Raw genomic sequence first — 56,560 nt, forward strand, 5'->3', positions numbered from 1 at the left:
ATTTCGTTCACGTACCGAAGTTCGCTACTAAAAACTTTATTGATTACGTTTTGCTTGTTCAGTTTTCAAGGTTCATGTTGTTGCGTTTATCGCGTCATCTCTTGGCGACTTATACATAATAACATCGATTATTCATGAAAGTCAACACTAAATCATAAGTTTTTTTAAAGAGTAAATTTTTTTGCTTAAAATCAATAGAGATGAGGGTGTTAGTATGCTTCGTAAAACGTTGATATCATTGTGTTTAATCGTAATATTATTTGTCTTCATAAAGCCTTTAAATTCTACTATGATTTCCGTATTTAATATTGCAAATGCTCCAGCTGTTGTAACTAAAGGACATTATGGCACATCACTTATTGTCGAGATTTCTTTTTCTGATGAATCACTTTTAGAATGGCTAAAGACTGTAAAAGAACCGTACCCGCTTCTTCTTTTAGATGCAGCTTGGATTGAACGTTCACCTGAACATATGAAAGTCATCCAAGAAAGAAAACTACCAACAGGATTGTTAGGCCCTGAAGATTCTGTAGACGAGCCTATTGATTTTGCTTTAGTACAAAAAGATCTAACGATTTACGAAAAGCATTTGAAAACAACGCCACTGTGGTTTGCCACACGCAATCATCAATATTCACAGGCTTTACAAAAAACTTTGTTTCAGCAACAGGTAAATATCCTTTCGCCATCGCTAATTTGGCAAGGTGATAAAACACCCAATTTACAAAAAGGAGATTTTTTGTTTATCTCTTTACACCAGAACAGTAACATTTCGTTTAACGAATTTAATGCCTTAATACAACAAAATAAATTTATGTCGATAGAAGAAAATATATTCGGTTATTCTGTTCAGTCAAAAAAATCGCCATAAAAAAAGTTGTCTCAAGAGATCTTGAGGCAACTTCTTTCTTATTGCTTATGCATTTTTTGCTTGTTCACGCCGAGCTTTGCGACGTGCTTCTAATTTTTGACGATCCTCATCGGATTTTGCATTGTATTTCGGTAATACTAATAATTGATATGCATTCACAGCTAATAGTGGGAATAGCAACAATGCGACATACTCATTAATATTTTCATCACGACCCATTAAGGCGATAGTCCATTCTAATGTTGTGATGACAATCATAAAGAACAAAGCAGAAACTAATACATGTTTCTTTCCTGTCATCTTTACTTTTGTGATAGCTGTTGCTATCGATCCAAAAATTAATACCACTAATAGACCCAGATAAAATAACCAACTTTGTCCATCTTTTACACCCGGTATAAAACGGAAAAACACAATATCAAAAATGGTTACGGCAATTAGCAATAGCTGTACCCAATTCCATAATGTAAGTGTTCTGAATATATTAACCCCGACTTGATGTAATGTTAAATAAGCGAAAAAACCCGCTTGAGCAATAACACTCATTGTGAATCCTAAAAATACCATCCATAAAAGTCCGGCAAAAAATTCACCCCACTGACCATTTGTTACATAAGGCTGGAAAAAATCCCAACGAATAAATAAACTAAAAACTCCGTTGACTACACCACCAACAATCACTGCAAAGAAGAAAAACTTTACCCAATTTCGTATCGTCACAACAAAAAATCCCCCAATATCTCATTATATCTGTACTCATTTTAACAATGCATTGTTAAAAAAGCTATTTCTCGTCCTATCCAATACATAAAGTCATCATAAATGTGAACAATAAATGAAAGAGTCTATCTATAGAAAGGACTGATGTTGATGCGAAAATTTACCTTATTATTAATTCTAATGCTTTTCCTTACTGCCTGTGCACAAGATAAAACCTCTACCATGTCCTATGATGAAATAAAAAAAATTATGATTGACTCTCTTCAAACAGAGGATGGTAAAAAAGCACTACGGCAGCTTTTAGAGGAGCCGAGTTTCCGTGAATTATTAATTTTGGAACATGAGGAAGTAAAGAAGGCAACAGAGGAAACTTTACTTTCAAAAGAAGCAGAGGATTTTTGGAAAAAAACTTTTGAAGATCCAAAGTTTAAAGAGACTGTTGCTAAGAGTATGCAAAAGCAACAGCAGGATATTATGAAGGAACTAATGAAAGACCCCACTTTCCAAAAAGATATGGAAGCATTCTTTGGTCAGCCCGATATGCAAAAGCAATTGGAGACGATATTAAAATCCGCTAATCTTCGCAAACAAATGGAAGAAGTAGTTAAGGAAACAATTGAAAGCCCACTTATGCAATCAAAATGGCAGGAGCTCATTAAAAAGAGCGGTGAAGGAAGTTCATCCGAAGGTGGTGGAGAGAAAAAGGAAACTAGTGGCGAAAGTGGCGGAAGTTCTGAAAATGACCAAAAAAGTAAGCAATAATCCTCTACAATATATAAAAATGGATTTCCTCAAATTGGAGGAAATCCATTTTTGTTTAGTTATTTAATTTACTTATTACTCTTGCTGCTATGTCCAAATAGATCTGTCCTGTTGTGTGCTTCTCTGCATATACTGAAGGTGCAAAGTCCTCATCTGTCCAATCTGGCTGGCCTAGTGGGATTTGTCCGAGTATCTCTGTACGTAACTCTTCTGCTAATTTTGGTCCTCCGCCTTGTCCGAATACAAATTCGCGATCGCCTGATTTCGACTCGAACCATGCCATATTTTCTATAACACCTAAAATTTCATGATCCGTTTGTAAAGCCATTGCCCCCGCACGAGCAGCTACGAAAGCAGCTGTCGGATGTGGTGTCGTCACCACAATTTCTTTTGATGAAGGTAACATTTGGTGAATATCTAACGCGACATCACCCGTGCCTGGCGGTAGATCTAATAGTAAGAAATCTAGCTCTCCCCACTCTACATCACGGAAGAATTGATCTAATACTTTCCCTAACATTGGGCCACGCCATACAATCGGTGCGTTATTTTCAACAAAGAAGCCCATTGAAATTACTTTTACACCTAAACGATCAACAGGGAAAATTCGATTGTCGACTACTTTCGGCATGTCGGTTACACCCATCATATCTGGTACACTGAAGCCATAAATATCGGCATCAATTAAACCAACTTTTTTACCTAGGCGTGCCAAAGCTACAGCTAAGTTAACAGATACTGTAGATTTCCCTACACCACCCTTACCAGAGGCAATGGAAATAACCTGCACTGTGCTAAGTGGTGATAAAATATCTTGAGCTTCTGCCTCGGTTGCTACTCCACGGAAGCTTTGTAGTTTCTCTGCTGATAATTCTTCGAATCGAATACCAACTGTGTTAGCACCCGCTTCTTTTAAAACATCAACAATTTTCATTTGCAGTTGCATCTGCTCAGGTGTATTTGTTTTAGCAATAGCAATTTTTACACTGACATGATTTTTTTCTTCTTTAATTGCCACATTTGTAATTCCATCTGTTTCTGCTAATGATTTATGTAAAAATGGATCTTGTAGTTGTCCTAATATATCTCGCACTTGTTGTTCTGTTATCACGACGAACACTCCCCTTATATTATCTCAATGTTAGTATATCATAATGCTTTGATTTACGTGGTAGCAGGTGCTTCATTCAATTTTTGCTAATAAATAATCTTCTATACCTTCTACGATGGCATCTGCCATCTTGTCTTGATATTTCTTATCTACTAATAATGCACGTTCCTCGTCGTTACTGATAAATCCAGTTTCAACTAATGCTGCCGGAACCTGCACTTTCTTCAATAAATAGATTTGTTTTATAGACAGTGCTTCACGATCTGTGTTCTGTAAGTTCGTACGAATTGATTGTTGAATGCTCTTTGCTAGCAATTCTCCGTCAGCATGTCCGTCTTTATGATAAAACACCTGTGCTCCACGCCATTTTGTTTCCGGAATTGCATTGGCGTGAATTGTAATAAAGACATTGGGTTGTTCTTTTTCAACAATATCCTTGCGTAAAAAGATATCCTGCTTTTTTCGCTCTCTTAACGTGCTGTATTTTTCTGATGATGCGTGCTCATCAATGACATCTCCATTTTTCGTCCGTGTCATCACGACTGTTGCGCCCTTTTTCTTTAATTGCTTCTCTACTTGCTGCGCAATAGCAAGTGTAATTTCCTTTTCAATTACCTCGCCCTTTGAAGCACCTCCATCCTCACCACCATGCCCAGCATCAATGACAATTTTCATGCCACCAAGTGGGTCTGGTAAGAAGAAGTTACGGTCCGAAGCATTCGTCTCATAAGCCACAACCACTATACTCATTAGCATAATTACTCCTAGTGCAAGCCAGCGCTTCACCCATATCCACCACCCTTTTACATATAGTGTACGAAGATAATGTGGGAACTATGCTAGAAACTAAAAAAAACTCCCAAGCATATGCTTGAGAGTTTGAGACGAATAATCCGCAGATTAACGTTTTGAGAACTGAGGTGCACGACGAGCGCCGCGTAGACCTGGTTTTTTACGTTCTTTCATGCGTGAATCACGAGTAAGTAATCCAGCAGATTTTAGTGCAGCACGGAAATCTGGGTCTACTTGAAGTAGAGCACGAGCGATACCGTGACGTACAGCACCAGCTTGACCAGTGTATCCACCACCGTTAACGTTTACGTGGATATCATAGCTTCCTGTAGTTTCAGTAGCTACTAATGGTTGTTTAATTACTTCACGTAATGCAGCGAATGGTACATACTCTTCGATTTCACGTTTGTTGATAACAATTTTACCTGTACCTGGTACTAAACGTACGCGAGCTACAGAGCTTTTACGGCGACCAGTGCCGATGTATTGAACTTGTGCCAAAGTAATATCCTCCTCTTAATTTATATTATCCACGAAGCTCGTATGCTTCTGGTTTTTGTGCAGCATGTGGGTGCTCTGTTCCTGTGTAAACGTTTAGTTTACCGAACATTTTGCGACCTAAAGAGTTTTTAGGAAGCATCCCTTTAATTGCTAATTCAATCATTTTTGTTGGGTACTTTTCTAACATTTCACCCGCAGTACGAGTTTTTAAACCACCCGCAAATTGAGTATGATGACGGTAAAGTTTACCCTCTAATTTGTTACCAGTTAAATGGATTTTGTCAGCGTTGATGATGATTACGTGATCACCTGTGTCAACGTTTGGTGTGAATGTTGGTTTATGTTTACCACGTAAGATTGCAGCTACTTCAGAAGCTAAACGTCCAAGAGTTTGGCCTTCTGCATCAACTACTAACCATTTACGGTCTACTTCGTGACCTTTAGCCATGAATGTTGTACGCATGTATATATCCTCCTAATCAATTCGATTACCGTTATTTTTCATTAGACTACACTATAAGTTTCGGGGCTTATTTGTGGTGGTAATGAAAATACCATCTGTTATCATATAATGAATGACTTTTAAAGTCAAGTAAATTCATTAAACACCTGGTGATGTTGTACAGGGCAAATCATCCGAGTTACTTCGACGTAAATGCACCACATTTTGTCTTATCATTCATCGCTATACATCTAAATACTAGCCATTTAGATGCTCAGCTAATAAAATACTTTTTCAAGGTATAAACCTTGTGGTGGTGCAGTTTTACCAGCTTTATCGCGATTCATTGATGCGACGACCTTTTTCACATTACCGATGTCGCGACGGCTGGTCCCTACTTCCCATAAAGTACCTGCGATGATGCGCACCATATTGTACAGGAAGCCACTACCTTCAATGATCATATGTAGCTCTTTGCCATACCATTCAAATTGAAGTGTAGTTACTGTTCGCACCTTATCTTGCACACTTGTATTGGCCGCACAGAAGCATGAAAAATCATGCGTGCCAATTATCGCCTTAGCTGCTTCCTGCATGGCTGCTACATCTGGCTTCTGGCCATTTGTCTCTACGGTGTAATGTCTGCGGAATGGGCTTTGTATAGACTCACATGACCAGATATATCGATAGCGTTTTCCGGTCACACTGTAACGTGCATGAAAATCAGCAGGCACTTCTTCCATTGCTACTACCCGAATATCCCTCGGTAACTGAACATTGAGTGCTTTCATATATTTTTCTACTGGGATAGTGAGCGGCGTATCAAAATGCAGTGTTTGCCCAGTTGCATGCACTCTTGCATCCGTGCGTCCACTTGCAATTACCTTCACCTGTTCCCCTTTATGCATGATGGCTAGTACACCTTCAAGCTCTGCCTGTACCGTACGCTCTCCAGGCTGCACTTGGTAGCCCGAGAATTGCGTTCCATCATAACTAATTATTGCTTTTAATCGTCGCATAAAGTTACTCCTTTTAGCTTCTATAGAAGAATAGTAAAACAGCCATTGCTACTAGTAATACCAGAGCAAATGTATCGCCCATATCCCACTTCAGCTTGCGATAGCGGGTGCGACCTTCGCCTCCACGATAGCCACGTACTTCCATTGCAGTCGCCAAATCCTCCGCACGTTTAAACGCACTTACAAAGAGTGGCACCAGTAATGGCACAACGGCCTTAATACGATCTTTTATAGGTCCAGACGATAAATCCGAGCCACGGGCCATTTGCGCCTTCATAATTTTATCGGTCTCATCCATTAACGTTGGAATAAAGCGTAAGGAGATCGACATCATAAGGGCTAGCTCATGTACAGGTACTTTCACTTTTTTTAATGGATTTAGTAGCACTTCAATGCCGTCCGTAATTGAAATCGGTGACGTTGTTAACGTTAAAATCGATGTCATAAATACTAAAACAAGGAAACGTACTGATATATATACCCCTTGTCGAACCCCTTCTTCATAAACATTGATAAACTTCCAATGAAATAACAAATCGCCTTCCCTCGTCATAAAGATATGAAGTAAGAACGTAAAAGCCATTAAAAAAAGTACGGGCTTTAAGCCGTTTATTAAAAAATACAAGCGAATACGTGACACTAAAACAATAAGTAAAGTAAACGCAAGTAACATTGCATACGTTATCGTATTATTTGCTAAAAATACAATAATGATAAATGCGAATACGAATATAAGCTTTGATCGTGGATCTAGCTTATGTACAGGGGAATTTCCTGGCAGGAAGCGCCCGAAAATCATTTTTTCCATCATGACTCCGCACGCTCCTTTTCTAGCACGCGAGCAATTTCATGCGCAAGCTCTTCTTCTGTTAAACATACCTTTGATAGTGATGAATCCATTAACTTTTCAATTTTATGTTGGAAGCGCACAATACGGGGTGGTTCTAGACGGAACTCTTTCAATGTTTGCACATCTTTAAAAATTTCACGAGGTGTGCCACTCAACACATTTTTCCCCTCATGCATAATGACAATATCGTCTGCATAACGGGCTGCATCTTCCATACTGTGCGTAACTAATATTGTCGTTAAGCTCCGTTCCTGATGCAATGCATAGAACATATCCATAATCTCTTTTTGCCCACGTGGATCTAGTCCAGCCGTTGGTTCGTCTAAAACAATGACATCCGGTTCCATTGCCAGTACACCAGCAATTGCTACACGACGCATTTGTCCACCTGATAAATCAAAAGGTGACTTTTCAAGGACGTTTTCCGGCAGACCAACTAAACGTACAAGCTCTCTTGCACGAATTTCAGCCTCTTTCTCCGAAACACCGAAATTCATTGGGCCAAACATAATATCCTTTAACACAGTTTCTTCAAAAAGCTGATGCTCCGGAAATTGAAAAACAATGCCAACCTTTTGTCGCACAGCTTTTAAAGCTTTCGCTTTTTTTCCAGCTACAACAACCCGGTCCCCAATATGTACTTCACCGGAAGTTGGCTTTAAAAGCGCATTAAAATGCTGAAGAATTGTTGATTTACCAGAACCAGTATGTCCGATAATCGCTTGATACGTATGTGATGGAATGTCAAAATTCACATCAAACAAAGCCCGTTTTTCAAAAGGTGTACCTTGTGCATAGGCATAGCTTACTTGTTGAAGTTTGATGTCCATAAGTCATTCACCAACTCTTCTTCTGTCATATGTTGTCCCATTAAAGGAACACCTTCCTTTTGCAATAACTTTGATAACTTCATGGCAAACGGTAAGTCGAGTCCTAACTCAACTAGCTTGTCCCCAAGCGTAAAAATTTCCACGGGTGTCCCCTCTGCAAATTTCTTACCATCATTCATAAAAAGGACCCGGTCTGCAAGCATAGCTTCTTCTAAATCATGTGTAATTGATAACACCGTTAAACCTGTTTCAGCGCGCAGTGTTTGAACGGTTTGTAATACCTCAACACGTCCTTGAGGATCTAACATGGATGTAGCTTCGTCTAAGATAAGTAATTTTGGTTTTAAAGCTAATGCTCCCGCAATAGCCACACGTTGTTTTTGCCCACCCGATAAATGATGTGGTTCATGATCTAAAAAACTACCCATCTTTACTTGCTCAAGGGCTGCATGCACACGTTTTACCATCTCTTCAAACGGCACACCGTTATTTTCAAGCGCAAAGGCAACGTCATCCTGTACCGTAGCACCTACAAACTGATTATCAGGATTTTGAAACACCATACCCATTTGAGAACGGCTTTCCCATAAATTTTCTTCACTTAGTATTTGACGTAATATACGAACATCCCCTTGTTGCGGGAATAATAAGCCATTCATTAATTTTGCAATTGTTGATTTACCAGAGCCATTATGACCGACAATGGCAATCCATTCCCCTTCCTGCACAGCAAAGCTCACATTTTCTACAGCATTGCGACTTTCTGTATCATCCGGTGTATATGAAAACGTTACATTATTTAACGATAAGATTTCAGACATCTCTAGTACTCCTCTCTACATGCTCAGCTCTACTAACTAACTTACACTGTTTTATGTATTAATTCCACCACAATCACTATGTCCATATCAAATTCGGCAAGCGTATTCGCCTCCAAATTTTATATTGCACTTGCACAATCAACACCCATCAAAATCTGTGACATCCGCTGGAGGCCTTTTCTTCGTACAGTCGGCATCTATACACCTACTGAAAAAAGATGAATGAAGATAAAAAAAAGCACCATCAATTGGCGCTGTCTGATACTTCCCTAAAATAATAAAAAAGCGCGCACCTCATTCATAGAAATGCGCTAGTCGTTACATTTACAAGAAACACGGGTGCTCAAGCCCTTGATCTTTTTGAATGAGGTGCGGAGAGCTAAACGAGACGCCACACAAAAGTGCCCGCTCATCATAACGCTCAGCTTAATTATTTGTCGTATAAATCTTATAAAGAAAGAGGGTGGTGGTCCACCCTCTTCACCACTTGTTTTCTCTTATGATTAAACTAATTCAATCACAACAACAGGTGCACCGTCACCACGACGAGGACCTACTTTAAGAATACGAGTGTAACCACCTTGACGTTCTGCATAACGTGGTGCAACATCATCAAATAGCTTTTGTAGCGCAAATGAAGTTGTTTCGTTGCCTTCTTCGTCAGTAGTTGTTACTAGTTCACGACGGATGAATGCAGCAGCTTGACGGCGTGCATGTAAATCTCCGCGTTTACCTAAAGTAATCATTTTTTCAACAGCTTTACGTACTTCTTTAGCGCGAGCTTCAGTAGTTTCGATACGCTCGTTGATGATTAAATCAGTAGCTAAGTCACGTAACATCGCTTTACGTTGAGAACTTGTACGACCAAGTTTTCTGTAACCCATGGATGTTTCCCTCCTTTATAGAAAATATCTGATCTTGTTAGTTTGTTTAAATCGCTTAGTCTTCTTTGCGTAACCCTAAACCAAGCTCTTCTAACTTCGCTTTTACTTCTTCTAGTGACTTACGTCCAAGGTTACGGACTTTCATCATATCGTCTTCTGACTTATTCGCTAGTTCTAGTACTGTATTAATACCAGCGCGTTTTAAGCAGTTATAAGAACGAACAGAAAGATCAAGTTCTTCGATAGTCATCTCTAAAACTTTTTCTTTTTGATCTTCTTCTTTTTCGACCATGATTTCAGCAGTTTGTGCCTCATCTGTCATGCCAACGAAGATGTTTAGATGCTCGGTTAAAATTTTTGCTCCGAGCGAAATCGCCTCTTTCGGACCGATGCTACCATCTGTCCACACATCAAGAGAAAGTTTATCGTAGTCAGAAGACTGACCTACACGAGTATTTTCCACTTGGAAATTGACGCGTGATACTGGAGTGTAAATAGAGTCGATCGGGATCACGCCGATAGGAAGATCCTCACGTTTGTTTTGATCAGCAGGAGTGTAACCACGGCCGCGTTGAGCGTACATACGCATACGTAAATGACCGTTTTTAGCGATTGTTGCAATATATAGATCTGGGTTTAAAATTTCTACGTCACTGTCATGTGTAATGTCAGCAGCCGTAACTGTACCATCGCCCTTTACATCAATCTCAATAACTTTTTCTTCGTCAGAGTAGATTTTAAGAGCAAGTTTTTTTACGTTCAAAATAATTGAAGCCACATCTTCTACTACGCCTTCCACAGTTGAGAACTCGTGAAGAACGCCATCAATTTGAATTGAAGTGACAGCAGCCCCTGGTAATGAAGACAGAAGGATACGACGTAAAGAATTACCCAAAGTGTTTCCATATCCGCGTTCAAGCGGTTCTACAACAAACTTTCCATATTTGGAATCTTCGCTGATCTCCACCGTTTCAATCTTTGGTTTTTCAATTTCGATCATTTCATTTACCCTCCCTCAAAACATCGAATGTATAGGTTCTTTCCATCATAGATTCGATCGTCATTGACGTATCGTTATTTATCTGCACAAGACAGTCTGTACAAAAAATGATGTTCTCATACAATATGAGACGCACCCATTACACGCGACGACGTTTTGGCGGACGGCAACCATTGTGAGGAACTGGAGTAACGTCTTTAATAGCAGTTACTTCTAAACCAGCAGCTTGAAGTGCACGGATTGCAGCTTCACGACCAGCACCAGGACCTTTAACAGTTACTTCCAACGTTTTCAGACCATGTTCAAGGGATGTTTTAGCAGCAGTTTCTGCAGCCATTTGAGCAGCGAATGGTGTAGATTTACGTGAACCACGGAAACCAAGAGCACCAGCACTTGACCAAGATACAGCGTTACCTTGCATATCTGTAATCGTTACAATTGTATTGTTAAATGTAGAACGAATGTGTGCAATACCAGATTCGATATTCTTTTTCACACGACGTTTACGAGTTTGTTGTTTACGAGCCATGTTAAGAAGGAACCTCCTTTACCGATTATTTTTTCTTGTTCGCAACTGTTTTACGAGGACCTTTACGCGTACGCGCATTGTTCTTCGTATTTTGACCACGAACAGGTAAACCACGACGGTGACGGATACCACGGTTACAACCGATTTCCATCAAGCGTTTGATATTTAATGAAGTTTCGCGACGTAAGTCACCTTCAAGTTTGTAAGAGTCTAATTGTTCACGGATTTTGTTTAACTCATCTTCAGTTAAGTCGCGTACGCGTGTATCTTGAGAGATACCAGCATCAGCTAATACTTTCTGAGCTGAAGTTTTACCAATACCGTAAATGTAAGTTAATGAAATTACCACGCGTTTGTCGCGAGGAATGTCAACACCAGAAATACGTGCCATGTACGTTGTGCACCTCCTTTATAATCAACCTTGTTTTTGTTTGTGTTTAGGATTTTCACAGATTACCATTACTTTACCGCGTCGGCGAATTACTTTACATTTTTCGCAGATCGGTTTCACAGATGGTCTCACTTTCATCTAACCTAACCTCCTTAGTAGTCCGGAGCGCAAAAGATTATTTAAAACGGTATGTGATACGACCGCGAGTTAAATCATAAGGAGATAACTCAATAGTAACCTTATCTCCAGGTAGAATGCGGATAAAGTGCATACGAATCTTACCAGATACGTGTGCTAAAATCACATGTCCATTTTCTAATTCTACCTTAAACATCGCGTTTGGCAAAGTCTCAACAACTGTCCCTTCGACTTCAATTACATCATCTTTCGCCATCTACTCTGTCTCCTCTCTATATGCAAATTAAAGTTCTCATCGTTACATCAAACGGATATATCTGCTGCAACTATAGAAGCAACCTCGTTTCAACATATGTTTGGATTGTATGAGAGATGTTTGAAAGACGCTCGTCTGGTTTCGCTTCACACAATCCACGGAATAGACAGAACCAGTAAGGGCACTGAATCTTCCATGTTTACACGAATACCGGAATGTCTTGGATGAGATATTCATACCCGTTACACAGATGCTTCCACGAAACCCATTATACTCTCTCAAAAGTAATGTTGCACTTTTTACAAGAAATATATACCGGGCACAATATGCTTTTGCAACTCTCAAAAAAATTATGTTTCGTTGTTGCTTCCGCATGCCTCCCGCGGAAGCAGTACTCTGCGCCCGGAGCCGGGTATCAGCTGCGGCTGCTCTGTAATAGAGCATCAAGATCAGCAAACACTTTATTAATATCTTGCTGTCCATCTATATTTGTTAACACACCTTTTGCTTCATAGAAGTCAAGTAAAGGTTGTGCTTGATTCATATTTACTTCCAGACGGTTTGTAACCGTTTCAGGATTATCATCCGCACGTGTATAAAGCTCGCCACCATCTTTATCACATTTTCCTTCCTCAGCTGGAGGATTGAAAATTAGGTGATAAGAAGTTCCGCAAGTTTTACAAATACGACGACCTGTTAAACGAGCAATTAGCTCATCTTTTTCAACTTGAATGTTTAACGTATGCTCGATCGCTTTGCCAAGATCAGCAAGAATGCCATCTAAAGCTTCAGCTTGAGGAACAGTACGCGGGAAACCGTCTAATAAGAATCCCTCTTCACAATCAGGTTTTGCAAGTCGCTCACGAACAATACCAATCGTCACTTCATCAGGTACTAAAGCACCTTGATCCATAAACGATTTGGCCTGTAAGCCTAGTTCTGTACCGTCTTTAATAGCAGCACGGAACATATCGCCTGTAGAAATATGAGGAATCGCGTACTTCTCAACAATTTTATCTGCCTGTGTACCTTTACCAGCACCTGGCAGACCCATTAAAATGATATTCATACGGAAATATTCCTCCCACAAAGTTTGCTGATTTCAGGAAACGATCAAGCGTTCCCTAAAAACCAACATTATTTCATAAAGCCTTTGTAGTGACGTTTAACAAGTTGTGACTCTAGCTGTTTCATCGTTTCTAGCGCTACGCCGACTACGATAATTATACTAGTACCACCGATTTGCACTGAAGCAGGTAGATTCATTAAGTTAATGAATATAATCGGCATTACAGCAATAACAGTTAAGAAAATCGCTCCGACAAATGTCAGTCGATATAACACGCTTGTTAAATACGTTTGAGTGTTTTCACCCGGACGAATACCTGGAATGTAAGCACCCTGTTTTTTCAAGTTGTCTGCCACATTTTCTGGGTTCACTTGTACGAACGCATAGAAATATGTGAACGCGACGATCAGCGCAATGTAAATAAGCATCCCAACAGGTTTTTCATAATTGAACGTGTTTTCAATGAATGTCGTTACATTATTCTGACCAAAGAACGTAGCTAACGTTCGAGGTGTCACAAGGAACGCTACTGAGAAGATTACCGGAATAACCCCTGCAGCATTTACTTTTAACGGTAAGTGCGTTTGTTGTCCACCTGTTTGTTGATTACGTCCAGTAACTCGTTTAGCATATTGAATTGGAATTTTACGTAGTGCTTGTTGCACATAGATAACACCAACTACAATAGCAAGTAAGATTAAAGCAAGTAATGCAAGGACAATGATGTTAATAAACAGTTCATCACCTGCATCCTCGATTTGTTGTGCGTAAATTTGGTTTGCTGCTGTAGGTAATGCTGCAACGATACCTGCGAAGATAACTACGGAAATACCATTACCAACACCATGAGCAGTAATTTGTTCAGCAAGCCATACAAGGAATGCTGTACCCGCTGTTAATACAATTGAAATTGTAACATATGTTAAAATTCCTTCTTCTTTAATCAAAGACCCACCATACATTTTATTGAAACCAAATGACATCGCGAATGATTGGATAAAAGCTAGAATAATAGTAAAGTAACGAGTAAATTGTGCAAGTTTACGTCTTCCGACTTCACCTTGCTTTGCCCACTCAGCAAATTTCGGTACTACGTCCATTTGCAATAACTGAACAATGATTGAGGCTGTGATGTATGGCATAATCCCCATCGCAAAGATAGAGAAGTTACTCAGTGCACCACCGCCAAAAGTATTGAGGAAACCAACGAGGTTAAACTCATCAGTTGCCTTTAATACATTAGCGTCAACGTTCGGTACTGGAACAAATGTCCCAATACGAAAAACGATTAACATTAAAAGTGTGAAAATGATTTTATTTCTTATATCTCGAACACGCATAAAGTTAGAGATTGTCTGAAACATTAAATCACCTCAGTAGTTCCGCCGGCATTTTCAATTGCTTCTTTAGCCGAAGCTGAGAATTTATGAGCTTTTACTGTAAGCTTTTTGTTAAGAGTTCCGTTTCCAAGAACTTTAATTCCAGCTTTTTCATTGCTCACTAAACCTGTTTCAAGTAATAATGCAGTTGTTACTTCTGCACCATCTTCGAAACGGTTTAATGTGTCAAGATTAACGATCGCGTACTCTTTACGGTTAATGTTAGTAAAGCCGCGTTTCGGTAAACGACGGAATAAAGGGTTTTGACCACCTTCGAATCCTGGGCGTACACCGCCGCCAGAACGAGAGTTTTGACCTTTATGACCTCTACCTGCAGTTTTACCGTTACCAGAACCGATACCGCGACCTACGCGGTTACGTACTTTACGGGAACCTTCTGCTGGTTTTAACTCATGAAGTTTCATATTGGATGGCACCTCCTTGTTCGTTAATTAAAAATTAGTTTTCTTTTACAGTAACTAAGTGAGCTACTACATCAAGCATACCGCGAGTTGCTGCATTATCAGCTTTCTCTACAGTTTGGTTTAATTTACGTAAACCTAAAGCTTCAATAGTTTTGCGTTGTGCTGGTTTAGAACCAATCACAGATTTTGTAAGGGTAATTTCTAATTTGTTAGCCATTATTATTCCCCCCTTATCCTAATATTTCTTCCACTGATTTACCACGTAATTTTGCTACGTCCTCTACGCGTTTTAATTCAGTTAAACCTTGAACAGTTGCACGAACCATATTGATTGGTGTATTTGATCCAAGTGATTTTGAAAGAATATCAGTAATACCAGCTAGTTCTAGTACAGCACGTACTGGACCACCAGCGATAACCCCTGTACCAGGAGCAGCAGGTTTGATTAGGATTTCTCCCGCACCGAAGCGACCAAGCACTAAGTGTGGAGTTGTTCCACCAACACGTGGCACTTCTACTAAGTTTTTCTTCGCATCTTCAACAGCTTTACGGATAGCATCTGGAACCTCTTGAGCTTTACCAGTACCAAAACCTACATGACCGTTTCTATCGCCAACAACAACTAGTGCTGTGAAGCGGAAGCGACGTCCACCTTTAACAACTTTTGCAACACGGTTAATAGTAACTACGCGTTCTTCAAGTTCTCCAAGTTTGTTTGCGTCAATTCGACTCATGAAATGTGTCCCTCCTTCTTATTAAAATTCTAAACCGTTCTCACGTGCAGCTTCAGCTAAAGCTTTCACACGTCCATGATATAAGTAACCACCACGGTCAAAAACTATAGCAGTAATATTTTTTTCCGCAGCGCGTTTCGCGATTGTTTCACCGATTTTTGATGCAGCTTCTACGTTGCTACCAACACCTTCAAAACCATTCTCTTGAGAAGATGCGCTAACAATAGTTACGCCTGCTACGTCATCGATAAGTTGAGCGTAGATGTTCTTGTTAGAACGGAATACGTTTAAGCGTGGACGCTCAGCAGTACCCGAAATTTTAGAACGAACTCGCGCATGACGTTTTTTACGAACTTGATTTTTATCCTGTTTCGTAATCACAAGGGTCACTCCTTTCTAATGCTTACGCAGCATTATTTACCTGTTTTACCTTCTTTACGACGAACGTATTCGCCTTCGTAACGGATACCTTTACCTTTGTAAGGCTCTGGTGGACGAACGTCACGGATGTTAGATGCAAGAGCGCCAACGCGTTCTTTGCTAATACCTTTAACGATGATTTTAGTATTAGTAGGAACTTCTACTTCTAAACCATCTTCAGGTGTGAACTCAACTGGGTGAGAGTAACCTACGTTAAGAACAAGTTTTTTTCCTTGTAATTGCGCACGGTAACCTACACCGATTAGTTCTAATGATTTTTCGAAACCTGCAGAAACACCAGTAACCATGTTCGCTAAAAGCGCACGAGTTGTACCGTGGTTTGTGCGGTGTTCTTTTGAGTCAGAAGGACGAGATACAGAGATCGCATTACCTTCTTGCTCAATTTTCATATCTTGGTGGAAAGAACGAACAAGTTCGCCTTTAGGACCTTTAACAGTAACAGTGTTGTCAGCTGCAACAGTAACAGTTACGTTAGCTGGTACCTCGATAATTTTTTTACCTACACGAGACATTTAGTTGCACCTCCATTCATTTATAGCTAATTACCAAACGTATGCTAGAACTTCGCCGCCAACTTGTTTAGCGCGAGCTTCTTTATCTGTTAATAAACCTTGTGAAGTTGACACTAAAGCGATACCAAGACCGTTCAGTACTTTAGGAACTTCATTTGTTTTAGCATATACACGTAGACCTGGTTTAGAAATACGTTTTAAGCCAGTGATAACGCGTTCGTTATCTTTACCGTATTTTAAGAAGATACGGATAATTCCTTGCTTGTTGTCTTCCACGTATTCTACGTCACGTACGAAACCTTCACGCTTTAAAATTTCAGCGATTTCTTTTTTCACGTTGGAAGCCGGTACTTCTAACTTCTCGTGACGAACCATGTTCGCATTACGAATGCGAGTCAGCATGTCTGCAATCGGATCAGTCATTGTCATTACATTTACCTCCTTCCCAAATTAGGGGATTACCAGCTGGCTTTTTTCACGCCAGGAATTTGTCCCTTATATGCAAGTTCTCGGAAACAAATACGGCAAAGTTTGAATTTGCGATATACAGAGTGTGGACGGCCACAGCGTTCACAACGTGTATACTCTTGCACTTTAAACTTTTGCTTACGTTGTTGTTTAACGATCATAGATTTTTTAGCCACGTTTTCGCCCTCCTTGTTTAATTACTTTTGGAACGGCATACCGAATTGTGTCAATAACTCGCGAGCTTCTTCGTCAGAGTTCGCTGTCGTTACGATCACGATGTCCATACCGCGTACTTTTGAAACTTTATCGTAATCGATTTCTGGGAAAATTAGTTGCTCTTTAACACCTAAAGTGTAGTTACCGCGACCATCGAATGCTTTTTTAGAAACACCACGGAAGTCACGTACACGAGGAAGTGAAATTGCGATTAATTTGTCCAAGAATTCATACATACGCTCACCGCGTAATGTAACTTTAGCACCGATTGGCATACCTTCACGTAAACGGAAACCTGCGATCGATTTTTTCGCTTTAGTTACTACTGGTTTTTGACCAGTGATAATTGTTAATTCTTCTACAGCTGCATCTAATGCTTTTGAGTTTTGAACAGCGTCACCAACACCCATGTTGATAACGATTTTGTCAACTTTCGGCAATTGCATAACTGATTTATATCCAAACTTGCTCATAAGAGCAGGTGAAACTTCATTTAAATATTTTTCTTTTAGGCGGCTCATGTGTGTACCTCCCTTCTTTTATTTACTAATTAGTCAAGTACTGCACCTGATTTTTTTGCAACACGAACTTTTTTACCGTTTTCGATTTTATAACCTACACGAGTCGGCTCGCCAGATTTAGGATCGATTAGCATTACGTTCGAAACGTGAATTGCAGCCTCTTGGCTTACAATCCCACCTTGTGGATTCAATTGGTTAGGTTTAACATGTTTTTTCACGATATTTACACCTTCAACAAGAACGCGATCTTGTTTAGGGAAAGCAGTTAGGATTACTCCTTCTTTGCCTTTGTCTTTACCAGTGATAACCTTAACCTTGTCACCTTTTTTTACATGCATGCTGTCGCACCTCCTTGATTGGCACTATCATGAAATTAAAGAACTTCTGGAGCTAGAGAAACGATTTTCATGAAGTTGCTGTCACGTAATTCACGTGCAACAGGTCCGAAAATACGAGTTCCGCGTGGTGATTTATCATCACGAATAATTACACAAGCATTTTCATCAAATTTGATGTACGTACCGTCTTTACGACGAACGCCTGATTTAGTACGAACGATAACAGCTTTAACAACGTCACCCTTCTTGACAACGCCACCTGGTGTTGCTTTCTTAACTGTACAAACAACGATATCACCGATGTTAGCAGTTTTACGGCCAGAGCCACCAAGCACTTTAATTGTAAGAACTTCACGTGCACCTGAGTTGTCAGCAACTTTCATACGACTTTCTTGTTGGATCACTTAGGTTACCTCCCTTCGGAAATTGGTTGTTCCGAAATAGTTATTAAATAATAACCGCTTTTTCTACAACTTCAACTAGACGGAATCGTTTAGTAGCTGATAGCGGGCGAGTTTCCATGATACGTACGATATCACCGATTTTCGCTTGGTTTTGCTCATCATGAGCCTTAAACTTTTTAGAGTATTTTACACGTTTACCGTAAAGCTTGTGCTTTTTGTGAGTTTCAACTAAAACAGTAACAGTTTTGTCCATTTTATCTGAAACGACGCGGCCCGTGTAAACTTTGCGTTGATTACGCTCAGTCATACTTGAAAACCTCCTTTATCAGTTATTTTCACTGATTTCTCTTTCACGAATAACAGTTTTCATACGCGCGATTGCTTTACGCACTTCGCGAATACGAGCTGTGTTTTCTAATTGACCAGTCGCCAATTGGAAGCGAAGGTTGAAAAGCTCTTCTTTCAGTGATTTCACTTTTAATTCAATTTCAGAAGTGGCAAGGTCACGGATTTCATTAGCTTTCATTAGATTCACCACCAGTTTCTTGACGTTTTACGATCTTACATTTAACAGGAAGCTTATGTGATGCTAAACGAAGTGCTTCACGTGCGATCTCTTCAGATACACCAGCAATTTCGAACATTACTTTTCCTGGTTTTACTACTGCTACCCAACCTTCAGGAGAACCTTTACCAGAACCCATGCGGACTTCTAGAGGTTTTTTAGTGTAAGGTTTGTGCGGGAAGATTTTAATCCAAACTTTACCGCCACGTTTCATGTAACGAGTCATCGCGATACGTGCAGATTCGATTTGACGGTTCGTAATCCAGCTAGCTGTTTGAGCTTGTAGGCCCCACTCGCCGAATGATACTTCTTTACCGCCTTTCGCTTCGCCACGCATGTTTCCGCGGTGTTCACGACGGTATTTTACGCGTTTAGGCAATAACATATTATTTGCCTCCTTCCACAGATTTCTTCGTAGGAAGAACTTCACCACGGTAGATCCATACTTTAACGCCTAATTTACCGTAAGTAGTGTCAGCTTCTGCGTGTGCATAGTCGATGTCAGCACGTAGAGTATGAAGTGGAACAGTTCCTTCACTATAGTGTTCAGCACGCGCGATATCAGCGCCACCTAAACGACCAGATACTTGTGTTTTAATTCCTTTTGCACCAGCACGAATTGTGCGTTGGATCGCTTGCTTTTGCGCACGACGGAATGATACACGGTTTTCTAATTGACGAGCGATGTTTTCAGCTACTAGACGAGCGTCAAGATCAGCACGTTTGATTTCGATGATGTTGATGTGTACACGTTTACCAGTTAAATCGCCAAGGTATTTACGAAGATTTTCAACTTCAGTACCACCTTTACCGATTACCATACCTGGTTTCGCAGTGTGAATTGTAATGTTTACACGGTTTGCAGCACGTTCGATTTCAACTTTAGAAACTGAAGCGTCTTTAAGAGCCGTTTCAATATATTTACGCACTTTGATGTCTTCGTGAAGTAGAGTTGCATAGTCTTTTTCAGCGTACCATTTTGACTCCCAGTCACGAATAATACCAACGCGCAGTCCTATTGGATGTACTTTTTGACCCACGGATTAACCCTCCTTCTTCTCAGATACCACTAGAGTAATGTGGCTTGTGCGTTTGTTAATTGCGCTTGCACGTCCTTGTGCACGTGGACGGAAACGTTTTAATGTTGGACCTTCATCAACGAATACTTCAGAAACTACTAAAGAGTTGATGTCAAGATCGTAGTTGTGCTCAGCATTTGCAACTGCAGATTTTAATACTTTCTCAACGACTGGAGACGCCGCTTTTGGAGTATGACGTAAAATCGCAACTGCTTCACCAACTTGCTTACCTCGGATTAAGTCTACAACTAGACGTACTTTACGAGGAGCAATGCGTACTGTGCGAGCGATAGCTTTAGCTTGTGTCATTAGGATTTACCTCCTCTCAAAATTAGCGTCTTGTTTTCTTGTCGTCTGCACCGTGACCTTTGTAAGTACGTGTCGGTGCGAATTCACCAAGTTTGTGGCCTACCATATCTTCTGTTACGTATACAGGAACATGTTTACGTCCATCATATACAGCAATCGTTAAACCGATGAAAGTCGGGAAAATTGTAGAACGGCGAGACCAAGTTTTGATAACTTGTTTTTTCTCAGAAGCCTCTTGTGCTTCCACTTTTTTCATTAAGTGGTCATCGACAAAAGGTCCTTTTTTCAAGCTGCGACCCATGTAGGAACCTCCCTCTGTGATTCCACCACGGCTCTCACATAGAACCGTAGTTTAACCACTTTATTTTTTACGACTACGGATGATGAATTTATCCGATTTGTTTTTCTTCTTGCGAGTTTTGTAACCAAGTGCTGGTTTACCCCAAGGAGTCATTGGTGATTTACGTCCGATTGGAGAACGTCCTTCACCACCACCGTGTGGGTGATCGTTAGGGTTCATTACAGAACCACGAACAGTTGGGCGTTTACCTAACCAACGGCTACGACCAGCTTTACCGATGTTTACAAGTTCGTGTTGTTCGTTACCAACTTGACCGATTGTAGCGCGGCAAGTAGCAAGAATTAAACGTACTTCACCTGATTGAAGACGTACGATAACGTATTTATCTTCACGACCAAGTACTTGAGCTGAAGTACCAGCTGAACGTACTAATTGGCCACCTTTACCAGGTTTTAACTCGATGTTATGGATTGTAGTACCCATTGGAATGTTTGCTAATGGTAATGCGTTACCTGCTTTAATATCAGCATCTGGACCAGATTCGATTGTTTGACCAACCTCTAGACCTTTTGGTGCTAAGATGTAAGCTTTTGCTCCATCAGCGTAGTTGATTAATGCGATATTCGCAGAACGGTTTGGATCATATTCGATAGTAGCAACTTTTGCCGGAATGCCATCTTTAATACGTTTGAAATCGATGACACGGTATTGCTTCTTATGACCACCACCATGATGACGAACAGTGATTTTACCTTGGTTGTTACGACCAGCTTTGCGTTTAGTTGGTTCAAGCAATGATTTCTCAGGCTTGTTAGTTGTAATTTCCGCAAAGTCTAATGACGTCATATTACGACGACCATTAGAGGTAGGTTTATACTTTTTAATCGCCATGTGTTTTCCCTCCTTCTTGATTGTTCAAATCATATATCCCTAAAGGATTACATTTCGAATAATTCGATGTCTTTGCTGTCCGTAGTTAATTTAACAATCGCTTTACGACGTTTGTTAGTATAACCACCGTAACGGCCAACGCGCTTGAATTTACCTTTGTAGTTAAGAACGTTTACTTTCTCAACTTCTACACCAAAGATCTCTTCTACAGCGTCTTTTACTTGAGTTTTGTTAGCGCGAGTGTCTACTTCGAAAGTATACTTTTTCTCTGCCATAAGTTCTGAAGAACGCTCAGTAATGACCGGACGTTTTAAAATATCACGTGCTTCCATTATCCAAGCACCTCCTCAACTTTTTCTACTGCAGCTTTCGTGAATACAACTTTTTCATGACCTAAAAGATCAAGAACGTTGATTCCGTTTGCAGTTAAAACTGTTACACCAGGGATGTTACGAGCAGATAATGCTACGTTTTCATCTAGGTCAGCAGTTACGAATAAAGATTTTTTCTCTAAAGAAAGATCTTTAAGGATTTTTGTGAATTCTTTTGTTTTTGGTGCTGCTAGTGTAAGAGCATCAAGAACTAAGAAGTTTTGTTCTACAACTTTAGCTGATAAAGCTGATTTAAGAGCTAAGCGACGAACTTTTTTAGGTAATTTATAAGAGTAGCTACGTGGAGTTGGACCGAATACGATACCACCGCCGCGCCATTGTGGAGAACGGATAGAACCTTGACGAGCACGACCAGTTCCTTTTTGGCGCCATGGTTTACGACCACCACCAGCAACTTCAGAACGGTTTTTTACCTTATGATTACCTTGACGAAGAGAAGCGCGTTGTGCAACTACTGCGTCGAATAATACTGCTTCATTTGGCTCGATTCCGAAGATCGCTTCGTTTAACTCGATTTCACCAACTGAAGCACCTGTTTGACTAAGTACAGATACTTTTGTCATTCCTGTTTCCTCCTTTCTTGAAGTGATTAGTTAGCTTTAATTGCAGTTTTAACTGTAACTAGAGCTTTTTTAGAACCAGGAACATTACCTTTAACAAGTAGTAAGTTACGTTCCGCATCAACTTTCACGATTTCTAAGTTTTGGATTGTAACTACAGTGCCACCCATTTGACCAGGTAATTTCTTTTGTTTAAATACGCGGTTCGGAGCAACTGGACCCATTGAACCAGGACGACGGTGGTAACGAGAACCGTGGGCCATAGGACCACGAGATTGTCCGTGGCGTTTGATAACACCTTGGAAACCTTTACCTTTAGTAACTCCTGTTACATCAATTACATCGCCTTCTGCGAAAATTTCTACTTTGACTTCTTGACCAACTTCGTATTCTTCAACGTTCACGTTGCGGAATTCACGAATGAAGCGCTTAGGAGCAGTATTCGCTTTTGCTACGTGACCTTGTTCTGGTTTGTTAGAAAGCTTAACTCGCTTATCTTCGAAACCAACTTGGATTGCTTCGTAGCCATCTGTATCGACAGTTTTCTTTTGAAGAACTACGTTTGGAGCAGCTTCGATAACTGTTACCGGGATTAAATCGCCGTTTTCAGCGAAAACTTGAGTCATACCAATTTTTCTACCTAAGATTCCTTTAGCCATTTGTCACACCTCCTGTAAGTTTTAAAAATGTTATATTGTTTTTACCATTAAAGTTTGATTTCGATATCAACGCCAGATGGTAAATCAAGTTTCATTAACGCATCAACAGTTTGTGGTGTTGGGTTAACGATATCGATCAGACGTTTATGCGTACGCATTTCGAATTGCTCACGAGAATCTTTGTACTTGTGAACAGCACGAAGAATTGTGTACACAGACTTCTCAGTTGGAAGTGGAATCGGACCTGATACACTTGCACCTGAACGTTTTGCAGTTTCCACAATTTTCTCAGCAGATTGATCTAAAATACGGTGATCATACGCTTTTAAACGAATACGAATCTTTTGTTTTGCCATTATTTTCCCTCCTTCTCGCCTATTTTCTAGACATTCTCCACGAAAATTCTCCAACACACCGCCATGGCAAAGCGGCCGGGTGTGTCAGCAACCTCTCGTTTCATCGCAGTCAAAGACCAACATTCAACATTATATACAATAAAAAAAGAATAAGCAAGTCTTTTCGCTAAATTCTTTTAAATGTTGTAGATATTCTTAACTACTATTATTTCTCGCTTATTTAAGCCGTTTACTAGTATATAAAATTTCTACGAATATTGCAACACATATGGCTATACTACAACGTTTTCGAACATTTCTTACAATTGTATTATACACTACAAGATTTGTCCTAGCAGTCTCTTCGTTAGTAAAGACGAACGAACGTAGTTGCTCACACATTCGTATATGGCTGTGTTGAGCATCGTCTTTAACTCTTGCTGATCAACTGATAATACGAAAATACAAAAAACAGTACGGGGCATAATAAGCCATACTGTTTTTTGAGTTTTAGATTATTTTTGTTTATAAAGACTCACGAATTACTTTTTTATAATAACCAACAGAGAGTATAGCAAAGATTGCATATAGTGCTATATAGCAACTCATAGCTATCCATAACGGTGCCGTTAGTTCTGAGCCAAATAAAAACCAGCCTGATTTAACTGCAAAGTAACTATGAAGTAATCCGATTAGTAAAGGTACGCCAAAATTAAAGGCTTGCTTCATATATATTCCTTTCATAATATCTCGCTCTGCAAATCCAATTTTTCTTAATATCGTATATGAGCTTCGTTCCTCTTCTGCTTCAGACATTTGTTTAAAGTACAAAATGCTGCCTGTTGTCATTAAAAAGGCTAAGCCTAAGAAAGCTGTCGTAAATATCGTTATTCCCAAGGTTTCGATATTTTCTTTACGTTTCCCCTCATAAGAAGCTTGTATATAGTTTTGCGTTACCCCTTCCCTATCTATAGAAGAAATAACACCTGCACCCGATTGTATATAAAGTTTTTCAGCAGAAGCTAAATCTGTTTCTGATTTTAACGTGATGGAAGATTGTTTATGCCATTGTGATCCATCTGATATCGTAGCTAGCTTTTCAAACAATGTGTCTGTTACTACAAAAATGGGTCCACCCCCACCTGCAGTCACAATACCACTAATAATACTTTCATCTTGCACATCTACGACATGAAAAGTTTCCTCATGTTCTCCCACAGTTACGGCCATATCATGTTCCTTTTCCAACGGAAACATTTCTGCCATATAACCACCATAATTTGTTAAGATGACATCATTTCCAGACACTGAAGCGTCGGGCACACTTTGTTTGTAATCAGAGAGTGGGACGGTATAAATAATACCTTTCATATTATAAAATGGGCTATCTTGTTGATCATTTGGTAGTAATTGCGCTACTGAAGCTGTTACAGCCTGTAATCGGTAATCAATTTTGTTATAAGCAATGTTATTTTGCTCTAGCTTCTGTAAAAACTCCTGCCCGTTATCTTCAAGTAATATAAAATCTCCCGGTACATGACTGTATGCAGATGCTGCTGACGAGTAGTATGAAATATAAGATAATGTTGTAACCCCAAGTGATACACCCGTTAAAACCGTAATAAGCGTCAATGATTTTGCGTTACTTTTCATACGGTGCATAATGGGGGTTAATGCTAATACATCATGTACAGATAAATGCCCATTCTTCTTTAGACGTACGGCATTCATAATAAACGCAACAGAAAAGCGGAATACAAGGAATGTCCCACCGATTGTTGACGCTAAGATAATAATCATATTAACAAAAAGATTGCCAGTCGACTCAATATTGAATAGTTTTGTTGATGCATAATATCCATATGCAATTAACACAAGCCCTAAGAAGCCAATCATCATTTGTAATGGACTAAAACGTTTTACACGCTCGTCTGCTTTTCTAGAAGCACTAAATAATGATAGCAATGATACACGATGAATCATCCAAGCCACCTGCACCAGCACAATTACTAGTAGAATAAAGAATACTGCAATAGACTGTTGTAATGCCTGTGTACTGAATGTCATTGCCACAAGTGCTTCTTTCTCTAGTACACGTAGTAATACCATCGCAAAGAAACGTGAGCTGAAGAAGCCTGCCAGCATTCCTAAAACAACTGCACCAACAAATAATAAAATACTTTCTACCGCCAATAAACGTACTATAAGGCCCTTTGTCATTCCTATTAACTGATACAAGCCGATTTCCTTACTGCGACGCTTCATAAATAAATGGTTAGCATATAACACGAAGAACAAAATGATAAAGTACAGAATATATGTTGCAGCTTCAAAACCTGCTGTTGCTGTACCACTCTTCTTTACTGAGGCTAACACTTCAGCATTCATTTGTAATGTCACAAAAGAAAAATATAGCGTGACACTAAAAATAAGCGCAAAGAAATATAAGTAATAATGCTTCATATTTTTCTTCATGCTGCGGAACACGAGTTTACTAAGACTCATAACCGTCACCACCTAGCACACTTTGCGTATGCATGATTTCCTGGAAAAATGCCTGCCTTGTCTTATCACCTTTATATAGCTCACTATAAATGAGTCCATCTTTTAAAAACAAAGCACGTGTACAAAAGCTTGCTGCCACCGCATCATGTGTAACCATCATAATCGTCGCTTCTTTCGCCTCATTAATACTTTGTAAGTTTTTTAGGAGCGCTGTAGCTGATTTTGAATCGAGCGCACCCGTTGGTTCATCCGCAAACACAAGGGATGGATTAGTAATCAGCGCACGAGCAGCAGATGTTCGTTGCTTTTGACCACCTGATATTTCATTCGGATATTTATTTAATATATCTGTAATACCTAATAAGTGTGTTAGTTCTTTAACACGACTCTCCGCAACAGCCTTTGGTAACTTACCAATCGCTAATGGCAGTAATATATTTTCTTTAACTGTTAATGTATCGAGTAAGTTGTAATCTTGGAAGATAAAGCCCAACTGTTCACGGCGGAAATTGGCTAGTGCCTTTTCCTTCATACCACGTAAGCTTTGACCATTTATTTCGATAACACCCTCAGTAGCAAAGTCGATGGAACACAAAACATTTAATAGTGTCGTCTTACCTGAACCAGAGGGTCCCATAATACCTACGAATTCACCTTTGTTAACTTCTACATCAATGCCTTTCAGTACTTCCTGAGCCGTTGATTTTTTACCATATACTTTTTTTACTTTACGTCCAATTAAAACCGCCACTTAGTCGCGCCCCTTCCTATAGTCCAAGTGTACCCTGTCTGCTAAATGATTTCGTGCGTTTTACATGACAATATAAAAAGGTAGGTGACAATTTCGTCATCTACCTGTTAGTTTGACATATTCATTTTGCAAGGGAAAACGTAATGTAAATATGGAACCTTCACCAACCTCGGACTGCACACTAATACGAATACCGATTTTCACTGCCACATTATGTGCCAAGTATAAACCCATGCCTGTTGATTGTGCAGACTCTCTACCAGCTGTCCCCGTATAAGACTTTTGAAAGATACGTGGTATATCATCCTTACGAATACCCATACCTTCATCTTTTATATGTAGTAATTGTGCGCCAGTCGCATCTACTTCCGAAAAAATCAATACCTCCGTATTTGCAGGACTATATTTAATGGCATTTGATAGGATTTGTCGTACAATAAATGCTAACCATTTACCATCTGTCATGACAATTTCCGATAATTCTGCCACATCAAAGCCAATTCCCCTTTCCAAACACCATGGCTGCATTGCACGGATTTCCTTGTAAACAACCATACGAAGTTCAATTTCCGTCATATAATTATCTTTTTCAATTGAAGCAAGACGCGTTTGATGTAACTGTTGATCGACTAGTAAATGAAGTCTAAGCCACTCATGTTCTAATTTTCGACGTAATACTAAATCATCTATCTGAGACAACATTAAATTAATGGATGTTAAAGGTGCCTTCACCTCATGTACCCAAGCTAGAAGCTCGTCTGAATACTCCTGTAATTGTACCTTTGCTTTGTTCAACTCCATATCCTTTACATAGAACACATCTTCAAGTTTCGTAAAATATGCATCTTGAAACGGTGACAGGTCCATACTTTTACTATGAACATCATCTAGCTGTCCATCCACATTTCCCAGGAAATCTTTTAGCTGACCTACTTCTACAATATAACGCCACAGCAAAAATATCAAAAAACTAACAAACATACAAATATTAACATAAGTAATCGAAATACTCACTAATCCAACGTCTAAAAAAAATAATATGTTGAGTGTCACTACGATAAACACATAAAACCCTATCCATGCTAGTCGTTCTTTAAAAAATAATAGAAGCATCCACATTCACGTCCCTTGCGTTACCGCCATATAACCCAGCCCTTTTTTTGTTAAAATGACTTCCTGTAACCCGATATCTTCCAGTTTTGTACGTAAACGATTTACATTTACAGATAATGTATTATCGTTAACAAATCGCTCATCGTCCCATAATTTCCTCATTAGGTCATCCCTCGAAACAATTTGATTAGCCTTTTCCACTAAAATGCGTAATATAAAGAGTTCATTTTTAGTCAAAGATATCAACTGTCCTTCATACATAATTTCGCTTCTTGCATAATCAATAACTGCATCATTAAAACGTGTGACTTCCAACTGTTCTTCTACATAGTCATAAGTACGACGTAAAATTGCTTGTACCTTTGCAAGCAATACTTCCATATGAAAAGGTTTTTGTATAAAGTCATCGGCACCCATTTGCATGGCCATAACCATATCCATTGGGTGATCGCGTGAAGATAGAAAGAGAATTGGCACCTTCGAAATATGCCTTATTTCGCGACACCAATGAAAGCCATCATAAGCAGGTAGTTGTATATCAATTAATACAAGTTGTGGCTTCTCCTCTATAAAATCAGCCATCACCTTTTGAAAATCTCTTGGGCCACTAACTTGTAGTGACCATTGTGCAAAGCGATCTTTAATCATTTCAAAAATTGATGGATCATCTTCTATCAATAAAACCTTCATTTCCATACATAAGCACCCCTTCCTCCCCTAATTTTAACATAAAAAACCAATCTGTAAGCGTCCCTACAGATTGGTTTAGAAAAATTAGCTTGCGCTAAAATTATTTTTGGATAGTAGCTACTACGCCAGCGCCTACAGTACGGCCACCCTCACGGATAGAGAATTTAGTACCTTCTTCAAGAGCGATTGGAGCGATAAGTTCTACAGTCATTTCGATGTTATCACCAGGCATTACCATTTCAACGCCTTCTGGTAAGTTACAGATACCTGTTACGTCAGTTGTACGGAAGTAGAACTGAGGACGGTAGTTAGAGAAGAATGGAGTATGACGGCCACCCTCTTCTTTAGATAAAACGTAAACTTCAGCTTTGAAATTTGTGTGTGGAGTGATTGAGCCTGGTTTAGCTAATACTTGACCACGTTGGATATCTTCACGAGCTACACCACGAAGTAAAGCACCAATGTTGTCACCAGCTTCAGCATAGTCTAATAATTTACGGAACATTTCTACACCTGTTACAGTTGTAGATTTAGCTTCTTCGTTAATACCAACGATTTCAATTACGTCGCCGACTTTAACTACACCACGTTCAACACGGCCAGTTGCTACTGTACCACGACCAGTGATAGAGAATACGTCCTCTACTGGCATCATGAATGGTTTGTCAGTTTGACGTTCTGGAGTTGGGATATAAGAATCTACAGCGTCCATTAATTCAACGATTTTTTCTTCCCATTCTGCTTCGCCTTCAAGAGCTTTAAGAGCAGAACCTTTGATTACAGGAATATCGTCGCCTGGGAAGTCATATTCAGATAGTAGGTCACGGATTTCCATTTCTACTAACTCTAATAATTCTTCGTCGTCAACCATATCACATTTGTTCATGAATACTACTAAGTATGGAACACCAACTTGACGAGATAAAAGGATGTGTTCACGAGTTTGTGGCATTGGGCCATCAGCAGCAGATACTACTAAGATACCGCCGTCCATTTGTGCAGCGCCAGTGATCATGTTTTTAACATAGTCAGCATGTCCTGGGCAGTCAACGTGTGCATAGTGACGAGTTTCTGTTTCGTATTCTACGTGAGAAGTATTGATTGTAATACCACGTTCTTTTTCTTCTGGTGCGTTATCGATGTCAGCGTAAGACTTAGCTGTACCACCCATTTTTTTAGAAAGAACTGTAGCGATTGCAGCAGTTAGAGTAGTTTTACCATGGTCAACGTGTCCGATTGTACCAATGTTAGCATGCGTTTTTGAACGGTCAAATTTTTCTTTAGCCATTAGAGATTGCCTCCTCAAAATTATATGTTTTATTTTTGGAATTTATAGAATGAATGCTGATAGAGAACGGGCCCATCCCCTATCCTGCAATCATAGCTTACAAATTAGTTATACTTTATGCAAGATGAAAATTCAATTATTCACCTTTATTTTTTTTGATGATTTCAGCAGCGATTGATTTTGGTACTTCTTCATAATGATCAAATGTCATTGAGAATACACCACGACCTTGCGTTGCAGAACGAAGAGTCGTTGCATAACCAAACATTTCCGCTAAAGGAACCATTGCACGAACAACTTGAGAGTTACCGCGAGCATCCATACCCTCAACGCGTCCACGACGAGAAGTAATGTTACCCATGATATCACCAAGGTATTCTTCTGGAATTACAACTTCAACTTTCATCATTGGTTCTAAAATAACAGCGTCACATTGTTTCGAAGCTTCTTTAAGAGCCATAGATGCAGCAATTTTGAACGCCATCTCATTCGAGTCAACGTCATGGTAAGAACCGAATACTAATTTCGCTTTAATGTCGATTAGAGGGTAACCAGCTACTACACCGCGGTCAAGAGAGTCACGAAGACCAGCTTCAACTGCAGGAATGTATTCACGAGGAATTACACCACCAACGATAGCGTTTTCGAATTCAAAGCCTTTACCTTCTTCATTTGGAGAGAACTCAATCGTTACGTCTCCGTACTGTCCACGACCACCAGATTGGCGAGTGAATTTACCTTGAACTTTTGCTGAGCCACGGAATGTTTCACGGTAAGATACCATTGGAGCACCTACGTTAGCTTCTACTTTAAATTCACGGCGCATACGGTCAACTAAGATATCAAGGTGAAGCTCACCCATACCTGAGATGATTGTTTGTCCAGTTTCTGTGTCAGTGTGAGCACGGAAAGTTGGATCCTCTTCTTGAAGTTTTTGTAAAGCTTGACCCATTTTATCTTGGTCAGCTTTTGATTTTGGTTCTACAGAAAGAGAAATTACTGGCTCAGGGAACTCCATTGATTCAAGAATAACTAGGTTTTTCTCGTCACATAGAGTATCACCAGTAGTAGTATCTTTAAGACCTACTGCTGCTGCGATGTCCCCAGCGAATACTTTAGAAATCTCTTCACGAGAGTTAGCGTGCATTTGTAGGATACGACCAACACGTTCACGTTTACCTTTAGAAGAGTTTTGTACGTATGAACCTGAATCTAATGTTCCAGAGTACACACGGAAGAAAGTTAACTTACCTACGAATGGGTCAGTCATAACTTTGAATGCAAGAGCTGAGAATGGCTCTTCATCAGAAGATTTACGTTCTAACTCATCGTCACCATCTACTGAAGTACCTTTGATTGCTGGTACATCAACTGGAGATGGTAAGTAATCGATAACTGCATTTAACATTGGGCGTACGCCTTTGTGTTTGAATGCTGTACCACAGATTACTGGGTAGAATTCTACTGCGATCGTAGCACGACGGATAGCCGCTTTAAGTTCAGCAACAGAAATTTCTTCGCCTTCTAAATATTTTTCCATGATTTCTTCATCAACACTTGCAACAGCGTCGATTAATTTTTCACGGTATTCTTCAGCTTGTGCGCGGTATTCTTCAGGAATTTCACCTTCAGTTACTGCTGTACCTTTTTCGTCGCCGTAGAAAGTAGCTTTCATTTCAACTAGGTCGATGATTGCAGAGAACTCATCTTCAGCTCCGATAGGTAATTGGACAGGATGAGCGTTTGCTTGTAAACGATCGTGTAGAGTTCCTACAGAATATAAGAAATCTGCTCCTGTTTTGTCCATTTTGTTAATGAATACAATACGTGGAACACCGTATGTTGTAGCTTGACGCCATACAGTTTCAGTTTGAGGCTCAACACCTGATTGAGCATCAAGTACTGTTACAGCACCGTCAAGTACGCGTAATGAACGTTCTACTTCTACAGTGAAGTCTACGTGTCCAGGAGTATCGATGATGTTTACACGGTGGCCTGCCCATTGTGCTGTTGTTGCAGCAGAAGTGATTGTAATACCACGTTCTTGCTCTTGCTCCATCCAGTCCATTTGAGAAGCGCCTTCATGTGTTTCACCGATTTTGTGAATCTTACCAGTGTAATAAAGGATACGCTCAGTTGTTGTTGTTTTACCAGCATCAATGTGAGCCATGATCCCAATATTACGAGTATTCTCAAGTGAGAATTCGCGTTTCATAGGAAATTTCTCCTTCCATATTGGGGTAAAGACTGTATAAAAGACCTTGTGTTAGCCAATTAGCTAACACATAGGTTAAATTACCAACGGTAGTGAGCGAATGCTTTGTTCGCTTCTGCCATTTTATGCATATCTTCACGTTTCTTAACTGATGCACCAGTGTTGTTTGAAGCATCTAGGATTTCGTTAGCTAAACGCTCTTCCATAGTTTTTTCACCACGAAGACGAGAATAGTTAACTAGGTAACGAAGACCTAAAGTTGTACGACGTTCTGGACGTACTTCAACCGGTACTTGGTAGTTAGAACCACCAACACGGCGAGCGCGTACTTCAAGAACTGGCATTACGTTATTTAGAGCAGCTTCGAATACTTCAATTGGATTTTCACCAGAACGTTCTTTAACAATCTCGAACGCACCGTATAAAATCTTTTGAGAAGTACCTCTTTTACCATCAACCATCATTTTATTGATTAAACGAGTTACTAGTTTTGAACTATAAATTGGATCTGGTAACACGTCACGTTTGGAAACAGGACCTTTACGAGGCATGTGTTTTCCTCCTTTCGAATAGTTATCGATTTATTTTATAAAGTTGGCCTTGTCGTATTTGTCGGTCAAATATCAAATCTGCTAGCAAGATTTGATATTTGTGACAACTAGTATGAGGCTCATTATTAGATAACGCGATTAAACGTTAAATTATTTTTTTTCTTTAGGGCGTTTTGTTCCGTATTTAGAACGTGATTGTAAACGACCGTTTACACCAGCTGTATCAAGAGCTCCACGTACGATATGGTAACGAACACCCGCTAAGTCTTTTACGCGTCCGCCACGGATAAGAACAACACTGTGCTCTTGTAAGTTGTGGCCTTCACCTGGGATATAAGCTGTAACCTCAATTTGGTTAGTTAAACGTACACGAGCGTATTTACGTAACGCTGAGTTTGGTTTACGAGGTGTCATTGTACCAACACGAGTACAAACACCGCGTTTTTGTGGAGATTTAACATCAGTTAAAGATTTTTTAAATGAGTTATATCCTTTGTTTAACGCTGGTGATTTTGATTTCGTGATTTTAGATTGACGAGGCTTACGTACTAATTGGTTAATTGTAGGCATCGGTATTTCCTCCCTTCATTTATTCCTTGTTAATACCACACATCCAGGTGGTTCATTTTTTGGGTAAAAACAAAGTCTTTGTGTTTTATACACAAAAACTACTCTACAGCAATAGCAACAACCGCTGCTCCAACGTGGATTCCACAGGCCTTGCCCAGTTCCCTTTTGGACTCAACAAGAATAACTGGCACACCGACTTCTCTCGCGAAAGTAATGGCCAAATCGGTTACCCAATTGTCTGCATCAAGTGCCACAAAAAGTTCTTTCACTGAGCCATCGCGCATTGCTTTTACTGCTTGCTTTGTACCTATGATTGTTTTACTAGCCCTTACTTTATCATAAGACATTTGCATATCCTCCGAAGTATAGACAGTTAACTATCAACCTTCAATATATTATCATTACCAATTCCTACTGTCAACTAATATCTTTAAAAAGACCGAAGAGATGGTAATAATCCATCTCTTCGGAGCTCGTTTTAATAGTTATTCAGCAGAAACTGTTTCTTCTAAATCAAGCTCATCTTTTTCAATACGGATTTGACGGTAACGTTGCATACCCGTACCTGCCGGAACAAGTTTACCAATAATTACGTTCTCTTTTAATCCTAGAAGTTCATCACGTTTACCTTTAATGGCAGCATCTGTTAAGACACGAGTTGTTTCTTGGAATGATGCAGCAGATAAGAATGATTCTGTTTCAAGAGAAGCTTTTGTAATACCTAAAATAACAGGACGGCAAGTCGCAGGGTTTTTGCCATTTAATACAGCATCTGCATTTGCTTCTGAGAATTGGTGGATATCTAGTAATGAACCAGGTAATAATTCTGTATCACCAGCTTCAATTACACGCACTTTACGAAGCATTTGGCGAACCATTACCTCGATATGTTTATCTCCAATTTCTACCCCTTGCATACGGTATACTTTTTGAACTTCTTTTAACAGGTATACTTGAACTGTTGAAACGTCTTTAACTTTTAATAATTGTTTTGGATCGATAGAACCTTCTGTCAATACCTGACCACGTTCTACAAAGTCGCCTTCTTGTACTTTCAGACGAGCATTGTAAGGTGCTGGGTATTTACGTGTTTCTACATCACCTTCAATTGTAATTTCTTTTAGACCTTCACGGATTTCAGTGATGTCTGAAACTGTACCTGCGATATCAGAAATAACTGATTGACCTTTAGGATTACGTGCTTCAAAAATCTCTTGGATACGTGGAAGACCTTGTGTAATATCATCCCCGGCAACCCCACCTGTATGGAATGTACGCATTGTTAACTGTGTACCTGGTTCACCGATTGATTGAGCTGCAATAATACCAACTGCTTCCCCAACTTCAACCTCTTCACCTGTTGCTAAGTTCATGCCGTAACATTTTTTACATACGCCATGTTTTGTATTACATGTAAATGCAGAACGAATTGTTACTTCTTCAATACCTAACTCAGTAATGATACGAGCTATATCTTGGTCGATTAGTCCGTCTTTTGCTAAAATCACTTCGCCTGTTTCTGGATGATAAATTGTTTTCTTCGTATGACGGCCAACAATACGTTCGTCTAACGCTTCAATTAACTCTGTACCTTCCATTAACGCACCAATTGTTAAACCACGGTCAGTTCCACAATCATCTTCACGAACGATAACATCTTGTGCTACGTCTACTAGACGACGAGTTAAGTAACCTGAATCGGCAGTTTTTAGGGCAGTATCGGCAAGACCTTTACGTGCACCATGCGTAGAGATGAAGTATTCCAATACTGTTAAGCCTTCACGGAATGAAGATTTGATTGGAAGTTCGATGATACGACCAGCCGGGTTGGCCATCAGACCACGCATACCAGCTAACTGTGTAAAGTTAGATGCGTTACCACGGGCACCTGAGTCAGACATCATGAAGATTGGGTTTGTTTTCTCAAGCGATTTCATTAGTTTTGATTGGATTTCATCTTTCGCAGCACTCCAACTAGAGATAACGCGGTCATAACGCTCTTCCTCTGTGATGAAACCACGACGGAATTGTGCTTGCACTTTATCTACTTTGTCTTGTGCTATTGCTAAAATATCACCTTTATCCGGTAAAACCACGATGTCAGATACACCAACAGTAATACCAGCTTTAGTAGAATATTTGAAACCTAGATTTTTCATACGGTCAAGCATTTTAGACGTTTCTGTAATATGGAAACGTTTGAATACTTCAGCAATAATGTTACCTAAGAACTTTTTACGGAATGGATTTACAACTGGTACTGATGCAAAGTATTTGCGAAGGACAGCTGTACGTTGTGCTTCTACTTTACCTTTTTCATCAAGTTCGTTGTAAGCAGCATCTGCTTCAAGCTCTTTTAATGTTTCTTCATCAATAGTTAAATTAACGAAATATTTTGCTGGTGTTTCTTGCTCTAAATTGAATGCAGTTGGTTCATTGATGAACGGGAATGATTCAGGCAAGATTTCGTTAAAGATTACTTTACCAACAGTAGTTAATAAGAACATATTATTTTGTTCTTCAGTAAATGTTGGATTGTGTAGAGAACTTGCTTTTATAGCAATACGTGTATGCAAGTGTACATGACCTGTATCATACGCGATTAGCACTTCATTTGGACCATAGAAAATTGAACCTTCACCACAAGCATCTTCACGCTCAAGTGTTAGATAATAGTTACCTAATACCATATCTTGAGACGGTGTTACAACTGGTTTACCGTCTTTCGGGTTCAGGATATTTTGTGCCGCAAGCATTAGAAGACGAGCTTCAGCCTGTGCTTCCGCTGATAAAGGCACGTGTACCGCCATTTGGTCACCATCGAAGTCAGCGTTATAAGCTGTACATACCAATGGGTGGAGACGAATGGCACGCCCTTCAACTAATGTTGGTTCAAACGCTTGGATACCAAGACGGTGAAGCGTCGGTGCACGGTTAAGTAATACCGGATGCTCACGAATTACGTCTTCTAAAACGTCCCATACATCGTTGTTTAAACGTTCAATTTTACGTTTAGCAGATTTAATGTTATGTGCAAGACCACGTTCTACTAACTCTTTCATGACGAAAGGTTTAAATAGCTCAATTGCCATTTCTTTTGGTAGACCACATTGATACATTTTTAAGTTTGGACCTACTACGATAACCGAACGACCAGAGTAGTCAACACGTTTACCAAGTAAGTTTTGACGGAAACGACCTTGTTTACCTTTCAGCATGTGTGAAAGTGATTTTAACGGACGGTTACCTGGACCTGTTACCGGACGACCACGACGACCGTTATCGATTAATGCATCAACAGCTTCTTGTAACATACGTTTTTCGTTTTGAACGATGATGCTTGGTGCACCAAGGTCTAGTAAACGTTTTAAACGGTTGTTACGGTTGATCACACGACGGTAAAGATCATTTAAGTCAGATGTTGCAAAACGACCACCGTCTAATTGCACCATTGGACGAAGCTCTGGTGGAATAACTGGTAGTACATCTAAAATCATCCACTCAGGGGAGTTGCCTGAGTTACGGAACGATTCTACAACTTCAAGACGTTTAATCGCACGTGTACGACGTTGACCTTGTGCAGATTTCAACTCTTCTTTTAAAGAATATGTTTCATCTTCAAGATCGATTTTAGCAAGAAGCCTTTTGATTGCTTCTGCACCCATCGCTGCTTCGAATGTGCTGCCGAATTTTTCACGGTATGCACGGTACTCTTTTTCAGAAAGTAATTGCTTACTTTCTAAGTTTGTAGCACCTGGTTCAATCACAACATACGATGCGAAGTAAATCACTTCTTCTAAAGCACGTGGAGACATATCTAAGATAAGACCCATACGGCTTGGAATGCCTTTGAAGTACCAAATGTGAGAAACTGGGGCTGCTAGTTCGATGTGCCCCATACGTTCACGACGAACTTTTGCACGTGTTACTTCAACACCACAACGGTCACAAACAACGCCTTTATAGCGGACACGTTTGTATTTACCACAGTGACATTCCCAGTCTTTAGTTGGACCGAAAATACGTTCACAGAATAAACCATCTTTTTCTGGTTTTAATGTTCGGTAGTTAATTGTTTCAGGTTTTTTGACTTCACCGTAAGACCAAGAACGAATCTTATCAGGAGAAGCTAAACCAATTTTCATATATTCAAATTCATTAACGTCTATCAAGGAGCCTACCTCCCTTTAGTATAGGTCTTTATAAAGACTCTTTTACGCAGCTCGACAATCGTTTGCAAAAAATGTACTTCTTTGACAAAAGATTAAAAATAGATTGTTTTACAAGTAAAGAAAAGCCGGACAGGGCATCAAATCCTGCCCGGCTCTGAATAGTGTTAATTATTCAAATGACTCCACTGGCTCTTCTTCTGTTTCTGGCTGTGGTGCAATGTTAAGTGCATCAGCTGGTTGAAGATCTTCTTCTTCGTCTAAATCGCGAAGCTCTACTTCTTCATCATTGATTGTTAACATTTTTACATCCATACCAAGAGATTGAAGTTCTTTGATCAATACTTTGAATGATTCTGGAACGCCAGGCTCTGGTACACTTTCACCTTTAACAATGGCTTCATATGTTTTCACACGACCAACCACGTCATCAGATTTAACTGTTAAGATTTCTTGAAGTGTGTACGCAGCACCGTATGCTTCAAGTGCCCATACTTCCATCTCACCAAAGCGTTGTCCACCGAACTGCGCTTTACCACCAAGTGGTTGTTGCGTAACAAGTGAGTAAGGACCAGTTGAACGTGCATGAAGTTTATCATCAACCATGTGTGCAAGTTTGATCATGTACATGATCCCAACAGATACACGGTTATCAAATGGCTCACCTGAACGTCCATCATACAGGATTGTTTTACCATCACGGTTCATCCCTGCTTCTTCCATCGTTTCCCAAACATCTTCCTCGTTGGCACCATCAAATACTGGTGTTGCCATATGAATACCTAAGTAACGAGAAGCCATACCTAAGTGTAGCTCTAAAACTTGTCCGATATTCATACGAGAAGGTACGCCTAGTGGGTTTAACATGATATCTACAGGCGTGCCATCTGGCATAAATGGCATATCTTCTTCCGGTAAAATACGAGAGATAACCCCTTTGTTACCATGACGTCCGGCCATTTTGTCCCCAACGCGAATCTTACGTTTTTGAACAATGTATGCACGAACTAATTGGTTAACACCTGGTGGTAACTCATCGCCATCTTCACGGTTAAATACTTTCACGTCAAGAATAATACCGCCCGCACCATGTGGTACGCGTAATGAAGTATCACGAACTTCACGTGCTTTTTCACCAAAGATTGCGTGTAATAAACGCTCTTCAGCAGTTAATTCTGTAACCCCTTTAGGCGTTACTTTACCAACAAGAATATCACCGTCACGAACTTCCGCACCAATACGGATGATTCCACGTTCGTCTAAGTTACGAAGTGCATCTTCTCCGACGTTTGGAATATCACGAGTAATTTCTTCAGGTCCTAATTTTGTATCGCGAGACTCTGATTCGTATTCTTCAATATGAACTGAAGTATACACATCGTCTTTTACAAGGCGTTCACTCATGATAACCGCATCCTCATAGTTGAAGCCGTTCCATGTCATGAATGCAACAAGAACGTTACGACCTAGAGCTAGTTCACCTTTTTCCATAGATGGACCGTCTGCTAAAATATCACGAGGTTTCACACGTTCGCCAACTTTTACAAGTGGACGTTGGTTATATGAAGTACCTTGATTTGAACGAATGAATTTTTGTAATTTATATTTCGTTAAATCGCCTTTAACCTCTTTACCGTCAATTGTTTCAATGCGACGTATGTGGATTGAGCGAGCTTCAACATGCTCTACAATACCATCATATTTCGCTACAACTGCCGCACCTGAGTCACGAGCATCTACGTGTTCCATACCAGTACCAACGAATGGTGCTTCTGGATTTAATAGAGGAACCGCTTGACGTTGCATGTTGGCACCCATAAGTGCACGGTTAGAGTCATCGTTTTCTAAGAACGGGATACACGCTGTCGCAGCAGAAACTACTTGTTTAGGAGATACGTCCATGTAGTCCATTTGTGACTTATTGAATACGGTGTTATCTCCACGGAAACGACCTACTACTTCGTCATTTGTAAATGTACCATCTGGGTTTAATAACGAGTTCGCTTGTGCTACGTAGTAGTTATCTTCTTCGTCAGCTGTTAAATAATCGATTTGATCCGTTACTTTACCAGTTTCATGGTCAATACGACGATAAGGTGTTTCAATGAATCCGAATTTATTTACTTTTGCAAATGAAGATAATGAGTTGATTAACCCAATGTTCGGACCCTCTGGTGTCTCGATTGGACACATACGACCATAGTGAGAGTAGTGAACGTCACGTACTTCGAATCCAGCACGCTCACGCGTTAAACCACCAGGTCCTAATGCAGATAGACGACGTTTATGCGTTAACTCTGCTAATGGGTTTGTTTGGTCCATGAATTGAGATAATTGAGAGCTACCGAAGAACTCTTTAATAGACGCAATTACAGGACGGATATTGATTAGTTGCTGTGGTACGATGGCAGCCGTGTCGTTAATAGACATACGCTCACGTACTACACGTTCCATACGAGATAAACCGATACGGAATTGATTTTGTAGTAATTCACCAACAGAGCGTAAACGACGGTTACCTAAATGGTCAATATCATCTGTTGCCCCTACTTGGTAAAGTAGGTTGAAGAAGTAACTTACTGAAGATAGAACATCAGCAGGTGTAATGTTTTTTACTTCTTCATCAATGTACGCATTACTAATTACATTGATTTCTTTTTGTGCTTCATCTTTTGGAGCATAAATTTTAATAGATTGAATTGTTACATCATCCTCAAGTACACCACCAACTTGTGATAAAGTGCGGTAGCCGATACCTTTTGAAGAATCCTCTAGGTACGGTAAGATTTTATCTAATGTACGACGATCAAGCAATGTACCTTTTTCTACTAAAATTTCGCCTGTTTCTGGATCTACAAGCGTCTCTGCAATCGTTTGGTTGAATAAACGATTTTTTATATGAAGCTTTTTATTCATTTTGTAACGACCAACATTCGCTAAATCATAGCGTTTTGCGTCGAAGAAGCGAGAGTATAATAAGCTCTTTGCACTTTCAACTGTTGGTGGTTCACCTGGACGTAAACGCTCATATATTTCTAAAAGTGCTTTTTCTGTACTTTCAGAGTTATCTTTTTCAAGCGTATTACGTAAATACTCGTTATCACCGATAATATCGATAATTTCTTGATCTGAACCGAAACCTAATGCACGAAGCAACACTGTTGCTGGTAGTTTACGTGTACGGTCAATACGCACGTATACTACGTCTTTTGCGTCAGTTTCATATTCTAACCAAGCGCCGCGGTTTGGAATAACTGTTGCTCCGAAGCCTTTTTTACCGTTTTTATCAGTTTTATCATGAAAATACACACTTGGTGAACGAACTAATTGTGAAACGATAACGCGTTCAGCACCATTGATAATGAACGTACCTGTTTCTGTCATTAATGGGAAATCACCCATGAATACATCTTGTTCTTTCACTTCGTCTGTTTCTTTGTTGTAAAGACGTACTTTCACACGTAATGGAGCTGCGTAAGTAACATCTCGCTCTTTACACTCATCCACATCATACTTAGGATCACCTAATGTATAATCGATGAATTCTAATGAAAGATTACCTGTAAAGTCCTCGATCGGCGAAATGTCACGGAACATTTCACGTAAACCTTCTTCAAGGAACCACTCGTAAGACGCCGTTTGAATCTCAATCAGATTTGGAAGCTCAAGCACCTCTTTAATACGCGCAAAGCTTCTACGCTGGCGGTGTTGTCCGTACTGAACTAGTTGACCTGTCAACTCATTCACCCCTCAATAAAGCGATATTAGGTCTTTGCAAAATCCTACAAATAGTGTATGATTTCGAAAGACAAAAAGAAAACGAGTCTTCAAAAAGATCTCATTTTCGGTTAACTAAACTTATCTTGGCAAGTATACCCGCATAAAACCAATTATATACAAAAGGGCACACGACCTCAAAATAATATTTTTGCATTGTATCATATTATCATAGCCGATTTGTCAAGTCAATATTTTATACATATTTCATTTATTTTCTTGCACGTATGATCCAGTATCCTTTTTTCTTCTCGACAACATCAACTTCTAAAAACTTCTCTTCTAAGTAACTTACCGTTGAAGGTGCACCCTGCTTCTTCTGAATCACTATCCACAACTCTCCAGATGTCACTAGCTTATCGTAAGCACCATCGTAAAAACGGAAAATTGTATCTTTTCCTGCACGAATTGGAGGGTTGGTTAAAATAGCCGCAGCCTTTGCATCATTATCCACCATCGATAGTCCGTCACTTACAAATATTCGTACATTTTGAACTCCGTTTACTTGCGCATTTTTTTGCGAAAGCGCAACTGCACGTTCGTTTATATCCATCATAAATACAGTACGTTCTGGATTTGCTTTGGCAATAGACAATCCAATCGGTCCATATCCACAGCCCACATCAAAAATCGTACCATCAATTCCAGGCATTTCAAACGTCTCAATTAATACACGGGATCCAAAATCTACTTCGCTTTTACTAAATACACCTGCATCCGTTTCAAAAGAAAACGCATGCCCAAGTAACTTAAATGTCCAGTGACGAGGTTTACTCTCAGTTTGAGGTTTATTTGTATAATAGTGATCTGACATTTTCATGCCTCCTCAGAATGAAGAAAAAGCTCGCCACAAATGACGAGCTTTCTTTTTGTATGAAAGTAATACGAGATTACTTAACTTCTACAGATGCGCCAACTTCTTCAAGTTTAGCTTTGATTTGTTCAGCTTCATCTTTAGAAACGCCTTCTTTAAGAGCTTTAGGAGCGTTATCTACAACTTCTTTAGCTTCTTTAAGACCTAAACCAGTGATTTCACGAACCACTTTGATTACTTTAATTTTTTCTGCACCAGCAGATGCTAATACTACGTCAAATTCTGTTTTTTCTTCAGCTGCAGCAGCACCGCCAGCAACTACTGCTACTGGAGCAGCAGCTGTTACACCGAATTCTTCTTCGATAGCTTTTACTAAATCGTTTAATTCAAGAACTGTCATAGCTTTGATAGCTTCTAAGATTTGCTCTTTGTTCATTATAATTTCCTCCTAATTGGATAATGTTTTAGTTTTTTTGCGGTCAAGCCGCGGAAGTTATGCAACGTAAGAAATTACGCGCCTTGTTCTTCTTTTTGTTCTGCAACAGCTTTTGTTGCAAGTGCGAAGTTGCGCACTGGAGCTTGAAGTACAGATAAAAGCATTGAAAGAAGACCTTCGCGTGATGGAAGTTCTGCAAGTGCTTTAACATCTTCAACAGAAGAGATTGTACCTTCAATAATACCTGCTTTAATTTCTAAAGCTTCGTTTTTCTTAGCGAACTCGTTGATGATTTTAGCAGGAGCTACAACATCTTCAGTTGAGAACGCAATTGCGTTAGGACCAGTTAATACTTCGTTGATTCCTTCAACGCCAGCAGCTTCAGCAGCACGACGAGTTAAAGTATTTTTGTAAACTTTGAACTCAACGCCAGCTTCACGAAGCTGTTTACGAAGTTCAGTTACTTGCGCAACGTTAAGACCACGATAATCCACTACTACTACAGAAGCAGCGCCTTGGAATTTTTCAGTGATTTCTTGCACTTGTGATTGTTTGTTTTCGATTGCTTTGCTCATGATGACACCTCCTATTAGAATGAGTCATTTATACCGACAAAAGAAAAGCCTCTGGGTCATATAGACACAGAGGCTGAAAGTCATCATCTTTAAAATAAGAATCCGAATTCCGATGTCCTCGGTAGGATCATTAAGTGACAAGTCACTCCTACTGTCTACGGTACAAATGGATGATTCACAACAGCATCCATCTTACCAAAGATACGGATTACTGTCAACCGATATATCAAATATTATTCAAACACGCTTTAGAAGCAGCGGTCGAATAAATATAGAAGATATTATTTTACTGCTACGCTAGATGCGTCAACTTTAACAGCTGGACCCATTGTAGTTGTAACATTTACAGATTTCATGTAAGTACCTTTAGCTGCAGCAGGTTTTGCTTTTTGAACAACGTCAAATACAGTTAAGAAGTTTTCTACAAGTTTCTCTGTAGAGAAAGAAGCTTTCCCGATTGGCGCGTGGATGATACCAGCTTTGTCAGCACGGTATTCAACTTTACCAGCTTTGATCTCAGCAATAGCTTTTGTTACATCGAAAGTAACTGTACCAGTTTTAGGGTTCGGCATTAAGCCTTTAGGTCCTAATACACGACCAAGTTTACCAACTTCACCCATCATGTCAGGAGTTGCTACGATTACATCGAAGTCAAACCAACCTTGTTGGATTTTTTGGATGTACTCTGCATCGCCTACATAGTCAGCACCAGCTGCTTCTGCTTCTTTAAGTTTTTCACCTTTAGCAAATACTAATACACGTTGAGTTTTACCAGTACCGTTTGGAAGCACTACTGCACCACGGATTTGTTGGTCATTTTTACGAGTATCGATTCCTAAACGGAAAGCAACTTCTACAGTAGCGTCGAAGTTTACTGTGCTAGTTTTTTGAGCAAGTTCAATTGCTTCTTGTGCGCCGTATACTGCGTTACGGTCGATTAATTTTGCTGCATCTTGCAGTTTTTTACCTTTTTTAGCCATTATATAATTCCTCCTTGATTGTGGTTATAGCGGATTTTACCTCCCACGAATAAAGGTTGCGCGTTCACAAAGAAACTCCGCAACCTTCCAAAAACAAATACATCATCAAGTAACTGGGATTAGTCTTCGATAACAATACCCATGCTTCGTGCAGTACCTTCAACCATTAACATAGCAGCTTCTACTGAAGCAGCGTTAAGGTCTGGCATTTTAGTTTCAGCGATTTCGCGAACTTTATCACGTTTAACCGTCGCCACTTTTTTACGATTTGGTTCACCTGATCCAGATTGGATACCAGCTGCTACTTTAAGTAAAACTGCTGCAGGTGGAGTTTTTGTAATGAAAGTAAATGAACGGTCCTCGAATACTGAAATTTCTACTGGAATAATAAGACCAGCTTGATCTGCAGTACGCGCATTGAATTCTTTACAGAATCCCATGATGTTCACACCCGCTTGACCTAATGCAGGACCAACCGGTGGAGCTGGGTTTGCTTTACCAGCAGGGATTTGAAGTTTAACAACTTTAATAACTTTTTTAGCCACGAGACACACCTCCTTAAGTCCGTGATGTGGTAATTGGGTTGCCCCTCCCACTCAATATCTGTCTGTCAGCTAATTGCCGATAACATTAAAATTATCATTGCAGACGTCAAACCAAAGTATGACAGTCTGACCTATGAAATGATACCACTTTTAATTTTTTTAAGCAAGTAGTAATTAACAAAAACTGCGACATATGCCACAGGTTACGTTTATTCCGTTATAACTACTTATATAGTTATAATTTTTGGATTTGCTCAAAGTCTAGTTCCATAATTGTTTCGCGACCAAACATATCGACAGAAACTTTCACTTTTCCTTTTTCCGTGTCAATTTCTTCAACACGTCCTTGGAAGTGCGCGAAAGGCCCCTCTAATATTTCAACAGCTTCACCTATAGAAATATCCACTTCTACAACTTTATCAGTCATGCCCATTTGTTGTAGTAGACGATCTGCTTCCTCTGGTAATAAAGGCGTTGGCTTTGCACCGCCACCTGAAGAACCAATAAAGCCTGTTACACCTGGCGTATTGCGAACAACATACCAAGAATCATCTGTCATAATCAGCTCTACTAGAACATAACCAGGGAAAACCTTGCGCATCATTGTACGCTTTTTCCCATCCTTCATTTCTGTTTCTTCGTGTTCAGGAACGATTACACGGAAGATTTTATCCTGCATTCCCATTGTTTCAACGCGTTTCTCTAGGTTTGCTTTTACACGGTTCTCATACCCTGAATACGTATGAACAACATACCAATTTTTCTCCATAACTACTAGGACTACTCGTCCGTCCCTCCCTTATAAATTAATTTCGCCTTGGCGTAATTGCGTCCGGATTTTGAATTATTTTACTCTTTTTACAATATTCTCATTAGAAAAACATAGCTTTCGCTAATAGAAGCGAAAGCACGATGATATATACCTTAATTAGCATAGTCACCTAACGCTACACCCATTGTTACCTAGTAGCACACAAATCATAATGAGAACATTTTACTGCTGTTCACTTCATAAAACAAACGAAAAAACCCGTTATTGTAATGGACGGGCTATTTTCAAAAGTATTAACATGCTCTTTACTAAATTATAACTCTAAGTACCAGCGGAATAATGAAGAAATGCCTAAGTCAACTAACACAAAAAATAAAGCCATAATTACTACAGTCGAAATTACGACTACTGTATATTTCGTCAGTTCTTTACTTTTTGGCCAGCTTGTTTTTCGCATTTCCGACATTACGTCGCTGAAAAAGCCTTTAATCTTGCCCATTCTAGCCTAACCTCCGAATCAATCGTATCTGTCTATTTACAAATCATTTATAGCGTTTGTTTATGCACTGTATGTTCATTGCAATGCGAGCAAAATTTCTTTAATTCGAGGCGTACAGTCGAACCTTCCTTCGCAGGAAGCGTGTAATTTCTCGAGCCGCATTTATCACAATTTAGCACGACTTTCTTTGCCATTTAATCACCTTTTCGGCACTTTGTCTTTTAAAGACTAACACCTATATTTGTCAATGTCAACAAGGGCAAGCCCCTCTATAACATTTCCTCAAGAACTAGATGTCGCTCCAATTTTCGCTTTACTCGTTGCAGTGCATTGTCTATGGACTTCACATGGCGATTCAATTTTTCCGAAATTTCATGGTAAGATTGTCCATCTAAGTAAAGGGCTAACACTTGCAGCTCCAACTCACTTAAAATCTCACCCATCTTTTCTTCTAAATAACCAAACTCTTCTCTATGAATCATTAACTCTTCTGGATCATCCATAATTGCACCTGTTAAGACATCCATCAGGGTACGGTCTGATTCTTCGTCAAAAATTGGCTTGTCCAAAGAAACATAGGAATTGAGTGGGATATGTTTTTGTCTTGTTGCCGTTTTAATCGCCGTAATAATTTGTCTTGTAATACATAATTCTGCAAAAGCGCGAAAAGAGGCAAGTTTATCCCCTTTAAAATCCCGAATCGCTTTATATAAGCCAATCATGCCTTCTTGCACAATATCTTCCTTATCCGCACCAATTAAAAAATAAGATCTTGCCTTTGCCCTTACTAACAAACGGTATTTCGTAATTAAAAAATCCAACGCATCTGTATTACCTTGATGCACCATTTCAATAAGTTCTTCATCATTGAATCGTTCAAAATCTTGTGTCACTTGTACAATACTATTTTTAAACATGGTATCACCTCAGCTACAACAGATAATTAGGAACAGTATAACGGAATTGGAAATTACGCGTCAATCAATCATTTTAAACCACGACGCCATTTTTCGAAGGCCAATGCAACGTCTGGCTTCAATTCTATACGAGAAGGCGGCTTGCTATCTTGCTTTCGTTTCACATCATGTGAAATTTTATGTTGGATAATGCCCAAATCAATTTCAAGCTCCCTTGCCGATTTACGAAGAGCACCGTTACCAAAAATCACATTTTGCTCTGCCATATCGGAAGTTGCTACATGAATCTGTACATGTCTTGCTTTTAATTCCTGTGTCATTTTTTCAATGCGCTCATCTGCTGTTTCATTTTTTCGTGTATAAATGATTTCGACATCATTTTCTATATAAGATTGCTCAACACCTGGTACAAGATGCGCGTCAAAAACGACAATTACTCGCCACCCCATAGCTGCTTTATATTCGGCCATAAGTTCGATTAATCGCTTACGTGCATCCTCAAAATTCGTATCACGTAATGGACGAAGCTCTTTCCAGGCCCCAATCATATTATAGCCGTCGACAAGCAAAATGTTTTTCATCGTTAGTCATTCGCTTCTTGACGTTTACGGTACACTTCGTACATTAAAAGCGCAGCAGCTACAGAAGCATTTAAAGATGTAACATGACCAACCATCGGCAGATGATATAAAAAATCACATTTCTCTTTTAACAGACGACCCATTCCTTTCCCTTCACTACCGATAATGATAGCAAGCGGTAATGTCGCATCCATTTTACGATAATCTACAGAGCCTTTTGCATCTGTCCCTGCGATCCATACGCCACGATCTTTTAACTCATCTACCGTTTGCGCTAAGTTACTGACTCTCACAACAGGTACATGTTCAATCGCCCCCGTTGAAGCTTTTGCTACAACAGCTGTCAAACTGACTGAGCGACGCTTAGGAATAATAATACCATGTACACCAATTGCATCTGCAGTTCGCATAATAGAACCCAGGTTATGTGGATCTTCTAACTCATCTAAAATTAAGAAAAACGGATCTTCTTGTTTTTTCTCTGCAGCTAAGAATAAGTCGTCTAGTTCAGCATAACTATATGCTGCAACAGAAGCAACAATTCCTTGATGATTTGCATCTGATAATTGATCTACCTTTTTTTTCGGTACAAATTGAACAATGATTCCACGTTCACGTGCTAAATCTAGCAGTTCGCCTACACCTGATTTTTTCACACCTTCTGCAATCCATACCTTATTCATATCGCGGCCTGAACGAAGTGCTTCTAACACTGGGTTTTTACCGGCAATAATTTCACCATTTTGTTCTGCCATTATTTTTTTGACACTCCTTTTGATTCCTCGATTATTTGAATAGCGTATGCAATGATTTCATAAACGCGTTCTAATTCATTTAATAAATACAAACTACCAAGCACTGCCTCAAAGCCGGAGCTATTACGGTATGTCAGTACATCAGTATTTTTTGGCACAGAGCCGGATTTAGCATTGCGCCCCCGACGGAACACAGCCAATTCCTGCTCTGATAAAAAGTTTTCATCCATCATGCGATGCACAATCGTAGACTGTGCCTTCGCTGATACATAGTGCGTTGCTTCTTTGTGAAGTGTATTTGGTTTTACGCGACCAGCACGCAGTAAATGCTCACGAATCTGCTGTTCTAAAACCGCATCCCCCATATACGCAAGGGCTAATGCATTTAATTGCTTCACATCTTCATTTCGGAGTTTATCCAAGTTATTTACCCTCGTTTCCATCTAGTTCCTTGGCGAGTATCTTCTAAAATGATACCTTGCGCTTGCAAATGGTCACGAATTTCATCTGAGCGAGCAAAATCCCGGTTTTTACGTGCATCTACGCGCTCTTGTAAAAGTGCTTCAATTTCATCGTCTAATAGTTCCGCTTCTTTTACAAATTCAATACCTAAGACGTCACCAACTATCTCAAAAGTTTCCGTAAAACCTATCAATACTTTCTCATCCGTATTCGTTTCATTCAAGTAAATATTGGCGATACGCGCTAGTTCAAATAAAACTGAAATTGCATTGGCAGTATTGAAATCATCGTCCATTGCTTCTTCAAATTGAACTTTTTGTTCAGCAATTTTTTGAAGCCACTCTGCTGAATTATCACCAAGACTCGCAGTTGCCGTTAAGCGATGTTTCACATTGTTGTACGCCGTACGAATACGCTCTAAGCCAGTAGCTGCTGCATCTACTAAATCCTTCGCAAAGTTAATTGGATGGCGGTAGTGTACAGAAAGCATAAAGAAGCGTAACACTTGGGGGTCAATCTGTTTACGAATATCGTTTACAAGTACAAAATTCCCAAGAGATTTTGACATTTTTTCATTATCAATATTAATATACCCATTATGCATCCAGTAACGCGCAAACGTCTTGTCATTATGTGCTTCTGATTGGGCAATTTCATTTTCATGGTGTGGGAATGTTAAATCTTGACCACCTGCATGAATATCAATTGTATCACCTAGGTGCTCACGTGCCATCACTGAGCACTCAATATGCCAACCTGGACGCCCTTTGCCCCAAGGACTTTCCCAGTAAATTTCACCCGGTTTAACCGCCTTCCATAAAGCGAAATCTAACGCGTCGTCTTTCTTCTCACCGGCTTCAATGCGAGCACCGATTTTTAAATCATCTACAGACTGATGCGATAACTTGCCATAGCCATCAAACTTACGTGTTCGATAATAAACATCTCCTGCTGACTCATAAGCATAGTCTTTATCGATTAAAACTTTAATGAACGCAATAATGTCATCCATATGTTCTGTAACGCGTGGATGCACATCTGCTTTTTTGCAGCCTAATGCTGTAACATCTTCAAAATATGCAGCAATAAAACGTTCTGTTAGCTCGTGAACTTCCTCGCCAAGTTCATTTGCAGCTTTAATAATTTTGTCGTCTACATCCGTGAAATTTGAAACAAACTTTACTTCATAGTCCTTGTATTGAAAATACCGACGTACAGTATCATAAACAATGACAGGACGGGAATTCCCAATATGAATATAGTTATAAACTGTCGGACCGCACACGTACATTTTAACTTTGCCTTCTTCTAACGGTACGAAAGTTTCTTTTTGTCTTGTTAATGAGTTAAAAATTTGGATACTCATTGTTTTTCTCTCTCCTTTTGTAAATGCCCGATTTCTTCCTGCAAAGCTGCTATTTGCTTCTCGAAACCTTGACAACGTTCCTCTACAGGGTCAGGAATATTTTGATGGTCTAGTTTTTTCTCTAAACGAATACCATCTTTCATCACAATTTTACCAGGGATACCGACAACCGTAGCATTCGGTGGCACTTCTTTTAAGACAACCGAGCCTGCTCCAATTTTACTATTCTCACCAATTGTAATTGAACCTAATACCTTTGCACCTGTTGCCACTAGCACATTATCCTGTAATGTCGGATGGCGTTTCCCTTTTTCCTTCCCTGTACCACCTAATGTGACACCTTGATAAAGTGTAACATTATCGCCTATTTCACAGGTTTCACCTATTACGACTCCCATCCCATGGTCAATAAAGAAGCGACGACCAATTTTTGCACCGGGATGAATTTCAATTCCTGTAAAGAAACGGCTTATTTGTGAAATCGAACGTGCTATAAAATAAAAACGTTTTTTAAAGAACCAGTGCGCAATACGATGCGCCCATGTAGCATGTAAACCTGAGTAAGTTAATACAACTTCCAGCACACTACGCGCCGCTGGATCATTTTCAAAAATCGTTGCTACATCTTCCCTCATTCTTTTAAACATAAAAAACTCCCCCTTTTCAATTTTGATCTGTCTTGCTCCCCCAGACATTTTAAACAAACCAGTGCGCACCTTGGAATTGCCTCAACGACTTTACAACCGCCAAAAGATGCAACCACTCCTTTTACGGGTCCCACTCAGTCGGCATTTAACCATTTACTGAACAACGTAAAAAAACGCCCCCATCATTCCTATTAAGGAATGACAGAGACGCTAAATTTGCGCGGTTCCACTCTGATTGAAGACACAGGCCTTCCACTCTGGATGTTCTGTAACGGGAACGACCCGATAAAGCCTACTTAACGTTCAGCCCTATGCTCAAAGGTGCATTTCAGTTTTGCCTTGGCTCAGACCACTTTCAGCCGGTGATGGTCCTCTCTATAGAGCATGCGCCACTTACTTCTCCTTATCAACACTTTTAAATATTTTATTAAACTTACTGTATGCATATTCTGTTTTTAAAAGTTAAATTCATTTTACATCGAAGAAACAAATTGTCAATGAAATTCTATTATTGCGCGTATTTTTCTACGCGAGCAATCGTTTTTTCTTTACCAATTAGGCAAATCGCATTTGGCAATTCAGGACCGTGTGTTTCACCCGTAGTGACAACACGGATTGGCATGAATAAGTTTTTGCCTTTATGGCCTGTTTCTTTTTGTACAGCCTTAATAGCTGCTTTTACAGTTTCTGGTGTAAACTCTTCTAAACCTTCAAGTTGTACTTTAAATGCTGCCATTACTTCTGGTACTTGCTCACCAGCTAAGACTTCATTCGCTTCTTCATCATATTCAATATGCTCATTGAAGAATAGGCTAGATAGTTCCACAATTTCCGCACCAAAGCTCATTTGTTCATGATAAAGCGCAATTAAATCAGTTGCCCAAGCACGCTCTTCTGTTGTTAATTCTTCTGGCAATAAGCCTTCTTTTTGTAAGTGTGGTAAAGATAATGCCACCACTTCTTCTAATGATAATTTTTTGATGTACTGATTATTCATCCAAGTAAGCTTTTGCTTATCGAACATAGATGGAGATTTTGATAACCGTTTTTCATCAAACATTTCGATAAATTGTTCTTTCGAGAAGATCTCTTCTTCCCCTTCTGGAGACCAGCCTAATAATGCAAAGAAGTTAAACATAGCTTCTGGTAGATAGCCAAGATCTTTATATTGCGTCACGAATTGAATAATTGATTCATCACGTTTTGATAATTTTTTACGATTTTCATTAATGATTAATGTCATATGACCGAAGCGCGGATATTCCCAGCCGAATGCATCAAAAATCATCATTTGCTTTGGCGTGTTTGATAAATGCTCTTCACCACGGAAAACGTGTGAGATTTCCATAAAGTGATCATCTAATACTACCGCGTAATTATATGTCGGAATACCATTCGCTTTTACGAGTACCCAGTCACCAACATCTTTTGATTCGAATGTTACTTGTCCACGTACTAAATCTTCAAATTCATATGTTACGTTTTCAGGTACACGCATACGAATTGTGTATGACTCACCCGCTGCTACTTTAGCCGCTACTTCTTCAGCTGATAAATGACGGCAAGTACCATCATAAGTTGGGGCCGCAACGCCACGAGCTTTTTGTTCCTCACGAGATGCTTCTAGCTTTTCTGATGAACAGAAACATTTATAAGCTGCACCTTGTTCTAATAGCTTTTCAGCATGCTCTTTATAAATATCTAGACGCTCCATTTGGCGATAAGGCGCATAGGGACCACCAATATCGATAGATTCATCGTATTCAATGCCTAACCACTTTAAGTTATCTAGCTGAGATGCCTCCCCGCCTTCTACATTACGCTCGATATCGGTATCCTCAATACGTACGATAAATTTACCGTTGTGATGTCTTGCATATAAATAGTTGAATAACGCTGTACGCGCCCCACCAATATGTAAGAAACCTGTTGGTGATGGTGCATAACGAACGCGAACTTCTTTGGTCATAGTTAAAAGCCTCCTAAATGTTCGTCTGAAAAAAAATTCCGACCTTGTTAACTTTGTTCATTTTACCACTGTAGTATAGGAAATAAAAGTAGCGTGTGTTTAGCAATATAGCACACCCTTCCATTTTATTTTTTTATTAATAAAATGGTCGCCATAGAGGCGATACCTTCTTCACGGCCTGTAAAACCTAAACGCTCAGTCGTAGTTGCCTTAACATTCACCTGCGACGGTTCGGCATGAAGTAGTTCGGCAATACGATTTTGCATTTGTTCAATATATGGTGCCATCTTAGGACGCTGTGCCATAATTGTACAGTCAACATTTCCTAACACATAGCCACTATCCTCAACCATTTTCCAAATATACGCTAGCAACTTCGCTGAGTCAGCATCCTTAAATGCTGGATCAGTATCTGGGAAATGACGTCCTATGTCCCCCTCACCAATTGCACCAAGTGCCGCATCCGTTACCGTGTGTAATAATACGTCTGCATCTGAATGACCAACTAATCCCTTTTCATGTGGAATAGTTATACCACCTATAATTAATGGGCGTCCTTCTTCAAATGCATGTACATCAAATCCTTGTCCTATTCGAAACATATCCTGCTACTACAACAGAGATGATTGTAGCAGCACTCACCTTCTTCCATTTTTATATTTATCTACATTATCATACCCTCACATTTTAACATATTTCCTAGGAAATTTTGTTGTCAGTCTATACGTCATTTCTATGTTGATATTGTTTATTCGACTAGAATAAAACAATTTAAAAGATACAGTATAGCAGGCAGGTTGCGCATTCAAATTTTATGAAACTTACCTCAATGCATGTCCTATATGCCCCTTGCATTTTTATGCTAAAAAATCTCATCAGCCAAACAGCCTGACGAGATTCATAGTTTATTCTTTGATTCTTTATAACGTTTCTAATGCGCGTTTACGTAAAATGGCTTCGCCAAATACTAAATCTTCCTTCGTTGTCATCTTTACATTTTCATAACTGCTTTCCACGATATGAACTGCATGACCGAGACGTTCGACTAACATTGCCTCATCCGTCCCAAGGAAGCCTACTTTTTCCGCAACATCCTCCGCTTCCACTATTAAATTAAATTGGAAGGCTTGGGGAGTTTGAATCATCCAAAGACTTTCACGGTCAACCGTCTCCTCTATGACTCCGTCACGTACTTTTTTCATTGTATCTTTCGCACGTACCCCCGCAATGGCGGCTCCAAATTCATGTGCACTTTGTACAAGATTTGCAATAATATCATGTGTGATAAAAGGCCGTGCAGCATCATGTACAAGGACAATATCAACTTGCTCCATTTCCTTCATACAGGAGTGGACCGAGTGTTGCCGCTCAGCCCCTCCATCAGGCAAGCCTTTAACCTTAGAAATTGCATATACCTCTAGCATTTCTTGAATGATGACTCGTTCTTCTGGCTTCACTGCAAGCCAAATGCCTGTGCACTGCTCGTCTTGCTCAAATACTTCGAGCGTGTGTATTAAAATTGGTTTCTCTAAGAGCTTTAAAAACAATTTATTTTTTCCTGCACCCATTCGCTTTCCGCTACCGGCAGCAGGTAATACTACTTCATAGTGCAACTTTCCCACTTCCTACTCATCCTTTGGCTTAGCAAAAATCATACGACCTGCTGATGTTTGCAAAACACTCGTTACTGTTACTGTTATTGCCTGTCCTATATAGCTACGACCACCTTCTACTACAATCATCGTACCGTCATCTAAATAAGCGACGCCTTGGTTATGCTCTTTCCCGTCCTTAATAACAACTACCTGCATGTCTTCACCAGGAATAACCACTGGTTTCACAGCATTCGCTAAATCATTAATATTTAAAACTTTTACTTGGTGCAACTCACACACTTTATTAAGGTTGAAGTCATTTGTAACGATTTGTGTATCATTGCCCCTTTTTTTTGCAAGTCGCACAAGCTTTAAGTCTACTTCCTGCACATCTTCAAAGTCTTCTTCAGTAATCTCAACCTTCGTCATACGTTCATCCTGTAGCTTTTTCAGAATATCCAAACCGCGGCGACCTCTAGTACGTTTTAGTGTATCCGAGGAATCCGCAATATGCTGTAGCTCAGTTAGCACAAATTGTGGCACAACTAGTATCCCTTCGATAAAGCCTGTTTCAGAAATATCAGCAATACGTCCATCAATAATAACACTGGTATCTAACAGCTTATAGCTACCTCGAATTTCTGGAATATCAACACCCTCATTCGCTTTTCGCTTCGCATTATTACCTCGTAATGTAAATAACTGCAGTAGTTCATCACGCTTTTTAAACCCTACACGAAAGCCTAAATATCCAAGTACGAATGACAAAACTATTGGTAAAACTTCTGTAATGACCGGTAACTTTACAAATTGTACACTATCAATCGCAAAACCTAAAAAATAAGCAACAATAAGCCCGATAATTAGCCCGAGTGTACCAAACAATAAGTCGCCAACCGGTACTTTAAACAGTACATCTTCCATCCAGGTAATCAGCCGTACAAAGTAATCAGAAAATGCAAACGATAATGTAAACAGTAAAAGTGCTCCTAAAGCTACTGAGACGTAAGGATTATCAAGCCAAGGATTAGATGATAAATGAAGCAATTCGTATAATGGCGGTAAGAAAACAAAGCCCAAAGCTCCTCCGATCAGTAAAAAAGCAATTTGAATAAATTTTTTCACAAGCTGTCACCTCCTATTCTTATATTCGATTATACATAGTTTACTGTAGAAAATCTTTCTTGAACCCATTAAATTATCTTTAATTTTACCTCTCTTCAATCAAGGATTCTTCAGTCGACGGAAAAATGCAAAGTCCTCCGATAGTTATCATAGGTTTTTGTTCAAATATTAATTGCCGTGTGTAATTAATGATGAAGCAAAAGTGCATGTCAGACTCTTGCCTCACATGCACGATTTCTTACAACTCTCTAAAAGAAGCATTTAACGCATCTTTTATCGTCTCAACACCAACAATTTCAATGCCTTGTGGGAAATCCCAGCCACCTATATTAGAAGCAGGGATGAATGCACGTTTAAAGCCAAGTTTCGCTGCTTCAATTACACGTTGCTCGATACGAGAGACACGGCGAACCTCCCCAGTTAATCCCACTTCCCCAATAAAACAATCAGTGGCTCTGACTGCCTGATCCTTAAAGCTTGAAACAATGCTCGTCAATACAGCAAGGTCAATGGCTGGTTCATCAAGCTTCACACCGCCAGCAACCTTAATATATGCATCTTGCGCTTGTAGCATGAGCCCCATACGCTTCTCTAGTACTGCCATAAGTAATTGCACACGGTTTTGATCCACCCCGGTTGCCATGCGCTTTGGGTAATTAAAGCTTGTCGGTGTCACGAGGGATTGAATCTCTACTAAAATAGGGCGCGTTCCTTCCATTGAGGCCACAATTGTTGAACCTGCTGCACCTTGTGAACGCTCCTGTAAAAACAGCTCAGACGGATTTAATACTTCCTTTAAGCCCCCTTGAAGCATTTCGAAAATAGCAATTTCATTTGTAGAGCCAAAGCGATTTTTCTGACTTCGTAAAATCCGATGATTATGGTGACGTTCTCCCTCAAAATATAGCACTGTATCAACCATATGCTCTAATATACGGGGTCCAGCAATTTGCCCCTCTTTCGTCACATGCCCGACCAAGAAAATGGCAATACCTTTTGTTTTCGCAATACGCATCAGCTCAGCTGTACATTCACGTACCTGCGACACACTACCAGGCGCACTTGTTACTTCTGGATGGAATACAGTTTGAATAGAATCGACGATAACAAACTTCGGCTGTACATCATCAATAGTTTGGTTTAGCAACTCTAAATTCGTCTCTGAATAAATATAAAGTTCCTGTGACATCACGCCTAAACGCTCAGCACGTAGCTTCGTTTGACGAATCGATTCCTCACCAGAAATATATAGCACTCGATGCCCTTTGTTCGACAATAACGCTGACACCTGTAGAAGTAGCGTTGACTTTCCAATACCAGGATCCCCACCGATTAATACAAGAGACCCAGGCACGATACCACCACCCAAAACACGATT

At 39.7% G+C, this 56,560-nt stretch carries 70 protein-coding genes, 1 pseudogene and 2 other annotated features (1 of these 73 cut by a window edge); of the genes and pseudogenes, 2 read left to right on the forward strand and 69 right to left on the reverse strand.

The features are described 5' to 3' along the window. Positions 1-214 precede the first annotated feature (214 nt). Positions 215-871: a hypothetical protein gene (locus tag ACOMCU_RS14480; RefSeq protein WP_010860578.1), complete on the forward strand. Its 657-nt coding sequence runs from the start codon at positions 215-217 to the stop codon at positions 869-871. Between the two features lie 45 nt (positions 872-916). Here the strand turns inward: ACOMCU_RS14480 and ACOMCU_RS14485 are convergent, their stop codons facing one another. Further along, entirely contained in the window at positions 917-1,591 is a 675-nt protein-coding gene (locus tag ACOMCU_RS14485; protein WP_010860579.1) for a KinB-signaling pathway activation protein, read from the reverse strand. 150 nt (positions 1,592-1,741) lie between these two features. Here ACOMCU_RS14485 and gerD point away from each other — a divergent pair, with 150 nt between their 5' ends. Then, positions 1,742-2,353, forward strand: coding sequence for a spore germination lipoprotein GerD (gerD, locus tag ACOMCU_RS14490; protein ID WP_219361383.1), 612 nt, complete (start codon positions 1,742-1,744; stop codon positions 2,351-2,353). 55 nt (positions 2,354-2,408) lie between these two features. On the opposite strand, the gene ACOMCU_RS14495 is transcribed toward gerD, so the two are convergent. The 68 genes and pseudogenes from ACOMCU_RS14495 to radA form a co-directional block, all read right to left on the reverse strand. Beyond that, complete coding sequence (locus ACOMCU_RS14495; RefSeq protein ID WP_010860581.1) at positions 2,409-3,464, reverse strand: P-loop NTPase; 1,056 nt, start codon at positions 3,462-3,464, stop codon at positions 2,409-2,411. A gap of 72 nt (positions 3,465-3,536) precedes the next feature. Then, a complete protein-coding gene (locus ACOMCU_RS14500) occupies positions 3,537-4,250 on the reverse strand; it encodes an N-acetylmuramoyl-L-alanine amidase (RefSeq protein WP_010860582.1) in 714 nt (237 codons plus the stop codon). Positions 4,251-4,364: 114 nt separating this feature from the next. After that, the gene (gene rpsI / locus ACOMCU_RS14505) at positions 4,365-4,757 is read right to left on the reverse strand and encodes a 30S ribosomal protein S9 (RefSeq protein WP_004233744.1); all 393 of its coding nucleotides are present in this window, start codon (positions 4,755-4,757) and stop codon (positions 4,365-4,367) included. Between the two features lie 25 nt (positions 4,758-4,782). Next, positions 4,783-5,220, reverse strand: coding sequence for a 50S ribosomal protein L13 (gene rplM / locus ACOMCU_RS14510; protein ID WP_010860583.1), 438 nt, complete (start codon positions 5,218-5,220; stop codon positions 4,783-4,785). A 257-nt stretch (positions 5,221-5,477) separates the two neighbouring features. Next, on the reverse strand, positions 5,478-6,218 hold the full coding sequence (gene truA, locus ACOMCU_RS14515) for a tRNA pseudouridine(38-40) synthase TruA (RefSeq protein WP_010860584.1): 741 nt from the start codon (positions 6,216-6,218) through the stop codon (positions 5,478-5,480). Positions 6,219-6,231: 13 nt separating this feature from the next. After that, a complete protein-coding gene (locus ACOMCU_RS14520) occupies positions 6,232-7,029 on the reverse strand; it encodes an energy-coupling factor transporter transmembrane component T family protein (protein WP_036130792.1) in 798 nt (265 codons plus the stop codon). Then, entirely contained in the window at positions 7,026-7,898 is an 873-nt protein-coding gene (locus ACOMCU_RS14525) for an energy-coupling factor ABC transporter ATP-binding protein (protein WP_010860586.1), read from the reverse strand. The genes ACOMCU_RS14520 and ACOMCU_RS14525 overlap by 4 nt, the downstream gene beginning before the upstream one ends. Then, complete coding sequence (locus ACOMCU_RS14530; RefSeq protein ID WP_421050548.1) at positions 7,874-8,719, reverse strand: energy-coupling factor ABC transporter ATP-binding protein; 846 nt, start codon at positions 8,717-8,719, stop codon at positions 7,874-7,876. The genes ACOMCU_RS14525 and ACOMCU_RS14530 overlap by 25 nt, the downstream gene beginning before the upstream one ends. Before the next feature lie 503 nt (positions 8,720-9,222). Next, positions 9,223-9,603 (reverse strand): 50S ribosomal protein L17, encoded by a 381-nt coding sequence (gene rplQ, locus ACOMCU_RS14535; protein WP_010860588.1) that lies wholly within the window; start codon positions 9,601-9,603, stop codon positions 9,223-9,225. 55 nt (positions 9,604-9,658) lie between these two features. After that, complete coding sequence (locus ACOMCU_RS14540) at positions 9,659-10,603, reverse strand: DNA-directed RNA polymerase subunit alpha (RefSeq protein WP_004233733.1); 945 nt, start codon at positions 10,601-10,603, stop codon at positions 9,659-9,661. 139 nt (positions 10,604-10,742) lie between these two features. Beyond that, a complete protein-coding gene (gene rpsK, locus ACOMCU_RS14545; protein ID WP_004233731.1) occupies positions 10,743-11,132 on the reverse strand; it encodes a 30S ribosomal protein S11 in 390 nt (129 codons plus the stop codon). A gap of 25 nt (positions 11,133-11,157) precedes the next feature. Then, the gene (gene rpsM / locus ACOMCU_RS14550) at positions 11,158-11,523 is read right to left on the reverse strand and encodes a 30S ribosomal protein S13 (RefSeq protein ID WP_010860589.1); all 366 of its coding nucleotides are present in this window, start codon (positions 11,521-11,523) and stop codon (positions 11,158-11,160) included. 24 nt (positions 11,524-11,547) lie between these two features. Beyond that, positions 11,548-11,661 carry a 50S ribosomal protein L36 gene (rpmJ, locus tag ACOMCU_RS14555; protein WP_000868344.1) on the reverse strand — a complete coding sequence of 38 codons (114 nt, stop codon included), beginning with the start codon at positions 11,659-11,661 and terminating at the stop codon, positions 11,548-11,550. 37 nt (positions 11,662-11,698) lie between these two features. Beyond that, positions 11,699-11,917 (reverse strand): translation initiation factor IF-1, encoded by a 219-nt coding sequence (gene infA, locus ACOMCU_RS14560; protein ID WP_004233690.1) that lies wholly within the window; start codon positions 11,915-11,917, stop codon positions 11,699-11,701. Positions 11,918-12,005: 88 nt separating this feature from the next. Continuing rightward, positions 12,006-12,083: pseudogene (locus ACOMCU_RS14565) on the reverse strand (type I methionyl aminopeptidase); the annotation flags it as partial. A gap of 249 nt (positions 12,084-12,332) precedes the next feature. Next, the gene (locus tag ACOMCU_RS14570) at positions 12,333-12,986 is read right to left on the reverse strand and encodes an adenylate kinase (protein WP_010860590.1); all 654 of its coding nucleotides are present in this window, start codon (positions 12,984-12,986) and stop codon (positions 12,333-12,335) included. A 68-nt stretch (positions 12,987-13,054) separates the two neighbouring features. Beyond that, complete coding sequence (gene secY, locus ACOMCU_RS14575; RefSeq protein WP_010860591.1) at positions 13,055-14,350, reverse strand: preprotein translocase subunit SecY; 1,296 nt, start codon at positions 14,348-14,350, stop codon at positions 13,055-13,057. Continuing rightward, positions 14,350-14,790, reverse strand: coding sequence for a 50S ribosomal protein L15 (rplO, locus tag ACOMCU_RS14580; RefSeq protein WP_010860592.1), 441 nt, complete (start codon positions 14,788-14,790; stop codon positions 14,350-14,352). Before rplO ends, secY begins: the two co-directional genes overlap by 1 nt. A gap of 34 nt (positions 14,791-14,824) precedes the next feature. Then, positions 14,825-15,007, reverse strand: coding sequence for a 50S ribosomal protein L30 (gene rpmD / locus ACOMCU_RS14585; RefSeq protein WP_010860593.1), 183 nt, complete (start codon positions 15,005-15,007; stop codon positions 14,825-14,827). 13 nt (positions 15,008-15,020) lie between these two features. Further along, entirely contained in the window at positions 15,021-15,524 is a 504-nt protein-coding gene (rpsE, locus tag ACOMCU_RS14590; RefSeq protein WP_008181711.1) for a 30S ribosomal protein S5, read from the reverse strand. A 21-nt stretch (positions 15,525-15,545) separates the two neighbouring features. Continuing rightward, positions 15,546-15,905, reverse strand: a complete 360-nt coding sequence (gene rplR / locus ACOMCU_RS14595; protein ID WP_010860594.1) for a 50S ribosomal protein L18 — start codon at positions 15,903-15,905, stop codon at positions 15,546-15,548. A gap of 32 nt (positions 15,906-15,937) precedes the next feature. Next, positions 15,938-16,477, reverse strand: a complete 540-nt coding sequence (gene rplF / locus ACOMCU_RS14600; protein WP_010860595.1) for a 50S ribosomal protein L6 — start codon at positions 16,475-16,477, stop codon at positions 15,938-15,940. Positions 16,478-16,507: 30 nt separating this feature from the next. Beyond that, positions 16,508-16,906 carry a 30S ribosomal protein S8 gene (rpsH, locus tag ACOMCU_RS14605; RefSeq protein ID WP_008181717.1) on the reverse strand — a complete coding sequence of 133 codons (399 nt, stop codon included), beginning with the start codon at positions 16,904-16,906 and terminating at the stop codon, positions 16,508-16,510. Positions 16,907-16,935: 29 nt separating this feature from the next. Next, positions 16,936-17,121, reverse strand: a complete 186-nt coding sequence (locus tag ACOMCU_RS14610) for a type Z 30S ribosomal protein S14 (RefSeq protein ID WP_004233656.1) — start codon at positions 17,119-17,121, stop codon at positions 16,936-16,938. Between the two features lie 21 nt (positions 17,122-17,142). Continuing rightward, on the reverse strand, positions 17,143-17,682 hold the full coding sequence (rplE, locus tag ACOMCU_RS14615; RefSeq protein WP_010860596.1) for a 50S ribosomal protein L5: 540 nt from the start codon (positions 17,680-17,682) through the stop codon (positions 17,143-17,145). 29 nt (positions 17,683-17,711) lie between these two features. After that, on the reverse strand, positions 17,712-18,020 hold the full coding sequence (gene rplX / locus ACOMCU_RS14620) for a 50S ribosomal protein L24 (RefSeq protein WP_010860597.1): 309 nt from the start codon (positions 18,018-18,020) through the stop codon (positions 17,712-17,714). A gap of 35 nt (positions 18,021-18,055) precedes the next feature. Continuing rightward, complete coding sequence (gene rplN, locus ACOMCU_RS14625; RefSeq protein ID WP_004233650.1) at positions 18,056-18,424, reverse strand: 50S ribosomal protein L14; 369 nt, start codon at positions 18,422-18,424, stop codon at positions 18,056-18,058. Between the two features lie 43 nt (positions 18,425-18,467). After that, positions 18,468-18,731 carry a 30S ribosomal protein S17 gene (gene rpsQ / locus ACOMCU_RS14630; protein WP_008181723.1) on the reverse strand — a complete coding sequence of 88 codons (264 nt, stop codon included), beginning with the start codon at positions 18,729-18,731 and terminating at the stop codon, positions 18,468-18,470. Positions 18,732-18,749: 18 nt separating this feature from the next. After that, complete coding sequence (gene rpmC, locus ACOMCU_RS14635) at positions 18,750-18,950, reverse strand: 50S ribosomal protein L29 (RefSeq protein WP_010860598.1); 201 nt, start codon at positions 18,948-18,950, stop codon at positions 18,750-18,752. Next, entirely contained in the window at positions 18,940-19,374 is a 435-nt protein-coding gene (rplP, locus tag ACOMCU_RS14640; RefSeq protein ID WP_010860599.1) for a 50S ribosomal protein L16, read from the reverse strand. Before rplP ends, rpmC begins: the two co-directional genes overlap by 11 nt. Position 19,375: 1 nt before the next feature. Next, positions 19,376-20,029, reverse strand: coding sequence for a 30S ribosomal protein S3 (rpsC, locus tag ACOMCU_RS14645; protein ID WP_010860600.1), 654 nt, complete (start codon positions 20,027-20,029; stop codon positions 19,376-19,378). 3 nt (positions 20,030-20,032) lie between these two features. Continuing rightward, complete coding sequence (gene rplV / locus ACOMCU_RS14650) at positions 20,033-20,377, reverse strand: 50S ribosomal protein L22 (protein ID WP_004233639.1); 345 nt, start codon at positions 20,375-20,377, stop codon at positions 20,033-20,035. A gap of 22 nt (positions 20,378-20,399) precedes the next feature. Then, the gene (gene rpsS / locus ACOMCU_RS14655) at positions 20,400-20,678 is read right to left on the reverse strand and encodes a 30S ribosomal protein S19 (RefSeq protein ID WP_010860601.1); all 279 of its coding nucleotides are present in this window, start codon (positions 20,676-20,678) and stop codon (positions 20,400-20,402) included. Between the two features lie 60 nt (positions 20,679-20,738). Next, positions 20,739-21,569 (reverse strand): 50S ribosomal protein L2, encoded by an 831-nt coding sequence (gene rplB, locus ACOMCU_RS14660; RefSeq protein ID WP_010860602.1) that lies wholly within the window; start codon positions 21,567-21,569, stop codon positions 20,739-20,741. Between the two features lie 47 nt (positions 21,570-21,616). Beyond that, positions 21,617-21,901 (reverse strand): 50S ribosomal protein L23, encoded by a 285-nt coding sequence (gene rplW, locus ACOMCU_RS14665; protein ID WP_010860603.1) that lies wholly within the window; start codon positions 21,899-21,901, stop codon positions 21,617-21,619. Then, on the reverse strand, positions 21,901-22,524 hold the full coding sequence (gene rplD, locus ACOMCU_RS14670) for a 50S ribosomal protein L4 (protein WP_010860604.1): 624 nt from the start codon (positions 22,522-22,524) through the stop codon (positions 21,901-21,903). Before rplD ends, rplW begins: the two co-directional genes overlap by 1 nt. Before the next feature lie 26 nt (positions 22,525-22,550). Then, positions 22,551-23,180 (reverse strand): 50S ribosomal protein L3, encoded by a 630-nt coding sequence (gene rplC, locus ACOMCU_RS14675; protein WP_010860605.1) that lies wholly within the window; start codon positions 23,178-23,180, stop codon positions 22,551-22,553. Positions 23,181-23,227: 47 nt separating this feature from the next. Beyond that, positions 23,228-23,536, reverse strand: a complete 309-nt coding sequence (gene rpsJ, locus ACOMCU_RS14680) for a 30S ribosomal protein S10 (RefSeq protein ID WP_004233624.1) — start codon at positions 23,534-23,536, stop codon at positions 23,228-23,230. A gap of 504 nt (positions 23,537-24,040) precedes the next feature. Beyond that, on the reverse strand, positions 24,041-26,020 hold the full coding sequence (locus ACOMCU_RS14685; protein ID WP_421050549.1) for an FtsX-like permease family protein: 1,980 nt from the start codon (positions 26,018-26,020) through the stop codon (positions 24,041-24,043). After that, positions 26,010-26,771 (reverse strand): ABC transporter ATP-binding protein, encoded by a 762-nt coding sequence (locus ACOMCU_RS14690; protein ID WP_421050550.1) that lies wholly within the window; start codon positions 26,769-26,771, stop codon positions 26,010-26,012. The genes ACOMCU_RS14685 and ACOMCU_RS14690 overlap by 11 nt, the downstream gene beginning before the upstream one ends. A 96-nt stretch (positions 26,772-26,867) precedes the next feature. Then, positions 26,868-27,884 (reverse strand): sensor histidine kinase, encoded by a 1,017-nt coding sequence (locus ACOMCU_RS14695; protein ID WP_036131671.1) that lies wholly within the window; start codon positions 27,882-27,884, stop codon positions 26,868-26,870. A 6-nt stretch (positions 27,885-27,890) separates the two neighbouring features. Then, positions 27,891-28,574 carry a response regulator transcription factor gene (locus ACOMCU_RS14700; protein WP_010860609.1) on the reverse strand — a complete coding sequence of 228 codons (684 nt, stop codon included), beginning with the start codon at positions 28,572-28,574 and terminating at the stop codon, positions 27,891-27,893. Between the two features lie 100 nt (positions 28,575-28,674). Further along, entirely contained in the window at positions 28,675-29,862 is a 1,188-nt protein-coding gene (gene tuf / locus ACOMCU_RS14705) for an elongation factor Tu (RefSeq protein ID WP_010860610.1), read from the reverse strand. A 136-nt stretch (positions 29,863-29,998) separates the two neighbouring features. Continuing rightward, entirely contained in the window at positions 29,999-32,077 is a 2,079-nt protein-coding gene (gene fusA / locus ACOMCU_RS14710; protein WP_010860611.1) for an elongation factor G, read from the reverse strand. An 80-nt stretch (positions 32,078-32,157) separates the two neighbouring features. After that, positions 32,158-32,628, reverse strand: coding sequence for a 30S ribosomal protein S7 (rpsG, locus tag ACOMCU_RS14715; protein WP_010860612.1), 471 nt, complete (start codon positions 32,626-32,628; stop codon positions 32,158-32,160). 150 nt (positions 32,629-32,778) lie between these two features. Continuing rightward, on the reverse strand, positions 32,779-33,198 hold the full coding sequence (gene rpsL, locus ACOMCU_RS14720; RefSeq protein ID WP_010860613.1) for a 30S ribosomal protein S12: 420 nt from the start codon (positions 33,196-33,198) through the stop codon (positions 32,779-32,781). A 98-nt stretch (positions 33,199-33,296) separates the two neighbouring features. Further along, complete coding sequence (locus tag ACOMCU_RS14725; RefSeq protein WP_010860614.1) at positions 33,297-33,545, reverse strand: ribosomal L7Ae/L30e/S12e/Gadd45 family protein; 249 nt, start codon at positions 33,543-33,545, stop codon at positions 33,297-33,299. A 138-nt stretch (positions 33,546-33,683) separates the two neighbouring features. Then, positions 33,684-37,370 carry a DNA-directed RNA polymerase subunit beta' gene (gene rpoC / locus ACOMCU_RS14730; protein ID WP_010860615.1) on the reverse strand — a complete coding sequence of 1,229 codons (3,687 nt, stop codon included), beginning with the start codon at positions 37,368-37,370 and terminating at the stop codon, positions 33,684-33,686. A 168-nt stretch (positions 37,371-37,538) separates the two neighbouring features. Further along, positions 37,539-41,114 carry a DNA-directed RNA polymerase subunit beta gene (gene rpoB, locus ACOMCU_RS14735; protein WP_196228899.1) on the reverse strand — a complete coding sequence of 1,192 codons (3,576 nt, stop codon included), beginning with the start codon at positions 41,112-41,114 and terminating at the stop codon, positions 37,539-37,541. Between the two features lie 241 nt (positions 41,115-41,355). Beyond that, positions 41,356-41,958: a class I SAM-dependent methyltransferase gene (locus ACOMCU_RS14740; RefSeq protein ID WP_421050551.1), complete on the reverse strand. Its 603-nt coding sequence runs from the start codon at positions 41,956-41,958 to the stop codon at positions 41,356-41,358. Positions 41,959-42,034: 76 nt separating this feature from the next. Next, on the reverse strand, positions 42,035-42,394 hold the full coding sequence (gene rplL / locus ACOMCU_RS14745; RefSeq protein WP_010860618.1) for a 50S ribosomal protein L7/L12: 360 nt from the start codon (positions 42,392-42,394) through the stop codon (positions 42,035-42,037). A gap of 74 nt (positions 42,395-42,468) precedes the next feature. Continuing rightward, complete coding sequence (gene rplJ / locus ACOMCU_RS14750; protein ID WP_010860619.1) at positions 42,469-42,969, reverse strand: 50S ribosomal protein L10; 501 nt, start codon at positions 42,967-42,969, stop codon at positions 42,469-42,471. A 32-nt stretch (positions 42,970-43,001) separates the two neighbouring features. Then, positions 43,002-43,148: a sequence feature (ribosomal protein L10 leader region), on the reverse strand. A 102-nt stretch (positions 43,149-43,250) separates the two neighbouring features. Beyond that, a complete protein-coding gene (rplA, locus tag ACOMCU_RS14755; RefSeq protein ID WP_010860620.1) occupies positions 43,251-43,949 on the reverse strand; it encodes a 50S ribosomal protein L1 in 699 nt (232 codons plus the stop codon). Between the two features lie 119 nt (positions 43,950-44,068). Further along, positions 44,069-44,494 (reverse strand): 50S ribosomal protein L11, encoded by a 426-nt coding sequence (gene rplK, locus ACOMCU_RS14760; RefSeq protein WP_004233593.1) that lies wholly within the window; start codon positions 44,492-44,494, stop codon positions 44,069-44,071. Between the two features lie 235 nt (positions 44,495-44,729). Next, a complete protein-coding gene (gene nusG / locus ACOMCU_RS14765; RefSeq protein WP_010860621.1) occupies positions 44,730-45,263 on the reverse strand; it encodes a transcription termination/antitermination protein NusG in 534 nt (177 codons plus the stop codon). 316 nt (positions 45,264-45,579) lie between these two features. Then, a complete protein-coding gene (gene secE / locus ACOMCU_RS14770) occupies positions 45,580-45,765 on the reverse strand; it encodes a preprotein translocase subunit SecE (RefSeq protein WP_010860622.1) in 186 nt (61 codons plus the stop codon). Between the two features lie 47 nt (positions 45,766-45,812). Further along, positions 45,813-45,959 carry a 50S ribosomal protein L33 gene (rpmG, locus tag ACOMCU_RS14775; RefSeq protein ID WP_010860623.1) on the reverse strand — a complete coding sequence of 49 codons (147 nt, stop codon included), beginning with the start codon at positions 45,957-45,959 and terminating at the stop codon, positions 45,813-45,815. 75 nt (positions 45,960-46,034) lie between these two features. Continuing rightward, positions 46,035-46,682, reverse strand: a complete 648-nt coding sequence (gene sigH / locus ACOMCU_RS14780; RefSeq protein WP_010860624.1) for an RNA polymerase sporulation sigma factor SigH — start codon at positions 46,680-46,682, stop codon at positions 46,035-46,037. Positions 46,683-46,750: 68 nt separating this feature from the next. Then, positions 46,751-47,263 (reverse strand): NYN domain-containing protein, encoded by a 513-nt coding sequence (locus ACOMCU_RS14785; RefSeq protein WP_010860625.1) that lies wholly within the window; start codon positions 47,261-47,263, stop codon positions 46,751-46,753. 2 nt (positions 47,264-47,265) lie between these two features. Further along, positions 47,266-48,018, reverse strand: coding sequence for a 23S rRNA (guanosine(2251)-2'-O)-methyltransferase RlmB (gene rlmB, locus ACOMCU_RS14790; protein WP_010860626.1), 753 nt, complete (start codon positions 48,016-48,018; stop codon positions 47,266-47,268). Further along, entirely contained in the window at positions 48,018-48,440 is a 423-nt protein-coding gene (locus ACOMCU_RS14795; RefSeq protein ID WP_421050552.1) for a Mini-ribonuclease 3, read from the reverse strand. The genes rlmB and ACOMCU_RS14795 overlap by 1 nt, the downstream gene beginning before the upstream one ends. 5 nt (positions 48,441-48,445) lie before the next feature. After that, positions 48,446-49,846, reverse strand: coding sequence for a cysteine--tRNA ligase (gene cysS / locus ACOMCU_RS14800; protein ID WP_010860628.1), 1,401 nt, complete (start codon positions 49,844-49,846; stop codon positions 48,446-48,448). Continuing rightward, on the reverse strand, positions 49,843-50,493 hold the full coding sequence (epsC, locus tag ACOMCU_RS14805; protein ID WP_010860629.1) for a serine O-acetyltransferase EpsC: 651 nt from the start codon (positions 50,491-50,493) through the stop codon (positions 49,843-49,845). Before epsC ends, cysS begins: the two co-directional genes overlap by 4 nt. Before the next feature lie 200 nt (positions 50,494-50,693). Continuing rightward, positions 50,694-50,912: a binding site (T-box leader), on the reverse strand. 89 nt (positions 50,913-51,001) lie between these two features. After that, positions 51,002-52,462: a glutamate--tRNA ligase gene (gene gltX / locus ACOMCU_RS14810; protein ID WP_010860630.1), complete on the reverse strand. Its 1,461-nt coding sequence runs from the start codon at positions 52,460-52,462 to the stop codon at positions 51,002-51,004. 125 nt (positions 52,463-52,587) lie between these two features. After that, on the reverse strand, positions 52,588-53,064 hold the full coding sequence (gene ispF, locus ACOMCU_RS14815; protein WP_421050553.1) for a 2-C-methyl-D-erythritol 2,4-cyclodiphosphate synthase: 477 nt from the start codon (positions 53,062-53,064) through the stop codon (positions 52,588-52,590). Positions 53,065-53,382: 318 nt separating this feature from the next. Further along, complete coding sequence (gene ispD / locus ACOMCU_RS14820; protein ID WP_010860632.1) at positions 53,383-54,075, reverse strand: 2-C-methyl-D-erythritol 4-phosphate cytidylyltransferase; 693 nt, start codon at positions 54,073-54,075, stop codon at positions 53,383-53,385. A 12-nt stretch (positions 54,076-54,087) separates the two neighbouring features. Beyond that, a complete protein-coding gene (locus ACOMCU_RS14825) occupies positions 54,088-55,182 on the reverse strand; it encodes a PIN/TRAM domain-containing protein (protein ID WP_421050554.1) in 1,095 nt (364 codons plus the stop codon). 238 nt (positions 55,183-55,420) lie between these two features. Continuing rightward, a protein-coding gene (gene radA / locus ACOMCU_RS14830; RefSeq protein WP_010860634.1) for a DNA repair protein RadA crosses the window boundary here: on the reverse strand, positions 55,421-56,560 show its 3' portion. 237 nt of this gene lie beyond the right edge of the window; 1,140 of the gene's 1,377 nt are visible here — the last part of the coding sequence; the start codon falls outside the window, past its right edge; its stop codon occupies positions 55,421-55,423.

It is taken from the genome of Lysinibacillus sp. UGB7, assembly GCF_049058285.1.
Classification (GTDB): Bacteria; Bacillota; Bacilli; order Bacillales_A; family Planococcaceae; genus Lysinibacillus; species Lysinibacillus sphaericus_B.

Excerpts from the sequence above, each read along its gene's own strand:
- rpsH (WP_008181717.1), bottom strand. The coding sequence starts at position 16,906 with ATGACAATGACTGATCCGATTGCAGACATGCTGACTCGCATTCGTAAT.
- rlmB (WP_010860626.1), bottom strand. The coding sequence starts at position 48,018 with ATGGCAGAACAAAATGGTGAAATTATTGCCGGTAAAAACCCAGTGTTA.
- ACOMCU_RS14695 (WP_036131671.1), bottom strand. The coding sequence starts at position 27,884 with ATGCTTCTATTATTTTTTAAAGAACGACTAGCATGGATAGGGTTTTAT.
- rpmD (WP_010860593.1), bottom strand. The coding sequence starts at position 15,007 with ATGGCTAACAAATTAGAAATTACCCTTACAAAATCTGTGATTGGTTCT.
- rplA (WP_010860620.1), bottom strand. The coding sequence starts at position 43,949 with ATGGCTAAAAAAGGTAAAAAACTGCAAGATGCAGCAAAATTAATCGAC.
- rpsS (WP_010860601.1), bottom strand. The coding sequence starts at position 20,678 with ATGGGTCGCAGCTTGAAAAAAGGACCTTTTGTCGATGACCACTTAATG.
- rplM (WP_010860583.1), bottom strand. The coding sequence starts at position 5,220 with ATGCGTACAACATTCATGGCTAAAGGTCACGAAGTAGACCGTAAATGG.
- ACOMCU_RS14785 (WP_010860625.1), bottom strand. The coding sequence starts at position 47,263 with ATGAAAAACATTTTGCTTGTCGACGGCTATAATATGATTGGGGCCTGG.
- ACOMCU_RS14525 (WP_010860586.1), bottom strand. The coding sequence starts at position 7,898 with ATGGACATCAAACTTCAACAAGTAAGCTATGCCTATGCACAAGGTACA.
- epsC (WP_010860629.1), bottom strand. The coding sequence starts at position 50,493 with ATGTTTAAAAGAATGAGGGAAGATGTAGCAACGATTTTTGAAAATGAT.
- ispF (WP_421050553.1), bottom strand. The coding sequence starts at position 53,064 with ATGTTTCGAATAGGACAAGGATTTGATGTACATGCATTTGAAGAAGGA.
- rpmG (WP_010860623.1), bottom strand. The coding sequence starts at position 45,959 with ATGGCAAAGAAAGTCGTGCTAAATTGTGATAAATGCGGCTCGAGAAAT.
- rplL (WP_010860618.1), bottom strand. The coding sequence starts at position 42,394 with ATGAACAAAGAGCAAATCTTAGAAGCTATCAAAGCTATGACAGTTCTT.
- rpmJ (WP_000868344.1), bottom strand. The coding sequence starts at position 11,661 with ATGAAAGTGAGACCATCTGTGAAACCGATCTGCGAAAAATGTAAAGTA.
- fusA (WP_010860611.1), bottom strand. The coding sequence starts at position 32,077 with ATGAAACGCGAATTCTCACTTGAGAATACTCGTAATATTGGGATCATG.
- ACOMCU_RS14480 (WP_010860578.1), top strand. The coding sequence starts at position 215 with ATGCTTCGTAAAACGTTGATATCATTGTGTTTAATCGTAATATTATTT.
- rpsG (WP_010860612.1), bottom strand. The coding sequence starts at position 32,628 with ATGCCTCGTAAAGGTCCTGTTTCCAAACGTGACGTGTTACCAGATCCA.
- secY (WP_010860591.1), bottom strand. The coding sequence starts at position 14,350 with ATGTTTCAGACAATCTCTAACTTTATGCGTGTTCGAGATATAAGAAAT.
- nusG (WP_010860621.1), bottom strand. The coding sequence starts at position 45,263 with ATGGAGAAAAATTGGTATGTTGTTCATACGTATTCAGGGTATGAGAAC.
- rpsL (WP_010860613.1), bottom strand. The coding sequence starts at position 33,198 with ATGCCTACAATTAACCAATTAGTACGTAAGCCTCGTCAATCTAAAATC.
- rplE (WP_010860596.1), bottom strand. The coding sequence starts at position 17,682 with ATGAGCCGCCTAAAAGAAAAATATTTAAATGAAGTTTCACCTGCTCTT.
- rplJ (WP_010860619.1), bottom strand. The coding sequence starts at position 42,969 with ATGAGCAAAGCAATCGAAAACAAACAATCACAAGTGCAAGAAATCACT.
- rpsK (WP_004233731.1), bottom strand. The coding sequence starts at position 11,132 with ATGGCTCGTAAACAACAAACTCGTAAACGTCGTGTGAAAAAGAATATC.
- ACOMCU_RS14685 (WP_421050549.1), bottom strand. The coding sequence starts at position 26,020 with ATGAGTCTTAGTAAACTCGTGTTCCGCAGCATGAAGAAAAATATGAAG.
- rpsQ (WP_008181723.1), bottom strand. The coding sequence starts at position 18,731 with ATGACTGAGCGTAATCAACGCAAAGTTTACACGGGCCGCGTCGTTTCA.
- gltX (WP_010860630.1), bottom strand. The coding sequence starts at position 52,462 with ATGACCAAAGAAGTTCGCGTTCGTTATGCACCATCACCAACAGGTTTC.
- rplV (WP_004233639.1), bottom strand. The coding sequence starts at position 20,377 with ATGACACAAGCTAAAGCTATCGCTCGCACAGTACGCATTGCTCCTCGT.
- secE (WP_010860622.1), bottom strand. The coding sequence starts at position 45,765 with ATGGGCAAGATTAAAGGCTTTTTCAGCGACGTAATGTCGGAAATGCGA.
- gerD (WP_219361383.1), top strand. The coding sequence starts at position 1,742 with ATGCGAAAATTTACCTTATTATTAATTCTAATGCTTTTCCTTACTGCC.
- rplO (WP_010860592.1), bottom strand. The coding sequence starts at position 14,790 with ATGAAACTTCATGAGTTAAAACCAGCAGAAGGTTCCCGTAAAGTACGT.
- cysS (WP_010860628.1), bottom strand. The coding sequence starts at position 49,846 with ATGAGTATCCAAATTTTTAACTCATTAACAAGACAAAAAGAAACTTTC.
- ACOMCU_RS14725 (WP_010860614.1), bottom strand. The coding sequence starts at position 33,545 with ATGTCTTATGATAAAGTAAGGGCTAGTAAAACAATCATAGGTACAAAG.
- ACOMCU_RS14530 (WP_421050548.1), bottom strand. The coding sequence starts at position 8,719 with ATGTCTGAAATCTTATCGTTAAATAATGTAACGTTTTCATATACACCG.
- rplF (WP_010860595.1), bottom strand. The coding sequence starts at position 16,477 with ATGTCTCGTGTAGGTAAAAAAATTATCGAGGTACCAGCTAACGTAACT.
- rplW (WP_010860603.1), bottom strand. The coding sequence starts at position 21,901 with ATGGAAGCACGTGATATTTTAAAACGTCCGGTCATTACTGAGCGTTCT.
- ACOMCU_RS14570 (WP_010860590.1), bottom strand. The coding sequence starts at position 12,986 with ATGAATATCATTTTAATGGGTCTGCCAGGTGCTGGTAAAGGTACACAG.
- truA (WP_010860584.1), bottom strand. The coding sequence starts at position 6,218 with ATGCGACGATTAAAAGCAATAATTAGTTATGATGGAACGCAATTCTCG.
- ACOMCU_RS14700 (WP_010860609.1), bottom strand. The coding sequence starts at position 28,574 with ATGAAGGTTTTATTGATAGAAGATGATCCATCAATTTTTGAAATGATT.
- rplQ (WP_010860588.1), bottom strand. The coding sequence starts at position 9,603 with ATGGGTTACAGAAAACTTGGTCGTACAAGTTCTCAACGTAAAGCGATG.
- ACOMCU_RS14520 (WP_036130792.1), bottom strand. The coding sequence starts at position 7,029 with ATGATGGAAAAAATGATTTTCGGGCGCTTCCTGCCAGGAAATTCCCCT.
- rpsJ (WP_004233624.1), bottom strand. The coding sequence starts at position 23,536 with ATGGCAAAACAAAAGATTCGTATTCGTTTAAAAGCGTATGATCACCGT.
- tuf (WP_010860610.1), bottom strand. The coding sequence starts at position 29,862 with ATGGCTAAAGAAAAATTTGACCGTTCAAAAACGCATGCTAACATTGGT.
- rplP (WP_010860599.1), bottom strand. The coding sequence starts at position 19,374 with ATGTTATTGCCTAAACGCGTAAAATACCGTCGTGAACACCGCGGAAAC.
- rplX (WP_010860597.1), bottom strand. The coding sequence starts at position 18,020 with ATGCATGTAAAAAAAGGTGACAAGGTTAAGGTTATCACTGGTAAAGAC.
- ACOMCU_RS14540 (WP_004233733.1), bottom strand. The coding sequence starts at position 10,603 with ATGATCGAAATTGAAAAACCAAAGATTGAAACGGTGGAGATCAGCGAA.
- rplB (WP_010860602.1), bottom strand. The coding sequence starts at position 21,569 with ATGGCGATTAAAAAGTATAAACCTACCTCTAATGGTCGTCGTAATATG.
- infA (WP_004233690.1), bottom strand. The coding sequence starts at position 11,917 with ATGGCGAAAGATGATGTAATTGAAGTCGAAGGGACAGTTGTTGAGACT.
- rpmC (WP_010860598.1), bottom strand. The coding sequence starts at position 18,950 with ATGAAAGCTAATGAAATCCGTGACCTTGCCACTTCTGAAATTGAATTA.
- rplD (WP_010860604.1), bottom strand. The coding sequence starts at position 22,524 with ATGACAAAAGTATCTGTACTTAGTCAAACAGGTGCTTCAGTTGGTGAA.
- ACOMCU_RS14740 (WP_421050551.1), bottom strand. The coding sequence starts at position 41,958 with ATGTCAGATCACTATTATACAAATAAACCTCAAACTGAGAGTAAACCT.
- rpsE (WP_008181711.1), bottom strand. The coding sequence starts at position 15,524 with ATGAGTCGAATTGACGCAAACAAACTTGGAGAACTTGAAGAACGCGTA.
- rpsM (WP_010860589.1), bottom strand. The coding sequence starts at position 11,523 with ATGGCACGTATTTCTGGTGTTGACATTCCTCGCGACAAACGCGTGGTA.
- sigH (WP_010860624.1), bottom strand. The coding sequence starts at position 46,682 with ATGTTTAAAAATAGTATTGTACAAGTGACACAAGATTTTGAACGATTC.
- rplC (WP_010860605.1), bottom strand. The coding sequence starts at position 23,180 with ATGGCTAAAGGAATCTTAGGTAGAAAAATTGGTATGACTCAAGTTTTC.